53 protein-coding genes and 1 riboswitch (2 of these 54 cut by a window edge) are annotated in these 56,769 nt (G+C 72.4%); of the genes, 31 read left to right on the top strand and 22 right to left on the bottom strand.

Annotated features, from left to right (window positions below; all coding sequences use genetic code 11):
* Positions 1-561, top strand: partial view of a glycosyltransferase family 2 protein gene (locus QSK15_RS11085; RefSeq protein ID WP_285794080.1) — the 3' portion only. The gene continues 600 nt to the left of window position 1, outside the view; only the last 561 of its 1,161 coding nucleotides appear in the window; the start codon falls outside the window, past its left edge; its stop codon occupies positions 559-561.
* A gap of 133 nt (positions 562-694) precedes the next feature.
* Entirely contained in the window at positions 695-1,747 is a 1,053-nt protein-coding gene (gene pseI / locus QSK15_RS11080; RefSeq protein ID WP_285794079.1) for a pseudaminic acid synthase, read from the top strand.
* On the opposite strand, the gene QSK15_RS11075 is transcribed toward pseI, so the two are convergent.
* The 4 genes from QSK15_RS11075 to QSK15_RS11060 are packed head-to-tail and all read right to left on the bottom strand — an operon-like array spanning position 1,744 to position 4,459.
* On the bottom strand, positions 1,744-2,214 hold the full coding sequence (locus tag QSK15_RS11075) for a hypothetical protein (protein WP_285794078.1): 471 nt from the start codon (positions 2,212-2,214) through the stop codon (positions 1,744-1,746). The genes pseI and QSK15_RS11075 overlap by 4 nt on opposite strands.
* On the bottom strand, positions 2,198-2,953 hold the full coding sequence (locus QSK15_RS11070) for an SDR family NAD(P)-dependent oxidoreductase (RefSeq protein ID WP_285794077.1): 756 nt from the start codon (positions 2,951-2,953) through the stop codon (positions 2,198-2,200). Before QSK15_RS11070 ends, QSK15_RS11075 begins: the two co-directional genes overlap by 17 nt.
* Positions 2,946-4,211, bottom strand: a complete 1,266-nt coding sequence (locus tag QSK15_RS11065) for an AMP-binding protein (protein WP_285794076.1) — start codon at positions 4,209-4,211, stop codon at positions 2,946-2,948. The genes QSK15_RS11070 and QSK15_RS11065 overlap by 8 nt, the downstream gene beginning before the upstream one ends.
* Positions 4,208-4,459, bottom strand: a complete 252-nt coding sequence (locus QSK15_RS11060; protein WP_030335845.1) for an acyl carrier protein — start codon at positions 4,457-4,459, stop codon at positions 4,208-4,210. The genes QSK15_RS11065 and QSK15_RS11060 overlap by 4 nt, the downstream gene beginning before the upstream one ends.
* A gap of 136 nt (positions 4,460-4,595) precedes the next feature.
* On the opposite strand from QSK15_RS11060, the gene QSK15_RS11055 reads away from it, so the two are divergent.
* Positions 4,596-5,069: a GNAT family N-acetyltransferase gene (locus tag QSK15_RS11055; RefSeq protein WP_285794075.1), complete on the top strand. Its 474-nt coding sequence runs from the start codon at positions 4,596-4,598 to the stop codon at positions 5,067-5,069.
* 102 nt (positions 5,070-5,171) lie between these two features.
* Here the strand turns inward: QSK15_RS11055 and QSK15_RS11050 are convergent, their stop codons facing one another.
* The gene (locus QSK15_RS11050; protein WP_285794074.1) at positions 5,172-6,908 is read right to left on the bottom strand and encodes a glycosyltransferase family protein; all 1,737 of its coding nucleotides are present in this window, start codon (positions 6,906-6,908) and stop codon (positions 5,172-5,174) included.
* A gap of 365 nt (positions 6,909-7,273) precedes the next feature.
* Here QSK15_RS11050 and pseB point away from each other — a divergent pair, with 365 nt between their 5' ends.
* From pseB to QSK15_RS11015, 7 genes are read left to right on the top strand one after another with little or no spacing between them, the layout of a single operon-like run.
* Positions 7,274-8,257, top strand: a complete 984-nt coding sequence (gene pseB, locus QSK15_RS11045; protein ID WP_285794073.1) for a UDP-N-acetylglucosamine 4,6-dehydratase (inverting) — start codon at positions 7,274-7,276, stop codon at positions 8,255-8,257.
* Complete coding sequence (locus QSK15_RS11040) at positions 8,254-9,411, top strand: DegT/DnrJ/EryC1/StrS family aminotransferase (protein WP_285794072.1); 1,158 nt, start codon at positions 8,254-8,256, stop codon at positions 9,409-9,411. Before pseB ends, QSK15_RS11040 begins: the two co-directional genes overlap by 4 nt.
* A 10-nt stretch (positions 9,412-9,421) precedes the next feature.
* Positions 9,422-10,270: a hypothetical protein gene (locus QSK15_RS11035; protein WP_285794071.1), complete on the top strand. Its 849-nt coding sequence runs from the start codon at positions 9,422-9,424 to the stop codon at positions 10,268-10,270.
* Positions 10,260-12,086, top strand: coding sequence for a class I SAM-dependent methyltransferase (locus tag QSK15_RS11030; protein WP_285794070.1), 1,827 nt, complete (start codon positions 10,260-10,262; stop codon positions 12,084-12,086). Before QSK15_RS11035 ends, QSK15_RS11030 begins: the two co-directional genes overlap by 11 nt.
* Complete coding sequence (locus QSK15_RS11025) at positions 12,083-12,847, top strand: cytidylyltransferase domain-containing protein (protein WP_285794069.1); 765 nt, start codon at positions 12,083-12,085, stop codon at positions 12,845-12,847. Before QSK15_RS11030 ends, QSK15_RS11025 begins: the two co-directional genes overlap by 4 nt.
* The gene (locus tag QSK15_RS11020) at positions 12,844-13,899 is read left to right on the top strand and encodes a PseG/SpsG family protein (protein ID WP_285794381.1); all 1,056 of its coding nucleotides are present in this window, start codon (positions 12,844-12,846) and stop codon (positions 13,897-13,899) included. The genes QSK15_RS11025 and QSK15_RS11020 overlap by 4 nt, the downstream gene beginning before the upstream one ends.
* Before the next feature lie 60 nt (positions 13,900-13,959).
* Entirely contained in the window at positions 13,960-14,595 is a 636-nt protein-coding gene (locus QSK15_RS11015; protein ID WP_285794068.1) for an alpha-ketoglutarate-dependent dioxygenase AlkB, read from the top strand.
* 56 nt (positions 14,596-14,651) lie between these two features.
* On the opposite strand, the gene QSK15_RS11010 is transcribed toward QSK15_RS11015, so the two are convergent.
* From QSK15_RS11010 to QSK15_RS11000, 3 genes are all read right to left on the bottom strand, one after another.
* Positions 14,652-15,170 carry a TrmH family RNA methyltransferase gene (locus QSK15_RS11010; protein ID WP_285794067.1) on the bottom strand — a complete coding sequence of 173 codons (519 nt, stop codon included), beginning with the start codon at positions 15,168-15,170 and terminating at the stop codon, positions 14,652-14,654.
* A 319-nt stretch (positions 15,171-15,489) separates the two neighbouring features.
* Positions 15,490-17,973: a DNA gyrase/topoisomerase IV subunit A gene (locus QSK15_RS11005; protein ID WP_285794066.1), complete on the bottom strand. Its 2,484-nt coding sequence runs from the start codon at positions 17,971-17,973 to the stop codon at positions 15,490-15,492.
* Positions 17,974-18,005: 32 nt separating this feature from the next.
* Complete coding sequence (locus QSK15_RS11000; protein WP_285794065.1) at positions 18,006-20,063, bottom strand: DNA gyrase/topoisomerase IV subunit B; 2,058 nt, start codon at positions 20,061-20,063, stop codon at positions 18,006-18,008.
* Between the two features lie 278 nt (positions 20,064-20,341).
* On the opposite strand from QSK15_RS11000, the gene QSK15_RS10995 reads away from it, so the two are divergent.
* The 3 genes from QSK15_RS10995 (at position 20,342) to QSK15_RS10985 (ending at position 23,457) form a co-directional block, all read left to right on the top strand.
* Positions 20,342-21,037 (top strand): hypothetical protein, encoded by a 696-nt coding sequence (locus QSK15_RS10995; RefSeq protein WP_285794064.1) that lies wholly within the window; start codon positions 20,342-20,344, stop codon positions 21,035-21,037.
* 174 nt (positions 21,038-21,211) lie between these two features.
* A complete protein-coding gene (locus QSK15_RS10990; protein ID WP_285794063.1) occupies positions 21,212-22,468 on the top strand; it encodes an SGNH/GDSL hydrolase family protein in 1,257 nt (418 codons plus the stop codon).
* 125 nt (positions 22,469-22,593) lie between these two features.
* Positions 22,594-23,457, top strand: coding sequence for an alpha/beta hydrolase family protein (locus tag QSK15_RS10985; RefSeq protein WP_285794062.1), 864 nt, complete (start codon positions 22,594-22,596; stop codon positions 23,455-23,457).
* Positions 23,458-23,490: 33 nt separating this feature from the next.
* Here the strand turns inward: QSK15_RS10985 and QSK15_RS10980 are convergent, their stop codons facing one another.
* Complete coding sequence (locus QSK15_RS10980; RefSeq protein WP_285794061.1) at positions 23,491-23,661, bottom strand: hypothetical protein; 171 nt, start codon at positions 23,659-23,661, stop codon at positions 23,491-23,493.
* A 198-nt stretch (positions 23,662-23,859) separates the two neighbouring features.
* Between QSK15_RS10980 and QSK15_RS10975 the strand changes: the two genes are divergently transcribed.
* Together QSK15_RS10975 and QSK15_RS10970 are read left to right on the top strand one after the other, a co-directional pair.
* Positions 23,860-24,489 carry a hypothetical protein gene (locus tag QSK15_RS10975; RefSeq protein WP_285794060.1) on the top strand — a complete coding sequence of 210 codons (630 nt, stop codon included), beginning with the start codon at positions 23,860-23,862 and terminating at the stop codon, positions 24,487-24,489.
* Between the two features lie 215 nt (positions 24,490-24,704).
* Entirely contained in the window at positions 24,705-25,076 is a 372-nt protein-coding gene (locus QSK15_RS10970; protein WP_285794059.1) for a hypothetical protein, read from the top strand.
* A gap of 37 nt (positions 25,077-25,113) precedes the next feature.
* On the opposite strand, the gene QSK15_RS10965 is transcribed toward QSK15_RS10970, so the two are convergent.
* Positions 25,114-26,019, bottom strand: coding sequence for a DUF72 domain-containing protein (locus QSK15_RS10965; protein WP_285794058.1), 906 nt, complete (start codon positions 26,017-26,019; stop codon positions 25,114-25,116).
* 134 nt (positions 26,020-26,153) lie between these two features.
* On the opposite strand from QSK15_RS10965, the gene QSK15_RS10960 reads away from it, so the two are divergent.
* On the top strand, positions 26,154-26,657 hold the full coding sequence (locus QSK15_RS10960) for a DinB family protein (protein ID WP_285794057.1): 504 nt from the start codon (positions 26,154-26,156) through the stop codon (positions 26,655-26,657).
* A gap of 40 nt (positions 26,658-26,697) precedes the next feature.
* Here the strand turns inward: QSK15_RS10960 and QSK15_RS10955 are convergent, their stop codons facing one another.
* Positions 26,698-28,755, bottom strand: a complete 2,058-nt coding sequence (locus QSK15_RS10955) for an amylo-alpha-1,6-glucosidase (RefSeq protein ID WP_285794056.1) — start codon at positions 28,753-28,755, stop codon at positions 26,698-26,700.
* Complete coding sequence (locus QSK15_RS10950; RefSeq protein ID WP_285794055.1) at positions 28,752-29,195, bottom strand: SCP2 sterol-binding domain-containing protein; 444 nt, start codon at positions 29,193-29,195, stop codon at positions 28,752-28,754. Before QSK15_RS10950 ends, QSK15_RS10955 begins: the two co-directional genes overlap by 4 nt.
* Before the next feature lie 163 nt (positions 29,196-29,358).
* Here QSK15_RS10950 and QSK15_RS10945 point away from each other — a divergent pair, with 163 nt between their 5' ends.
* Entirely contained in the window at positions 29,359-30,405 is a 1,047-nt protein-coding gene (locus tag QSK15_RS10945; protein ID WP_285794054.1) for an NAD(P)-dependent alcohol dehydrogenase, read from the top strand.
* A 9-nt stretch (positions 30,406-30,414) separates the two neighbouring features.
* On the opposite strand, the gene QSK15_RS10940 is transcribed toward QSK15_RS10945, so the two are convergent.
* Positions 30,415-30,924 carry a mycothiol transferase gene (locus QSK15_RS10940; RefSeq protein WP_285794053.1) on the bottom strand — a complete coding sequence of 170 codons (510 nt, stop codon included), beginning with the start codon at positions 30,922-30,924 and terminating at the stop codon, positions 30,415-30,417.
* A gap of 79 nt (positions 30,925-31,003) precedes the next feature.
* On the opposite strand from QSK15_RS10940, the gene QSK15_RS10935 reads away from it, so the two are divergent.
* On the top strand, positions 31,004-31,519 hold the full coding sequence (locus QSK15_RS10935) for a 2'-5' RNA ligase family protein (RefSeq protein ID WP_285794052.1): 516 nt from the start codon (positions 31,004-31,006) through the stop codon (positions 31,517-31,519).
* A gap of 208 nt (positions 31,520-31,727) precedes the next feature.
* Positions 31,728-31,913 (top strand): hypothetical protein, encoded by a 186-nt coding sequence (locus QSK15_RS10930; RefSeq protein ID WP_091401337.1) that lies wholly within the window; start codon positions 31,728-31,730, stop codon positions 31,911-31,913.
* A 15-nt stretch (positions 31,914-31,928) separates the two neighbouring features.
* On the opposite strand, the gene corA is transcribed toward QSK15_RS10930, so the two are convergent.
* Positions 31,929-33,056 carry a magnesium/cobalt transporter CorA gene (gene corA, locus QSK15_RS10925; protein WP_285794051.1) on the bottom strand — a complete coding sequence of 376 codons (1,128 nt, stop codon included), beginning with the start codon at positions 33,054-33,056 and terminating at the stop codon, positions 31,929-31,931.
* A 154-nt stretch (positions 33,057-33,210) separates the two neighbouring features.
* Here corA and QSK15_RS10920 point away from each other — a divergent pair, with 154 nt between their 5' ends.
* The 5 genes from QSK15_RS10920 (at position 33,211) to QSK15_RS10900 (ending at position 38,057) form a co-directional block, all read left to right on the top strand.
* Positions 33,211-35,169 (top strand): amino acid transporter, encoded by a 1,959-nt coding sequence (locus QSK15_RS10920; RefSeq protein WP_502889539.1) that lies wholly within the window; start codon positions 33,211-33,213, stop codon positions 35,167-35,169.
* Positions 35,170-35,255: 86 nt separating this feature from the next.
* Positions 35,256-35,367, top strand: a riboswitch (SAM riboswitch).
* 32 nt (positions 35,368-35,399) lie between these two features.
* Positions 35,400-35,540, top strand: a complete 141-nt coding sequence (locus QSK15_RS10915; protein ID WP_285794049.1) for a hypothetical protein — start codon at positions 35,400-35,402, stop codon at positions 35,538-35,540.
* Positions 35,541-35,658: 118 nt separating this feature from the next.
* A complete protein-coding gene (locus QSK15_RS10910; protein ID WP_285794048.1) occupies positions 35,659-36,507 on the top strand; it encodes an ABC transporter substrate-binding protein in 849 nt (282 codons plus the stop codon).
* A 39-nt stretch (positions 36,508-36,546) separates the two neighbouring features.
* Positions 36,547-37,317, top strand: a complete 771-nt coding sequence (locus QSK15_RS10905; RefSeq protein ID WP_030335893.1) for an amino acid ABC transporter permease — start codon at positions 36,547-36,549, stop codon at positions 37,315-37,317.
* Positions 37,314-38,057 carry an amino acid ABC transporter ATP-binding protein gene (locus QSK15_RS10900; protein ID WP_285794047.1) on the top strand — a complete coding sequence of 248 codons (744 nt, stop codon included), beginning with the start codon at positions 37,314-37,316 and terminating at the stop codon, positions 38,055-38,057. The genes QSK15_RS10905 and QSK15_RS10900 overlap by 4 nt, the downstream gene beginning before the upstream one ends.
* 28 nt (positions 38,058-38,085) lie before the next feature.
* Here QSK15_RS10900 and QSK15_RS10895 read toward each other — a convergent pair whose 3' ends face one another.
* Together QSK15_RS10895 and QSK15_RS10890 are read right to left on the bottom strand one after the other, a co-directional pair.
* A complete protein-coding gene (locus QSK15_RS10895) occupies positions 38,086-39,660 on the bottom strand; it encodes a Na+/H+ antiporter (RefSeq protein WP_285794046.1) in 1,575 nt (524 codons plus the stop codon).
* Positions 39,661-39,772: 112 nt separating this feature from the next.
* The gene (locus QSK15_RS10890) at positions 39,773-43,099 is read right to left on the bottom strand and encodes an ATP-binding protein (protein WP_285794045.1); all 3,327 of its coding nucleotides are present in this window, start codon (positions 43,097-43,099) and stop codon (positions 39,773-39,775) included.
* A 138-nt stretch (positions 43,100-43,237) separates the two neighbouring features.
* Between QSK15_RS10890 and QSK15_RS10885 the strand changes: the two genes are divergently transcribed.
* From QSK15_RS10885 to QSK15_RS10875, 3 genes are all read left to right on the top strand, one after another.
* Complete coding sequence (locus tag QSK15_RS10885; RefSeq protein WP_285794044.1) at positions 43,238-44,116, top strand: alpha/beta fold hydrolase; 879 nt, start codon at positions 43,238-43,240, stop codon at positions 44,114-44,116.
* A gap of 367 nt (positions 44,117-44,483) precedes the next feature.
* Positions 44,484-44,933: a hypothetical protein gene (locus QSK15_RS10880; RefSeq protein ID WP_285794043.1), complete on the top strand. Its 450-nt coding sequence runs from the start codon at positions 44,484-44,486 to the stop codon at positions 44,931-44,933.
* The gene (locus tag QSK15_RS10875; RefSeq protein WP_285794042.1) at positions 44,930-45,328 is read left to right on the top strand and encodes a hypothetical protein; all 399 of its coding nucleotides are present in this window, start codon (positions 44,930-44,932) and stop codon (positions 45,326-45,328) included. The genes QSK15_RS10880 and QSK15_RS10875 overlap by 4 nt, the downstream gene beginning before the upstream one ends.
* A gap of 67 nt (positions 45,329-45,395) precedes the next feature.
* Here QSK15_RS10875 and QSK15_RS10870 read toward each other — a convergent pair whose 3' ends face one another.
* The 3 genes from QSK15_RS10870 to QSK15_RS10860 form a co-directional block, all read right to left on the bottom strand.
* The gene (locus QSK15_RS10870; protein ID WP_285794041.1) at positions 45,396-47,552 is read right to left on the bottom strand and encodes a hypothetical protein; all 2,157 of its coding nucleotides are present in this window, start codon (positions 47,550-47,552) and stop codon (positions 45,396-45,398) included.
* Positions 47,553-47,560: 8 nt separating this feature from the next.
* Positions 47,561-48,766, bottom strand: a complete 1,206-nt coding sequence (locus tag QSK15_RS10865; RefSeq protein ID WP_285794040.1) for a low temperature requirement protein A — start codon at positions 48,764-48,766, stop codon at positions 47,561-47,563.
* 96 nt (positions 48,767-48,862) lie between these two features.
* On the bottom strand, positions 48,863-49,804 hold the full coding sequence (locus tag QSK15_RS10860) for an SDR family NAD(P)-dependent oxidoreductase (protein ID WP_285794039.1): 942 nt from the start codon (positions 49,802-49,804) through the stop codon (positions 48,863-48,865).
* 131 nt (positions 49,805-49,935) lie between these two features.
* Here QSK15_RS10860 and QSK15_RS10855 point away from each other — a divergent pair, with 131 nt between their 5' ends.
* On the top strand, positions 49,936-50,778 hold the full coding sequence (locus QSK15_RS10855; RefSeq protein WP_285794038.1) for a helix-turn-helix transcriptional regulator: 843 nt from the start codon (positions 49,936-49,938) through the stop codon (positions 50,776-50,778).
* Positions 50,779-50,794: 16 nt separating this feature from the next.
* On the opposite strand, the gene QSK15_RS10850 is transcribed toward QSK15_RS10855, so the two are convergent.
* The 3 genes from QSK15_RS10850 to QSK15_RS10840 all read right to left on the bottom strand — a co-directional run bounded on the left by QSK15_RS10850 (position 50,795) and on the right by QSK15_RS10840 (position 54,029).
* Entirely contained in the window at positions 50,795-51,562 is a 768-nt protein-coding gene (locus tag QSK15_RS10850) for a TetR/AcrR family transcriptional regulator (protein ID WP_285794037.1), read from the bottom strand.
* Positions 51,563-51,705: 143 nt separating this feature from the next.
* The gene (locus QSK15_RS10845; protein WP_285794036.1) at positions 51,706-53,340 is read right to left on the bottom strand and encodes an MFS transporter; all 1,635 of its coding nucleotides are present in this window, start codon (positions 53,338-53,340) and stop codon (positions 51,706-51,708) included.
* Positions 53,334-54,029, bottom strand: a complete 696-nt coding sequence (locus QSK15_RS10840; RefSeq protein ID WP_285794035.1) for an SDR family NAD(P)-dependent oxidoreductase — start codon at positions 54,027-54,029, stop codon at positions 53,334-53,336. Before QSK15_RS10840 ends, QSK15_RS10845 begins: the two co-directional genes overlap by 7 nt.
* Before the next feature lie 163 nt (positions 54,030-54,192).
* On the opposite strand from QSK15_RS10840, the gene QSK15_RS10835 reads away from it, so the two are divergent.
* The 3 genes from QSK15_RS10835 to QSK15_RS10825 form a co-directional block, all read left to right on the top strand.
* A complete protein-coding gene (locus QSK15_RS10835; RefSeq protein ID WP_285794034.1) occupies positions 54,193-55,485 on the top strand; it encodes a sensor histidine kinase in 1,293 nt (430 codons plus the stop codon).
* The gene (locus QSK15_RS10830) at positions 55,473-56,138 is read left to right on the top strand and encodes a response regulator transcription factor (protein WP_285794033.1); all 666 of its coding nucleotides are present in this window, start codon (positions 55,473-55,475) and stop codon (positions 56,136-56,138) included. The genes QSK15_RS10835 and QSK15_RS10830 overlap by 13 nt, the downstream gene beginning before the upstream one ends.
* A 99-nt stretch (positions 56,139-56,237) precedes the next feature.
* Positions 56,238-56,769 carry the 5' portion of a Gfo/Idh/MocA family oxidoreductase gene (locus tag QSK15_RS10825; protein WP_285794032.1) on the top strand. 530 nt of this gene lie beyond the right edge of the window, so 532 of the gene's 1,062 nt are visible here — the first part of the coding sequence; the start codon lies at positions 56,238-56,240; the stop codon falls past the right edge of the window.

Raw genomic sequence — 56,769 nt, 5'->3', positions numbered from 1 at the left:
CTGCTGATCGGGGCCGAGAAGATCTCCGTGCTGGACCGGGTCTGCTACCTGTACCGGCAGGGCCGCCAGGGCGCGATCACCTCCACCCGCAGCAGCCGGCACTTCGACGCCTTCGCCCAGTACGAGCGGCTGATGGACTGGGTCGCCCGGAAACACCCGGACGAGCGGTTGCAGGCTGAACTCTTCGAGCTGATGATCAGCCACTACCTGGTGGTGGTGGGCAACGACGGCCGGATGCACCCGCACCTGCGGCGCGACTTCTTCCACCGGGCCGCCGCGCACTACCGCCGGTACCTGCCCACCGGCGGCTACCCGCTGCCCCCCGGCGCGACGGGGCTCAAGCACCGCCTCGTCGGGCGGGGTGACTGGTTGGCGTACTCGGCGCTGCGCCAGGCCCACCGGGTCGCCGGTCGGCTGCGTCGGCCGGGCCCGGCGGCTGTCGACGGCGGTTCGCCAGCCGTCGACGAGGAACCGGGCCGACGGGCGGACGTCACCCCGACACGCGACGCTGCGCTCACCCCGGAGCGCCGTGACGCGCTGGCCGGTGGCCGGCTGCCGTGATCGACCCCACCGCATTGCAGGTCGAGCGCCGGGGCGGCACCCGGCACCGTGGTTTTCCAGGTCGTCCGCCCGCCGGGTGGACGACGACAGCACCACCGCACTCCGGTGCGGGCGTACCTGAGCAGAGGTCGGAATGACGGCGACAATCAAGATCGGACCGCACGCGGTCGGTGCCGGTGAGCGACCGTTCGTGGTCGCCGAGATGTCCGGCAACCACAACGGCGATCTGAACCGGGCGCTGGCCATCGTCGACGCGGTGGCCGACAGCGGGGCGCACGCGCTGAAGCTCCAGACGTACCGGCCGGACACCATCACCATCGACGTCGACACCCCGGCGTTCCGGATCTCCCGCGGGCACGAGCTGTGGGGCGGGGAGAACCTGTACCGCCTCTACGAGCGCGCGCACACCCCGTACGAGTGGCACGCCCCGATCTTCGAACGGGCCCGCGAGCGTGGCCTGACCGTGTTCTCGTCACCGTTCGACGCGACCGCTGTGGAGCTGCTGGAGTCGCTGGACGCGCCCGCGTACAAGATCGCCTCGTCGGAGCTGGTCGACCTGCCGCTGATCCGACTGGTGGCCAGCACCGGCAAGCCCATGGTGATCTCCACCGGAATGGCGACGGTCGCCGAGATCGACGCCGCCGTGCGCACCGCCCGCGCCGGTGGCGCGGCGGGCATCGTCCTGCTGGCCTGCACCGCGTCCTACCCGGCGCCGGCGGCCGACAGCAACCTGCGCCGGCTGCCGGTGCTGGCCGGTGCGTTCGACGTACCGGTGGGCCTCTCCGACCACACGCCCGGCATCGGGGTGGCGGTCGCCTCGGTGGCGCTCGGCGCCTGCTTCATCGAGAAGCACGTGACGCTGGACCGGGCCGACGGCGGCGTGGACTCGGACTTCTCGCTGGACCCGGCGGAGCTCTCGGCACTGGTCGCCGAGTCAAGCCGGGCGTACGCGGCCCTGGGCGGCACCGCGATCGGCCCGACCCCGGCCGAGCGGGAGGGGCTGCGGTTCCGCCGGTCGCTCTTCGTCGTCGAGGACGTCCGGGCCGGCGATCCGGTGACCGCGCACAACGTCCGCTCGATCCGCCCAGCCGGCGGCCTGCCCCCGGTGGAGATCGACCGGGTCCTCGGCCGCACCTTCACCACCGACGTCCCCCGCGGCACCCCCCTGACCTGGGACCAGATCTAAGCCCCACCCCGCCCAGCCTGGGTGGGGGCGAAGCCGACGGTGACCACCAGGTCGACCACCCGCAGGGTCCGCCAGATCGCCGACCCGTCGGCCGGGGTGCCCAGCCCGTAGCGTCGCCACCAGACCGCGATCGGCACGTCGGCCAGCTTGCCGCAGCACTCGGCCCGGGTCCACCGGGCCCAGAAGTCACCGGTGCCGAACCGGCGGGCCAGAGCCGGGGGCACCGGGGCGCCCGCGCGCTCCGCGTCGATGGCCACCCGCCAGCCGGGCACCGGTGGGCCGTACCAGCCGACGCACCGTCCATCGTCGAGGTGACTACGGGTCACCGCGTCGGCCATCGTGGCCGGTGACCCGATACGCAGGTGCTGCTCGGCGGCGGCGAGCAGCCCCGGCACCGGGCGCGGCACGGCGACGTCGTCGTGCCGCGCCGGCTCCACAACCGGTCGCAGGTCAGACGGAGGCGGCACCGTCCACCACGATGACCTGGCCGTTGATGTTCGTGTGTTCGCACAGCAGCATCCGCACCACCGGGGTGACCTCCACCGGTTCGGTCAGGTGACCGGTCGGGGTGCGGCGCACGATCTGGTCGAGCTGGGTCGGACCGAGCACCGCGGACATCTCCGAGGCGAAGAAGCCGGGCGCGACGGAGTTGACCAGCATCCGGCCGCCCAGTTCCCGGGCCAGTGAGCGGGTGGCCGCGTCCATGCCGCCCTTGGTGGCCGAGTAGGCGACGAGGCCGGGGAAACCGCGCTGCCCGCAGATCGAGGTGATGTTGACGATCCGGCCGCGCAGCCCCTTGGCGAGCATCCGGCGGATCACCAGCCGGGTCAGCTGCAACGGGGCCGTCAGGTTGGTCTCGATGATCCGGGCGATGTCGTCGGTGGCGGTGTGCGCGTGCAGGGAGTCCTGCCCCATCGCGGCGTTGTTGACGATGCCGTCGATCGGGCCGAGGTGCTGCTCCACCTCGCGGATGAAGCTCTGCGCGGCCCGCAGGTCGGTGACGTCCACCGCGCCGACGTGCACCCGGTCGGGGTGTTCGGCGGCGAGCTTCTCCAGCTCCGGGGTGAGGGTGCGGGCAAACGCGGCCACCCGTACGCCCGCGTCGAGCAGGTCGGTGACGATGGCCAGGCCCAGACCACGGGAACCACCGGAGACGAGGACCACGGAGCTGGGTGGGACGAGTTGGGTGTCGGCGGGCTCAGACATCGCTCTTCAGGGTCTCCTTGACGGGAATGTCGGTCAGGACGCGGATGCGGCGCGGCACCGCGTGCTCGGGAAGCCGGTCGGCGCACCAGCGGACCAGCGCGGCCTCATCCGGCACACCGCTGTCGGCGGGGGCGAGGACCACCTCGGCGACCACCATCCGCCCGAGCACCGGGGCCCGGCGGCCGGTCACCCGGGCCCAGGCCACCGCCGGGTGACCGGCGAGCACGCCGCGGACCACACCGGCGGAGACCTTGCTGCCACCGACGTTGATCTCGTCGGAGTCCAGTCGGCCGGTGATCAGCACCCGACCGTCGAGCACCTGCACGCGGTCGCCGGTGCGGACCGGGCCGGCGAGACCGGCACCGTGGTACGGGGAGGTGACCACCAGCTCGTCGTCGTCGACGGAGAGCGTCGGCCGGCCCGGGGTGTCCCGGTCCAGCCAGTCGACCGGGAACCCGGCCCGCCCGTCGTGCACCACAATGGACGCCCCCACCTCCGAGGACGCGTAGATCCAGGACACCCGGGCCGCCGGGAAGACCTCCCGCAGCTGGTCCAGGATCGCCTGATCGACCGGCTCACCGCCGAGGGTGATCTGGCGCAGCGGCACCCGGGCCAGCGCCTCGGCGTCGCGGTAGAGGGTGCGCCGCCAGAAGGTCGGGGTGCCCGAGGCCGCGTCGACCCCGTGCGCGGCGGCCACGCCGGGCCAGTCGTCCAACTCGTCGGGCTCGACCACCACGAGGTGCTGGCCGGGCTGCGTCAACGACAGGGTCACCACCTGCCACCAGGCGTACGTGCCGGGGGCGTACGGGCACAGCCAGGTCCGGCCGGGCTGGTCGATCCGCACGGTGGTCAGCGTGTCGAGGGTGTGCCCGACCCGCTTCGGACGCCCGGTGGAGCCCGAGGTCAGCAGCCAGAGCCGGCCCGGCTCGGCGGTTCGCGGCCGGGCCGGAGGGCTCGGGTGCACGCCGTCGTCGTCGAGGACGCCGACGGTGAACCCGGCCTCCAGCAACTCCGTACGCAGCGCCGCGTCGACCCGGCTCGCGGTGCTGAGCAGAAGCTCGGTGCCGTGCACGGCGTGCTGCCTCGCCGCGCTGAGCGCGTGCACCGCCGAGCGGGCGAGCACCGCCGCCGGGTCGGGCAGCGTGGGCGTCGGCAGCGATCGCCAGGTCAGCGCGGCGCCACCGACGACGAGTCGGTTGTCCACACCGGCCGGCTCCGCAGGCGCGGGGGCGTCGTGGCGCGACGTCGCGACGGTCACTGGTGTTGCAGCTCGACGAGGAAGTCGAGGACGTCCCCGACGGTGGCGATGCGACGCAACCCGGGGGCGTCGAAGTTGAGCTCCTCCCCCGTCTCGTCCTCCACCCGCAGCGCCAGTTCGGAGAAGTCGAGCGACCGGAAGCCGATCTCCCGCAACTGGGCGGCGTCGTCGCCCGGCAGCTCCTTGTCCTGGTTCTTCAACACCTGAGCCATGAGGTCGCGGATCTGCGCGCGACTCAATTCGTTCATGCGCCGCAGTCTACAACCCAACGAATGCGTATCCCATTTCCCGGTAGGCCCGGGTAAGGTGCCGGGGCCCGACGTGAATGGCTAGGAAAGCGAGACGCACGTGCTGCGCGAAGCGACGACGGACGACGTTCATCTGATGTTGTCCTGGCGTAATCAGAAAACCAATCGACAGGTCAGCAAGACCAGTCACGAGATCACCGCCGAGGAGCACGCCCGGTGGTGGTCGGCGGTCCGCGAGGACCCGTCCCGACGGGTGCTGGTGTACGTGCGCGACGACCGACCCTGCGGCGTGGTCACCTTCTTCGACCTGCGGCTGGACGGCCCGCGTACCGGGGCGTGGGGGTTCTATCTCGACGCCGAGGGGCTGGCCGGGCGGGATGAGACGCTGCCCGCCTGGCTGGGGGTCATGCGGGAGGCCGTCGAGTACGCCTTCGACGGTCTGCACCTGGACCGGCTCGACGGCGAGGTGCTCGGTCACAATACCGTCGTACGACAGATGAACCGGCGTTTCCGATTCGTCGAGGGCACCCCGAAACAGGAGCTGGCCGACGGCCGGGAAATCACCGTCATCCCGATTTCCCTGGCTCGGGAGGATCGCCGCCAGCGCTGATTGCCGGACGCTTTCGCGTAATGGACCGGAATCATTAACCGACAGTGCTTCCGGTGGACATCCGCCGTTCACGGACAGCGGTTTCCACCGGGGCATGGCGGATCAGACCCGCCGCCACGCCGCCCAGTGCTGCTCCGGGTTGCCGCCGAGCCGGACGAAGCCGTACGCCGTTCCGTCCCAGTCGTCGGCCTGCCCGGGCGCCCAGCGGGCGAAGACCACCTGCGCCACCGCCGGCGGTCGCCCGTCGCCGAACCACCGCACGTCGGTCCAGGTCACCTGATGGCTGAGGTTGAACCGGAGGATGTACTGCACACCGGTCGAGGCCCACACCCGCTCACCGGGGCGTACGCCGACATCGGCCACCCGGGGCGTCGGCTGGGTGTGGTCGGCTACCGGTCGCACGATCCGCTGGTCGATCACCTGCATCGTGACGAGGTTGGCCACCACGAGGACGCCGAGGATCGGCAGCCGCAGGCGGGGCACCCGGACCGTGGCGACCAGCAGCACGCAGCCGGCGATCCCGACCAGCGAACCGACCACCGGTCGCAGCTCCCGCCAGCCCCCGGTCAACGCCATCAGGTCCGGCGCGCTGAAACCGCCGTACCGCAGCCGGTGGCCCTGGCTGTCCACATAGGCGAGTCGAGCGGCGACCAGCGCACCGCCACCGACCAGCAGCGCCACCGCGACGGCCGCCCGGCGCCGCACCACCCGCCACCCGGCGGTGAACAGCACCCCGAGCCCGACCAGCAGCCAGAACGGCGCCAGCATCTGCACGTAGCGGCCGTAGATGGCGTCCAACGGCTTGCCGGTGATGCCGGACAGGATCACCGACGCGCCGCCGGCCACCCCGACGGTGACCACCAGCGCCACCCCCATCGTCCAACGGCCCGCGTCGCCGTGCCGGGGGCGCCACAGCTCGCGCACGGCACCGGCCCAGGCCACCCCGGCCATCCCGAACGTGATCACCACGAGGTACCAGAGCTGGGTGGTGACCGCCGCACTCGTACGGACCAGCCCCTGGGCGGAGGCGAGCGCCTCGAAGGTGCTGCCGTCGGGGGTGCTGCCGAGCAGGTAGACCCGGCCGCCGAGGTGGCGGATGGCGGCCTCGTTCACGAGCGCCATGGCGAGGACCGGCAGCAGCGCCGCGAGCACCACGGGTGGGCTGATCCGGCGGCGGACGAACAGCAGCAGCACCAGTCCGGCGTGCACGGCCACGATCACCAGGCCACGGGAGTGCAGCAGATGGAACCCACCGACCAGCAGACCGACGGTGGCGGCGGCGACCGGGCCGGGTCGGGCGATCCAGCGGTGCACGGCGAGCAGCCAGGCCACCACGAGCGGCGCCAGCACCGCGTCGATCATGGCGACGCCCGCGTAGAAGGCGGTCGCCGGCAGGGTCGCCGCCGCGACCGCGCCGAGCAGCGCGTACGACCGGCGCAGCTGGAACAGGCGGCGACCGAACAGGTACGCCAGGGGCAGCAGCGTCGAGTTCACCATCGCGTTGATCAGCTGGACGATCCGGTAGCTGTCGGTGAAATCCCGGTCCCCCAGGAACGCCGGCGAGATCAGCATCGGGTAGCCGACCCGACGCAGCAGATCGTTCTCGCTGCTGAAGCCGCCCGGGCCGCCGGCCAGCGCGCGGGCGGTGTTCAGGTAGCTGTCCTCGTCGGTGTGCGCGATCGGCAGCACGATGTGCCGGGACAACCACATCCGCCAGGCCACGCTGAGCACCCACCCGACCAGCAGCACCAGCGGCACCAGCCACCGCCGGACGGGCGGGCCGCTGGGCGTCTCGGCCACCACCACCGGCCGGTCGATCACGTCACTACCGGGTGCCATCAACGCCTCCAGAATTGCCGGCCGGACCAGGCCCCGCGCCGACCCGTCAGGCTCGTCGGCTGACGTCGGTGCTGCACTGGCTGGCCCGCTCGCACCGAGCTGGTGTGGATGTCGGGTGAACGCGGGACCGGGTCGCGCGCACTGCCGCCGGTCGTTCGCGCGGCCACTGTAGCGGTCGGATCCGGCCAGGTCAGCCCACATCCGGGGCGGCCGGAAGTGTTCGCCTGCGCGGTGTCCGGCATTCACAGGAGCAGAGGTTGCGGTTCACCCGCGAGCGCCGAGGAGTTAACCCGCCATGGCTAGCGTGTCACCCCGGTCGGCTGGCCCAGGGCCGCTCGTTCATCCACGAACACGGGAGCACCACATTGAGTGAGTTGAATGGATCGTCCATTCTGATCACCGGGGGAACTGGTTCCTTCGGCAGGACGTTCCTCCGGCACATCCTCAACGAGGCCGACCCCGCCCGCGTGGTGGTGTTCTCCCGCGACGAGCTCAAGCAGTACGAGCTGCGCCAGCAACTCGGCGACGACCCGCGGCTGCGCTGGTTCATCGGCGACATCCGGGACCGGCACCGTCTCACCCGGGCCATGCACGGTGTGGACCACGTGGTGCACGCCGCCGCGCTCAAGCAGGTGGACACCGCCGAGTACAACCCCTCGGAGTACATCGCCACCAACATCACCGGCTCGCAGCACGTCGTCGACGCGGCGATCGAGACCGGCGTCAAGAAGGTCATCGCGCTCTCCACCGACAAGGCGTCCAGCCCGATCAACCTGTACGGCGCGACGAAGCTGGTCGGCGACAAGCTGTTCGTCTCAGCCAACCACTACGCCGCCCAGCACCCCACCCGGTTCGCGGTGGTGCGCTACGGCAACGTGGTGGGCAGCCGCGGCTCGGTCGTCCCGCTGTTCCGTCGGCTGGCCGCCGAAGGCAAGAGCCTGCCGATCACCGACAAGCGGATGACCCGCTTCTGGATCACCCTCGACCAGGCCGTGCAGTTCGTCATGGACTCGTTCGACCAGATGCAGGGTGGCGAGCTGTTCGTGCCACGGATCCCGAGCATGCGCATCCTCGACCTGGTCGAGGCAGTGGCCCCGGACGCCACCACGCACGAGATCGGAATCCGGCCGGGCGAGAAGCTGCACGAGGAGATGATCGCGCCCGACGACAGCCGGCGGACGCTGCGCGCCGAGGGGCGGTTCATCGTCCAGCCGACCATCGCCACCTGGGGTTACCAGGCGCCGGTCGACTGCGACCCGGTGCCGGACGGCTTCGCCTACCAGTCGGACACCAACGACGAGTGGCTCACCGTCGAGCAGTTGCGCGACATGCTCGGCATCAACGGATGACGGGGATGCTCCCGTACGGGCGGCACTCGGTCACCGAGGATGACATCGCCGCCGTGGCGAGTGTGCTGCGCGGCGACTGGCTCACCACCGGCCCGCAGGTCGCCGCGTTCGAGGCCGACCTCGCCCGGTGGACCGGCGGGGTGGGCGTCACCACCGTCTCCAACGGCACCGCGGCGCTGCACGTGGCGTACGCGGCCGCCGGGGTGCGGCCGGGCGACGAGGTGGTGGTCTCGCCGATGACGTTCGTGGCGACGGCCAGCAGTGCCGCCGCCCTCGGCGCGAAGATCGTCTTCGCGGACGTCGAGGAGGAGACGTTCTGCCTCGATCCGGCGGCGGCCGCCGCGGCGGTGACCTCGCGGACGGCTGTCGTCGCGGCGGTGGACTACGCCGGGCACCCGGCGGACTACGACGCGCTGCGCACGTCGATGGCCGGCAGCGACGCGCTGCTGCTCGCCGACGCGGCGCACTCGATCGGCGGCAGGTACCACGGCCGGCCGGTGGGTTCGCTCGCCGACCTGACCACGTTCTCGTTCTTCCCCACCAAGAACCTGACCACCGCCGAGGGTGGCGCCGTCGCCGCGCTGGACCCGCAGATCCTGGAACGGGCGCGCCGGTTCCGCAGCGTGGGCGTGGTCCGCGACCGGGACGAGTTGCGCGTCGAGGACGAGGGCGGCTGGTACTACGAGGTCCACGAGTTCGGGCTGAACTACCGACTGCCCGATGTGCTCTGCGCCCTGGGCCGCAGTCAACTGCGTCGCCTCGGCGAGTTCACCGCCCGGCGCAGCGCCCTGGTCGCCCGCTACGACGACGCGCTGGCCGACCTGGACGGCGTCCTGCTGCCCACCCGCAAACCGTGGGCCGACCCGGCCTGGCACCTCTACCCGATCCGGGTGCTCGACGGTCGCCGCCGCGAGGTGTACGACCGGATGCGGGCCGCCGGCATCGGGGTCCAGGTCAACTACATCCCGGTGCACTGGCACCCGGCCTTCGCCGACCTGGGTTACCGACGTGGCTCCTGCCCGGTGGCCGAGTCGTTCTACTCCCAACAGCTGTCGCTGCCGCTCTATCCGGGGCTCAGCGACGCCGACCAGGACCGCGTCATCGACGCGCTGACCGCCGCGGTGCGGGTCGGCTCGGTGCGTACCGCCGCCTGATGGGAACCTGATGCACCACGCCAACCACTTCTACGGCCACGCGCACGTGCTGGCCCGCTACGCCGGCCTCGGCGACCGGCACCCACCACGGATCAACGGGTACGTGCAGCACGGCTGGAACATCGGTGACGGTCTGGCCCCCGGGCACCCGTACGCCGAACGCACCCCCAGCCTGCTCTGGTCCGAGCAGACCCGTCGCCGGGCCTGGTCGGTGGGGCGACGCAACGTGGTCGTCATCGGCGCGCCGTTCGTCTACCTGCTGGCTATGCGACCCGAGGAACCACCGGCCGAGGAGCGGGAAGGCACCATCTGGTACCCGTTCCACGGCTGGGAGGGGCAGCACGTCAAGGGCGACCACCGCAAACTGATCGCCCTGATCCGGGACACCGAACCCGGCCCGGTGACGGTCTGCCTCTACTGGCACGAGTACCGGATGCGCAACGTGCGCCGGCTCTACGAGCGCGCCGGGTTCCGGGTGATCTGCCACGGCTACCGGGGGCACTGGTGGAAGGACACCGACCCGGACTTCCTCGACCGGCAGCTCACCGAGCTGCGCCGGCACCGCCGGGTCGCCTCCAACCGGCTGACCAGCGCGATCTTCTACGGCATCGCGGCGGGGTGTGAGCCAGCCGTCTACGGCGACCCGATGATCCTGTCCAACGAGGACCCCACCTTCGGCGGCACCGCGCGGATCCGGCGGCAGTGGCCGCAGCTGCACGGCAGCACTGTCGACCTGCCCACCGCGGTCGGGATCGCCCGCGCCGAGCTGGGCACCGACCACCGCTGCACGCCGGCCGAGCTGCGCGAGCTGCTCGGTTGGGCGAACCTCCAGGAGGAAGAGGAAGACCGTGACGACTGAGACGGCACCCGCCGGCCGGATCACCCTGCCGGGCGGCGAGATGCTGGCCTGGTCCGACCTGCCGCAGGAACGGCTGGCTGACGGCGGGCCGCTCGCCGCGCTGGCCGCCCGGCTGGTGCCGCCCGGCGCCCGGGTCCTGGTGGCCGGCCCACACGACCCGGCGCTGCTCGACCAGCTCGCCCACGCCGAGGTGACCTGCCTGCTGCGCAGCCACCCGGACGCGGTGGCGCTGGCGCACCGGGCGGCCCGCCTGGTGGTGGGTGGCCCGGCCGGGCTGCCCGACGACGACACGTACGACGTGGTGATCGCGGCCGCCGGACTGGACCCGGTGGAGTCGGTGGAGGGCATCCAGCTCGGCTGGGACGGCGTGCTGGCCCGACTGGTCACCGTGCTGCGACCGGGTGGCGCGCTGCTGCTGCGCCTGGACAACCCGCTGGGCCTGCACCGGTTGGTCGACACCACCCCCTGGTACGCCCGCCGCGACGATGCCGCCTGGGCGATCGGCGGCGTGCTGGACCGGGCCCGCCCGGCCAACCGGGACCAGCTGCGCGAGCGGCTCAGCGTGGCAGGGCTGATGCCGGCCACGTGCTGGGCCGCGTACCCCGATGTCAGCACCCCGACGGCCCTGCTGGACGCCGACCACCTGGACCGGGACGCCGGCTCCGGTCTGTTCGACGCGGTGCTGCACGGTGCCTGCGCCGGGGGTTTCACCAGCGCCACAGTGCTCCAGGACCCGGCCCGGCTGGCAGTCGACGCGTTGCACGCCGGGCGCGCCGCCGACCTCGCACCGGGTTGGCTGACCCTCGCCCACCGCCCCGCCGACCCCGAGGACCCGAGCACGCCGACCGACGACCGGGACCTGCCGGTGGCGCTCGTGCAGACCGGCCGTCCCGGGATCGGCGTGCTCGAGGTGCTGCACGGCCCCTCCGGTTGGCGCTGGGGACTCATACCCACCAGCGACCCGAGGACGCCGGCCGGCGCACCGTTCGCCAGCGGGGCGGCCGCGTACCGGGACGCGGACGCGCTGTCCGGGCCGGTGCCCTCCGGCCGGCTGCTGCGGACCGTGCTGCTCGACGCGGCAGTGCGCCGCGACCTGGGCACGACGCGCGCGTTGCTGCGCGGGTACGCGGGCTGGCTCGCCGACCAGACCGACACCGACGGCCGGATCGCGGGCGCGGCGGCGCTGGCCGGCACCGACAACGTCGTGTTCGACGGCGAGCGGTACGCGGTGCTCGACCCCAGCTGGCGGGTCACCGCCGCGCTCCCGGCCGACGTGGTGCTCGCCCGCGCGCTGTGGCGCTTCGCCGCGGGCCTGCTCACCGGCGGGTACGCGCATCCGTGGCCGTCCACCCTCGACGTGGCGGGCCTGACCGTGGTGCTCGGCGGCCTCGCCGGCCACGACCTCGACCGGGCGACAGTCAGCGAGGCGGTCGAGGCCGAGGCGGCCATCGCCGCGGCCCTGCACGGGCTGGACGCCGCCGGCACTGCCGACCTCGCCACCGAGCTGCACGCCGTCGCCCCGACCGACCCACCCGTCGGCGGGCACAGCTACCAGCAGCTGCGTGAGGCGTGGCTGCGCCAGCGCGAGGAACTCACCCGGTTGGCCGCGTTGACCGCGTGGACCGAGGAACTGCTCACCTCACGGGAACGGGCGCTGCGCCGGGCCGAGACCACGATCAGCCTGCTCAGCGGGTCGATCAGCTACCGGGTGGGTCGGCTCGCCATCACCCCGGCCCGGCTGGCCAAGCGGGGCGCCCGCGCCGCCAAACGTCGCGCCACCGCGGTGCTCGCCCCGAAGCAGGAGGAGCAGCAGTGACCGGCGTACCGCCGCCCGGGACCGGCACGCGGCCACGGATCGTCGGCATCGTGCAGGCGCGCATGGGTTCGTCCCGGCTGCCCGGCAAGGTGCTCCGCCCGCTCGCCGGACGGACCGTCCTGGGCCGGGTGGTCCGCGCCGCCCAGGACAGCGGTGTCCTCGCCGACCTGGTGGTCGCCACCAGCACCGACACGGTCGACGACGCGGTGGCCGGCGAGTGCGCGCGGCTGGACGTGCCGTGCCACCGCGGGCCGGTCGACGACGTGCTGGACCGGTTCGTGGGCGCCCTCGCGGCGCACCCGGGGGACGCCGTGATGCGGTTCACCGCCGACTGCCCGCTGCTCGACCCGGAGATCATCAACCTGGTCGCGTCGGTGTACCGGGCGGTCCCCGGGCTGGACTACGCGAGCACGTCGATCGCCCGGACCCTGCCCCGCGGGCTGGACGTCGAGATCATCCGAGCGGAGACGCTCCGTACCCTGGGCCGGCTCGCCACCGACCACCACCGCGTGCACGTCACCTCGTACGCGTACACCCACCCGGAGCTGTTCCGGGTGCTCGGGGTGACGCTCACCCCGGACCGCTCCGCACTGCGCCTGACCCTCGACACCGAGCAGGACTGGGCGCTGGTCAGCGCGATCATCGACCACTTCGGTGACGTCAGCGTGCCGCTGGCCAAGCTCACCGACTGGCTCGACGGTCAGCCCCGGCTGCGCGCGCTCAACGCCGACGTCCGCCAGAAGCAACTGGAGGAGTCCTGAGCACAGTGAAGGTCGGGTTGCGCTGCGACGCCGGCCCCCGACGCGGCGTCGGCCACCTCGTCCGCTGCCTGGCGCTCGCCGAGGAATTTCTCGCCCGGGGCGCCGACGTCACCGTGTTCGGCACCGTCGAACGGCTCGACTGGGCCACCGCGGAACTGGCCGCGCGGGGCATCCCGCTGCTCCCCGGCCCGGACTCGGCGGCCGACCTGGTCGACGCGGCCCGCCGACACGAACTGGACGTGCTGGTCCTCGACTCCTACGACCTGGACCCGGCCGGAGCGGGCGCGCTGCGCGCCGCCGGTGTGTACACGGTCGCCATCGTCGACGGCGACAGCCGGGGCCAGGTCGCGGACCTCTACCTCGACCAGAACTTCGGCGCGGAGCTGCCAGGGCTGCCGGGTCGACTGCTCGCCGGCAGCGGGTACGCCCTGCTGCGCGACAGTGTGATCAACGCCCGACCGCCGGTCGCCCCGCCCGCCACGGAGGTCAGCCGCCCCCGGGTGTTGGCCTTCTTCGGCGGCACCGACGCGGTGGGTGCCGCCCCGGTGCTGACCCGGGTGCTGGTGGCCGCCGGTCACCCGATGGACCTCACGGTCATCGTCGGGCGACCCGAGATCGAAGCGGAGATCGAGGACGTCACCCCCGGCCGGGGGCAGATCATCCGACCGGTCCCGCCCACCACCTCGCTACCGGCCCTGATCACCGAAGCCGACCTGGTGGTCAGCGCCGCCGGCACGTCCACCTGGGAACTCTGCTGCCTCGGCGCCCCCAGCGCCCTGGTCTGCGTGGTCGACAACCAACGTGAGTCGTACACCCGGGTGGTACGGCACGGCCTGGCAGCCGGCCTCGGCGAACTGCCGGAGCTGACCGCCGGCGGTGTCGCCGGACGCGCCGCCCGCGCCACGGCGGCGCGGACCCTGCACGGGCTGCTCAGTGCGCCGCAGCGGCGGGCGACGCTCGCCGCGCGCGCCTGGTCCACCGTCGACGGGCAGGGCCGGGCCCGGGTCGTGGACGCGGTGTTCGACGCGGTGCGTGTCGCCGCGACGCGCTGACCACGACAGACCACCACCACGATTCGCACGGGTGTACGAAACGGCTGCTAGGGTGGCTGCATGACGCAGGCCGCCTACCAGCCGTCGATGCTCGACCTGGCCGACGCCGGCCCCACACTGGGGCCACTGCCCGGCCAGATCCGCCGACACCAGCTCAGCCGGGGCGCCTGGGTCGACCACCTCCCCGGCTGGGTGCGTGGCTCCGACCCGGTCCTCGACACCCTGCTCACCGAGGTGCCCTGGCGGGCCGAGCGGCGCACCATGTATGACGCCGAGGTCGACGTGCCGCGCCTGCTCTGCTGGTACGACGGCGCGCGGCAACTCCCCCACCCCGTGCTCACCGCCGCGCGGGCCGCGCTGACCAGTCACTACGCGCCCGAGTTGGGCGAGCCCTTCGTCACCGCCGGCTTGTGCCTCTACCGCTCCGGGCGCGACAGCGTGGCCTGGCACGGCGACACCATCGGCCGCTCGGCGCACAGCGACACCATCGTCGCGATCGTCTCCTTCGGAGCGCCCCGACCGCTGCTGCTGCGCCCACGCGGTGGCGGTGACAGCCTCCGCTTCCCGGTGGGCCACGGCGACCTGATCGTCATGGGCGGCTCCTGCCAACGCACCTGGGAGCACGCCATCCCGAAGACCAACCGCCCGGTCGGCCCCCGGGTGAGCGTCCAGTTCCGCCCCCACAACGTCGCCTGACCCCCCGGCCCCACCCACCCCACGGCACGATCGACGCGAGGAAGGGGCGGGGCGGTTTAGAGGAGGCCGGCTAGTTTGTAGAGGACCAGGGAGCCGGCTACCGCGACGTTCAGGCTGTGGCCGTGGCCGACCATCGGGATCTCGACCGCCGCGTCCAACTGGTCGAGCGCCTCGGGCGGGATGCCCGTCGCCTCATGCCCCAGCAGCACGACGGTACGTCCCCGAGCGGCGGGCAGATCACCGAGCCGCACGGCCTCATCGGCCAACTCCACCCCGAGCACCCGGGTGCCGGCGGCCCGTTCGGCGGCCAGCCAGCGCAGCGGACTGCCGACCCGGTGCACGCAGCTCGGCCGGCGCAGGGTGTTGCCCCGGGCCACAGCCTCGTCCACCCAGCGGAACGGAGGCACCGCGAGGCAGGCGCCGACCGCGTCGCACGTGCGCAACAGGGTGCCCAGGTTCGCGCCGTGCAGGGGCCAGAGAGGCGCGGCGATCAGGTGACCCCAGCAGCGGTGTGGCCGGGAACGGCGGGCGGCGCGCAGCTCACGCCTCGGCCGGACCCGGATGGCGGCGCTCACGCCGCGCCGGCGACTCCGCCGGACAGAGTTGACATCATGTTGAGGGGTGCTTAGCGGCGCACCCGGGCCCTCACCGACAACAGAGCCCTCACCATACCGCGCCGACGGACGCTCCACGTCGCATGATCATGCTCGATCCAGAGCGAGTGGCATCACCGCATCGGGGAAACCACTACTTCCAGGATCGAGCACGATCATGCGAGGGCTCTAACGACAAGATCCGCACAACATCAGGAAATTGGTGCCTACGGCATTCTGGAAGCAGCAACTTCCCCGAAGTTGCGCGGATCTTGGGGCCGGGCACGCCCGACGGGACAGGCTAGTCGCGCTCGATGAGGTGGCCGACCACCGTCGGGCCCAGCATCACCGCGAAGCCGCTGCCGTCGCGCCGAGGATCCGCCGCGGGCAGCTCCACCGGGTCGCCGGTGCCGGTCGCGCCGACCGGTCGTGGGCCCACCCAGGCAACGGCCACGTCCGTCTCACCCTTGAGGAAGCGGTGCGCGCGCACGCCGCCGGTCGCCCGGCCCTTCGCCGGGTACGCCTTGAACGGCGTCACCTTCACCGTCGCGCCGGTGGAGGTGACCACCATCGGCTCGCCATGCCCCGGGTCGTCGGTGCGCACCGCGCCGAAGAACACCACCCGCGCGCCGGCCGGCAGGTTGATGCCGGCCATACCGCCGCCCTTGAGGCCCTGCGGCCGGACCAACCCGGCGGGGAAACGCAGCAGCGACGCCTCCGAGGTGACGAACGTCAGCGTCTCGGCGCCGTCGGTCAGCCAGGTCGCCCCGACCACCTCGTCGCCGTCGCGCAGACCGATCACCTCGAACTCGTCGGAGCGCACCGGCCACTCCGGCGCGCAGATCTTCACCGCGCCCTGCCGGGTGCCCAACGCCAGCCCCGGCGAGCCCTCCGCCTGCCCGCCGAGCGGCGCCAGGCCGACGACGGTCTCCCCCGCCGCCAACGGCACCAGCTCGGCAGCCGACATACCGCCCCGCAGTGACACCGTGCCCGCCTGCTCGGGCAGCACCGGCAGCGGCAGCACGTCGACCTTGAACGCCCGACCGGCGCTGGTCAACAGCAGCACCCGGCCCCGGGCGGTGGAGTGCACGATGGCGCGTACCGTGTCGTGCTTGACCCGGCCGTTGCGGCGACGCCCCTCGGCGCTCTCCTCCGACTCGGCCGCGGTCCGGGCGACCAGCCCGGTCGCGGAGAGGATCACCTGGCACGGGTCGTCGGCGACCTCCAGCGGGCCGGCCGGCGCGGACGCGGCCAGCACCTCCTTCAGGTCACCGTCGACGAGCGTCGTACGACGGTCGGTGCCGAACTGCTTGACCACTGACGCCAACTCGTCGGAGACCACCTTCCGGAGCACCCGCTCGTCGTCGAGGATCTTGCTCAGCTCGGCGATCTCGGCGCGCAGCCGTTCCTGCTCGGCCTCCAGCTCGATCCGGTCGAACTTGGTCAGTCGACGCAGCGGGGTGTCCAGAATGTACGTGGCCTGGATGTCGGAGAGGCCGAACCGGCTCATCAGCCCGTCCTTCGCGGCCTGCGCGTCGTCGCTGCCCCGGATCAGCCGGACCACCTCGTCGATGTCCAGCAGCGCGATCAGCAGACCGTCGACCAGGTGCAGCCGCTCCTGACGCTTGCGGCGGCGGTACGAGGTGCGTCGGGTGACCACCTCGTAGCGGTGGGCCAGGAAGACCTCCAGCAGCGCCTTGAGACCCAGCGTACGCGGCTGCCCGTCGACCAGGACCAGGTTGTTGACGCCGAACGACTGCTCCAGCGGGGTCAACCGGTAGAGGTCGGCGAGCAGCGCCTGCGGGTTGACGCCGACCTTGCACTCGACGACGAGCCGGGTGCCGCTCTCCCGGTCGGTGAGGTCCTTGACGTCGGCGATGCCGGTCAGCCGCTTGGTCTTGGTGACCTCGTTGGTGATCGCGGCGATGACCTTCTCCGCACCGACGCCGTAGGGCAGCTCGACCACGGTGATCGCCTGACGGCCCCGGCTGCCCTCGATCGGACCGATCTCCACCTTGCCGCGCATCCGCACCACGCCGCGCCCGGTCTCGTACGCCCGGCGCACCTCGTCCAGGCCCAGCAGCACCCCACCGGTGGGCAGGTCGGGGCCGGGGACGAACTCCATGAGTTTGTCCAGAGTGGCGTCCGGGTGGTTGATCAGCCAGCGGGCGGCGGAGACGACCTCCGCCAGGTTGTGCGGGATCATGTTGGTGGCCATGCCGACCGCGATCCCGGACGCGCCGTTGACCAGCAGGTTGGGGAAGGCCGCCGGCAGCACCGTCGGCTGGGTCAGCGAACCGTCGTAGTTGGGCTCGACGTCGACGGTCTCCTCGCCCAGCTCACCGACGAGCAGCATGGCCTCGCGCGACATCCGGGCCTCGGTGTAACGCGATGCTGCCGGGCCGTCGTCAGGGCTGCCGAAGTTGCCGTGCCCGTCGATGAGGGGCACGTTGAGCGAGAAGTCCTGCGCCAGGCGGACCATGGCGTCGTAGATCGCCGTGTCGCCGTGCGGATGGTACTTTCCCATTGTATCCCCGACAATTCGGGCAGACTTCACGTGCCCACGGTCGGGGCGGTAGCCCTGCTCGTACATCGACCAGAGGATGCGCCGGTGCACGGGCTTGAGGCCGTCGCGGGCGTCGGGCAGGGCGCGCGAGTGGATGACCGAGAACGCGTACTCCAGGTAGGAGTCGGAGACCTCGGTGACCAGCGGATTGTCGAAGACCCGCGCGCCGGCCTGGTCGAACGAGGAGAGGTCGACCTTGTTTTCCTTGCGGCGTGCCATGACTCAGCTCTCCACTCGAACGGAACGTGTGCTCATGCGTCGATCGCCTCGCGATCCACCCGGTCGGCGGAGTCGATCAGCCAGTTGCGGCGCGGCTCGACCTTCTCGCCCATCAGCAGTTCGAGGATGCGTTCGGCGGCCTCGACGTCGTCGAGGGTGATCCGGCGGACCGCGCGGGTGGCCGGGTTCATCGTGGTGTCCCACAGCTCGTCGGCGTCCATCTCACCGAGACCCTTGAACCGTGGGATGGGGGTGACGATCTGCTTGCCAGCCTTCTCCAGCTTGTGGACCGTCGCCTCCATCTCGGCCTGGGTGTAGGTGTAGACGGTCTGCGGGTTGCGCCCCTTGGTGGTGATCTTGTGCAGGGGCGGCATCGCGGCGTAGAGCCGGCCGGCCTCGATCAGCGGCCGCATGTACCGGGCGAACAGGGTGATCAGCAGCGTCCGGATGTGGGCGCCGTCCACGTCGGCGTCGGCCATGATCAGCACCCGGCCGTAGCGCAGCGCGGAGAGGTCGAAGGTGCGCCCCGAGCCGGCGCCGAGCACCTGCACGATGGCGGCGCACTCGGCATTGTCCAGAACCTGCTGGAGGTTGGCCTTCTGCACGTTGAGGATCTTGCCGCGGATCGGCAACAGCGCCTGGTATTCCGAGGAGCGGGCCATCCGGCTCGTCCCCAGGGCGCTGTCACCCTCGACGATGAACAATTCGCTGCGGTCGATGCCGGTGGCCCGGCAGTCGACCAGCTTCGGCGGCATGGACGCGCCCTCCAGGGCGGTCTTGCGCCGGGCGGCGTCCTTCTGCTGTTTCTGGGTGAGCCGGACCCGGGCGGCGTCGACGATCTTCTGCAGGACGGTGCGCGCCTCGGCCTTGGTGCGCCGGTCCTCCAGCCAGGCCTTGACGTGCGCGTCGACCAGGGACTGGAGAACCTTGGTGATGCCGGTGGTGGAGAGCTCGTCCTTCGTCTGCGAGGTGAACTGCGGCTCAGGAATCCGCACGTGCACCACGGCGGTCATCCCCTCCAGGACGTCGTCCAGGGTGGGTGGCTCCTCCTTGGCCTTGAGCAGACCGCGGGTGTTGCGGATCGCGTCGGCGAGCGCGCGGACCAGGGCCCGCTCGAAGCCCTTGCGGTGGGTGCCGCCGTGCGCGTTACGGATGGTGTTGGTGAAGCACTCGACGGTGCGCTCGTAACCGGTGCCCCACCGGAACGCCACCTCGACCTCGGCCCGCCGCTGCACGTTGGACTGCATGACGCCGTTGGCGTCGGCGGCGTTCTCCCGGTAGGTGCCCTCGCCGTTGACCAGCAGGATGCCGGAGACCGGCCGGTCGCCGGCCGGGGCGAGGAACTCCACCATGTCGCTGAGCCCGTTGGGGTAGTGGAACCGCTCCTCGGCGGGCACCTCACCGGTCAGGTCGCGTAGCAGGTAGGTCACGCCGGGGACCAGGAACGCGGTGTTGCGCAGCTTCATCCGGACGGCATCGACGTCGAGCGCCGCACCGGTCTCGAAGTAGCGGGCGTCGTGCCACCAGCGGATCGAGGTGCCGGTGCGCTGGCCGCGCTTCATGGCACCGGTCACCTGGAGGCCGGGGCCGGCGGTGAAGGGGGCGTCCGGCCCGTCGCCGTCGAAGATGCCCGGCACGCCGTGCCGGAACGACATCGTGTGGACCTTGCCGGCTCGACGGACGGTCACGTCGAAGCGGCGGGACAGCGCGTTGACCGCCGACGCGCCGACGCCGTGCAGACCGCCGGAGGTCTTGTAGCCGGAGCCGCCGAACTTGCCGCCCGCGTGCAGCCGGGTCAGCACCAGCTCGACGCCGGAGATGCCGGACTTGGCGTGCACGTCGGTGGGGATGCCCCGGCCGTCGTCGTCGACCTGCACCGAGCCGTCGGGGTGCAGGATCACCTCGACGTGGCTGGCGTGACCGGCGACTCCCTCGTCGGTGGAGTTGTCGAGGATCTCGTTGACGAGGTGACCCACGCCACGGCTGTCGGTGGAGCCGATGTACATGCCGGGCCGCTTGCGGACAGCGTCCAGCCCCTCAAGGTGGGTGAGGTCATCGGCCCCGTACAGGGTGTCAGGCTCTGCGGTCAACTGGTCGTACTCCCCGGTCTCGGCGGTGTGCTGCCGGTCACCGGCGACATCAGCCGGCGTGGCGCGCCGCAGCGAGCCTAGCCCGAGGCTAGGACAAGTGTCGGAGGCCCTGCGCGACCCGCCGCGCGGGTCCCTCGGGACGTGAGCCAACCAACAGCCGGTGGGTGATCATGGGGCCACGCAGAGACAGCGTCACCGGTACGCTCGGCCGTGATCGCGGCCGATGTGCGCGCGGGGTGCACGCCGGTCCGGGTCGAGGAGATCAGGAGGCGGTTGCGGTGACCGAGACGTTTCGCGACGCCCTGCGGCGCTCCCTTGGCACCCGGGCCCGTCGGTGGCTGCTGGCGGGCACCCTGGTGGCGGGGCTGCTGGCCGCCGTGGCGCTGGTCGCGGCGGCGGCTCCGGCCGAGCGGACCTTCGCCGAGCTCTCGGGCACCGTCCAGAGCCTGATGTCGGTCGCGACCCCGCTCTTCGGCATCCTGCTGGTCAGCGACCTGCGCCGGGGGCCCGTGCGCCCGGCGGTCCTGCCCACCGTGCTCGCGGTGGGGCTGCCGGCGGTCGTCATCGCCGTCGTCGGCGTGCTGATCTGCGCCGCGACGCTCGCCCTCACCCCGGCCGAGGTCGCCGACGAGCCGTGGCGGTTCGCCGGGACGGTAGCGGTGGGCGGTGTGCTGGTGCAGTTCGTCGCCGGGCTGGTGGGCACCGGGCTGGGCCTGTTGGTGCGCCCGGTGGTGGTGGCGTTCCTGGCCACCATCGTCCTGCCGCTGGGTCTGTTCGCGCTGCTGGGTGCCGTGGACGCCCTCCGTGCGGCGCAGCCGTGGCTCACCCCGTTCGGCAGCGTGCGCAACCTGCTCTCGGGAGAGATGACGGCGCTGCGGTGGGTGCAGTGGCTGTGCGTACTCCTGATCTGGGGTGTCGGTCTGAACGCCGCCGGCGCGGCGGTGCTGAACCGCGGCGGCCGGACCGCCCGGTAGCGCCGCGCGCCGCCCCCACCGCCGCCCGCCGACCTCGACGCGGTAGCGCGTCCTGTCTACGCGCACGTGTCTTTCATCGAACGAATCTGTTACGGGCCATTGACGTCCGTCGCGCAGGGGTGATCTGATCGCGCCCTCAGAGAATCTTTCATCTTTCGATGGGATGGGGGCCCCATGCCCAGGTTCCGGCGTACCGCGCTCGCCGCGGGACTCACGATCGCCATGGCCGCGTTGTCGACCGCCGTCGCGCTGCCCGCACCCGCGTCCGCCGCGCTGCCCACCGCCGCGGTGGCGCTCGGAGACAGCTTCATCAGTGGCGAGGGCGCCGGGGCGTACACCCCGGTGGTCGACGTCAACGGCGTCAGCCAGGGCTTCCCCGGCTGGACGGCGGCGAACAACAACGCGTTCTTCTGCCACCGCTCGGCGAACGCCTCGCTCCATCAGGCCAACCTGCCGGGCATCCAGAACCGGTTCAACCTGGCCTGCTCCGGCGGCCAGCCGCACGACATCGCCAACGCCTCCCAGGCGCGGGCCAACGGTCGCACCGTGGCCTCGCAGCTGAGCCAGCTGCGCGCCGTCGCGCAGACCCAGGATATCGACCTGGTGCTGATCGGCCTCGGCTCCAACAACAGCTCGTTCACCTTCGGCAGCGTCGCGGAGAAGTGCGCCAACCGGTTCATCGCCGACGCCTGGACCGGCTGGTGGGAGTTCTGGGCGTACCTGAACGGCCCGGTGGAGCAGAAGCCGTGCAGCGACGCCGACCTGGCCACCGCCGCGCAGCTCAGCGCCGCGACCGCGGAGACCACGGCGGCCGTACGCCAGATCCTCACCACCCTCGACCAGGTCGACGCGGACGGTCAGCACCGGGTGGTCTTCCAGGACTACACGAACCCGCTGCCGCTGGACCTGAACCAGACGTTCCACGAGGAGGACGGCCGGGACGACACCCGGGACAAGTTCCGTGATCTCGGCGCCGAGCGGTACGCGGGCGGGTGCCCGATCCACCGGGCCAGCCTGGCGCCGGGGCACCGCTTCTCCCAGGGCCTGGGCAGCATCGTGAAGTTCACCAGGGACACCCTCGCTGCCGAGTTCCCGGCCGACGACCTGGTGTACCTGAACGTGCAGCAGGCCTTCAACGGTGCCCGGCTCTGCGAGCAGACCGGCAGCCCGACCGGCGCGCTGGCCACTCCGATCCGGCTTCAGGACGGCGCCACCGGCACCTTCGTCACCAGCCTCGCCGGCAAGGACAAGATCGCCATCCAGCGGATCGCCAACACCTGCGTCAGCTACTTCCAGACCTGCCAGGAGTCGTGGCACCCGAACGCCACCGGGCACCAGGTGCTCGGCCAGTGCCTGAGCGGTGCGGCCTCCACCAGCGCCCGCTCGGTGGCCTGCGTGCGGGCCAGCAATGGGGCCATCTCGGTTTCCTGAGCGCAGCGCCGGTCGGAGGGCTCCGCCATGTGGCGGGGCCCTCCGTCGCGCGCGGCGTCATCTGCGCCCCGGTCGTCGACGGCCTGCTGCTACCCGCCGGTAACGTCAGGTCGTAGGCTGGGCCGGTGAACGGGGATCTGGAGTACGCGCAGGAGTTCGTCGACGTCGACGGTGGCCGGCTGGGTGTGCAGGTCTACCCGGAACCGTCCGGAGTGACCGGCGCGCCGGTGGTGGTGATCTGGCCCGCGATGGGCGTCCGGGCCCGCTACTACCGGCCCTTCGCCGCCGCGCTGCGCGCCGCGGGGCTGGCCGTGGTCGTGGCCGATCTGCGCGGCACCGGGTCGAGCACGCCCGCGCCGAGTCGGGCGGACCGGCACGGTTACGCCGAACTGGCCGACGACGTCGGCGCCGTCCTGGCCGCCCTCAAGCCGCGACTGGACGGGCGCACCCGACTGCTTCTCGGGCACTCACTCGGCGGGCAGGCCGCGCTGCTGCACCTCGCCCTGCACGGCGACGGCGAGGTGGACGGGTTGGCGCTGGTCGCGGTCGGCATCCCGCACTGGCGGAGCTACCCGGGCCGGCGCGGCCTCGGCGTGCTGCCCTACACCCAGGGCATCGCCGCCACGGCGGCGCTGCTCGGCGTCTGGCCGGGCTGGGGCTTCGGTGGCCGGCAGGCGCGCGGCGTGATCCGCGACTGGGCGTACACCGCACGGACCGGTCGGTTCCCTCGACTCAACGGCACGGACACCGAGGCCGCGGTCCGCGCCGTACGGACACCGGTGCTGGCCGTCAGCGTCGACGACGACCAGTACACGCCGCACGAGACCATGGACCACCTCTGCGCGAAGCTCGGCAATGCGCCGGTGACCCGGGAACGGTACACAGTGGTGCAGGCCGGCGCGCCGTTGGACCATTTCACCTGGGTCCGCGCAGGCGTCCCGCTGGCGCGGCGGATCGCCGGTTTCGCTACCGACCTGCCGCCCCGCTGAGCCGTACCGGCCCGTCGGTGGACGCGGGTCGGCTCACTCGTCCTGGTCCAGCGGCACCAGCTCACCGTCCTGTTCGACCTGGATCTCGGCGTGCTCCTTGCGGGGCGCGACCTCGGCGGTGTTCCGGTTCGGGTCGTTGTCGGGGTGCATGAGCACCGCGTCTGTTTTGGGGGTCTTCTCCCGGCTCTCGTCCGGCTGCGACATCGCGTTCCCCTCTCGTCGGCGTCGCTGGAGGATCTACCCGCCACCGGGCGAACGACTCCTGCCCGGACGAGGCCGACGCACCGACGCCACGGATGTCCCGTAGCTGCCCGCCACGACGCGGATCGGCCCCGGCGGGCCGGGGTTAGCCGCCCGAGCGGCGGGTAAGCCGCAGCGCCCGACACGGCGGAAGGGGATCACATGTCCGAACGGCACACCGCACTGCGTTCGATGCACGATCTGGGCCTGGCGGCCTGGTTCGGCGGCTCCCTCATGGGTGCCTTCGGTGTCAACGGCGCAGCGGCGAAAATCAGCGACTCGACCCAGCGGCTCCCGGTCGCCTCGGCCGGATGGTCCAAGTGGACCCCGGTCAACGCGGCCGCGATCGGCGCCCACCTGGCTGGCGCCGTCGGCGAACTGGTGACCGAGAGCCCACGGATGGCGGCCCAGGCCGGCGTCGGCCGGGCCAGCGCCATCAAGACCGCGCTGACCATCGGCGCGCTCGCGGTCACCGGCTACAGCCGGTTGGTCGGCATGCGGCTGGAGAAGGCCGGCGGCCCGCCGGTGAGCGGCGCCACCGAGCCGAACCACCAGACCCCGGCCAGTGTGGCCTCGTCGCAACGGCAGATGAAGCTGCTCCAGTGGGCCATTCCGGCGCTGACCGGGACGCTGGTCGTGGTCACCGCGTACATGGGTGAGCAGCAGAAGCCCGGCCAGGTGTTCCGCGGGATGCTCGGTCGCGCCGGTGGGATGAAGGGCGCCTCCAAGGGCGTGATCAAGATGGCGGGAATGAGCAACGGCAAGCGACCGATGGCGATGGCCGGACGCTGAGCGTCGGGCCGGCCGGCGTCCCGCCGCCACCTCGACGGCGGGGCGCTGGCCGGCCCGCTCGCGTACCGGAGCGACGACGGATCCCGCGCGACGACGAGTCGGCGCCCGTACGGCGGCGCGCCGGTGACCTGTCGGGCGGCGCGGGCGGGCGGGCAGCCCGGCCCGAGGACGGCACATCGTCCGCCGGTGGCGGCGGACCGACGAGCGGGGTGGCCATGACGGCGCACAAGGGACGCAGCGGCGACAACGACCGGCTGGAGCCGGAGGCGACCAACCCGTGGGGCACCGGCGACGGTTTCGACGCCGACGCGCCCTGGGGCACCGACGACGACTCACCCATGGACGAGGGCAGCGAGGAGACAGCGGTGCCCGAGGGCCGGCGCGGCGAGCGGCGGGCGGGTGCCCCGGCGGGTCGCACGGGCCCGGCGGGTCGACACGGTTTCGGTTCGGTCGAGCCGACGCGAACGACGATGGCCGGGCCGGGCGCCCCACCCGATCCCGCGCCCAGCGGCCGGACCTTCCCCGACGACGCGGAGATCGGCGAGTCGACCCAGGACGCGCTACGCAGCCGGGGACGGCGGTCCTGACCGGACCCTGTGCCCGGCCGGCTGGCAGGTGCGCCGCTCAACCGTTCGTCGGGACGGCGTGATCGGCGACCATCGTCTCGGTGAGCAGTTGCGCCAGCCGGGTGGCGTCGCGCTGGGCCTGCCCGGCGCAGCAGTTGTTGAACAGCACGTGCAGCTCGTCGGGGAGAGCCGCGAACCCGGTCAGCCGTCCCGCCCACTGCCGCAGCTCGTCCTCGGCGTAGGCGTAGCGGAACTTCTCCTGCTTGTCGCCCTCGGCCCAGGCGTCGCTGTGACCGTGGAACCGGACGATCGCCGGCTCCGCCGTCTTGGTCAGGATCGGGGGCACCGACGACGGGTGTCCCTGTGGCATGTCGACGCAGACCACTGACAGGTCGTGGGCGCGGAGCAGGTCCAGGGTGTCCGTCGCGGCCGCGTCGTCCAACCAGGAGCTGTGCCGCAGCTCGACACCGACCCGCCACGGCCGGCAGCGCTGCGCGAGCTCGACGATCCGGCGTTCGGCCGCCGGGCTGCGCACCAGCCACGGCGGGAACTGCAACATCACCACACCGAGCTTGCCGGCCGCCGCGATCGGCGCCAGGGCCGCGCGAAACCGGGTCCACAGCTCGTCGTACGCCCGCTCCGGCAGGTCACGGCGGCGGATCCGGCTCGGGCCGGCGGCCGGACGCAGGTCCCGAGGCAGCACGGCGACCGGCGTCGGGTGACCGGTGAAGAGGCTGAACGCCTTGACGTCGAAGGTGAAGTCGTCCGGTGTGGCGTCCACCCAGCTCTGGGTCGTCTCCGGCACCGGGATGGCGTAGTAGGACGTGTCCACCTCGACCAACGGGAACTGGCTGGCGTAGAAGCCCAGCCGACGCGCCGGCGTGCTGGCCGAACGGGGGTACCACCCGGAGCGCAGCAGGGACTGGTCCGCCCAGGACGATGTGCCCACCTTAATCACAGCCATGTCATTCAGTGGACCGCCTTCGACGCGGATCGGCAACCGCTGGCGGTCTTCCGTCGACCCGGTGTCGTGCCCGGGAAGTGTCGGTGCCCGGCAATACGGTGGCACCGGGTGGACATCGACGAAAGGGTGGCGGCATGACCAGCACTGAGCAGCTCACCGGTGAGCGCACCGATCTCCTGCAGGCGCTCCGCAGGCACCGCGGTTTCCTTCTGCAGACCGTCGACGGGCTCACCGACGAGCAGGCGGCCAGTCGCCCCACCGTCAGCGGTCTCTGCCTCGGCGGCCTCATCAAGCACGTGGCCGGCGTCGAGCACCGGTGGATGCTCTTCGCGGTGGGTGGTGCGGAGGCGATGGACCGTGAGGAGGTCGACTGGGTCGGTCAGTTCCAGATGGCACCGGGCGAGACACTGGCCGGGCTGGTCGAGCGCTTCCAGGAAATCGCCGTCCGGACCGACGAGTTGATCGCCACCCTCGACCTGGACGCGGCGCACCCGTTGCCGCAGGCGCCCTGGTTCGAGCCGGGGGCGAGCTGGACGGTCCGCCGGGTGCTGCTGCACCTCATCGCCGAGACGTCCCAGCACGCCGGGCACGCCGACATCCTGCGGGAGTCGATCGACGGCGCCAGGACGATGGGCTGACGCCCGCCGTCATCGCCACCGCCTGCGCTGATCCTCGGCCTCACCGCAGGCGGTGCCGGCGTTCGGTGGTCCGATCTCTCGCGTAGGCGTCGGAGTGACCCCAACGGCCGGGGATGTCGAGCAGTTCCAGCCGGCCGAACCCCTCTGGCACCGCCGGGTTGACCAGCAGGTTGTCGCCGGTGGGTCGCAGACCCAGCACGGTGCCGAGCAGCATCAGCAGGGATCCCGACGACCATGCCTGCGGGCGGCAGCTCGTCGCCAGTTGCACCGGGTAGGTCGTCAGGCTGCGCTCGTAGCCGGCGATCACCTCCGGCACCTCGCCGCCGAGCGTCAGCGTCATGTCGAAGACGCCGGCGGCGATCCGGGCCGCCTGAGCGTCGAGGCGGTAGCGACGCAGCCCGGCGGCGATCACCGCGTTGTCCGACGGCCACACCGCGCCCAGGTGCGCGCCCACCGGGTTGTACGTGCGCTGCCCGGTGGCGAACGTGCGTACTCCCCAACCGCTGAACAGTCGCGGCCCGACCAGGTGCTCGGCTACCGCTTCCGCGCGGTCGTCCGCGACGATCCCGCTCCAGAGCAAATGCCCGATGTTGGAGGCCAACGCATCGACCGGCTCGCCGTACGGGTCGAGCGCCAACGCGTAGTACCCCTGGTGTGGCAGCCAGAAGTCCCGGTTGAAGCGCTCCTTGAGCGCTGCCGCCTCCCGTTCCAAACGGTCGGCGTACGCGAGGTCGCCCCAGAACTCGCGGGCCAGCCGGGCGCCCCGGCGCTTCGCGTCGTACGCGTAACCCTGCAACTCGCAGGTGGCGCGGGGAAAGGCGGGTTGCCGACCACGGGCGTCGACGATGGCGTCCGGGGAATTCTTCCAGCCCTGGTTGACCGCGCCGTAGCGCTCGTTGCGGCGCTGGTAGCGCAGGTAGCCGTCCCCGGTCAGGTCGCCGTACTCGTCGATCCAGTCCAGCGCCATCCGGGCCGGGTGCCGCAGCTCGCGGACCAGGTCCGCGTCACCGGACCAGCGTTCGTACTCGTCGAGCAGGACGACGAAGAGCGGGGTGGTGTCGGCCGCGCCGTAGTACAACGCGCTCGCCCGTTCGCTGAACGCCCCCGTCTCGCCGTACCGCAGGTGGGCCAGGATCTTGCCGGGCTCCTCTTCCAGCCAGTCGTCGAGCTGACCGCCCTGCATGAGCGCCAGCATCCGCAGCGTCGACGGGGCCAGTTCGGGGGTGAACGCCATCGTCTGGAGGCAGGTGATGATGCTGTCCCGTCCGAACAGGCCCATCGCCCACGGCAGACCACCGATCGGCACCCGCTCGCGGTACGCGAGCGGCTGGTAGCGCAGCGCCGCCAGGTCCGCGAGGCTGCCCTGGTAGAGCTCTTCCAGGCCGGCGCGTTCGGCCACCAGTTGCGGCGCACGCTCCAGCCACCGGGTCAGGTCCTCGCCCATCCCCGTCCGCAGGGCCTGTTGGTGCGACCGCAGGTCGGCGCGGAGGTCCCGACCCTCCTCGCCGCCCATGGTCACTGTGACATGCAGGTCGGTCTCCCACGTCCCCTCGGGTGGGATCCGGATCCGGAAGGTCATCCCCTGCTCGTCCACATCGGCGGGTACGGTGCTGCACACCGTGGTCTCCCGGATGAACCGGTCCCGCTGGTAGCGCAGCACGAGCTGCTGGCCCGCCGGGTCGGCGGTGACCTCGACGGCCCGCTGCCGCACCTGCCCGACCTCGACGATGTCGGTGAAGTCGCTGGCCATCTCCAGCCGGACGGTGTACTCGGCGGGTTGCGACGAATGGTTGAGCACCGTGATGTTCTCGTGGAAACAGTCGTGGACCGATCGGTGCCTGATGATCGACACATCGGCGTCGATGTAGTGGCTCGCCATGCCGGGAACCAGGAAGAACCGGGTCTCGAAGTAGGTGAGGTCGTCCCGGGACAGGGCGTTGGTCCGTTCACCGTCGATCCGCAGCACCCAGTGGGACAGGAACCGGGTGTCGTACGCGAAGAGTCCGACCGGGAGCTGCGGGTCGGGCTCGATGTCGCCCTGGGCGTCGCTGATGGCGAAGATGTTGCCCGCGATGACGTGCACCAGTTCCTGCTTCACGGCCGACCACCCCGAGCGGTCGTCACGGCCCGGCCAGCAGGCACGGCCCGGCCAGCAGGCACGGCCCGGCCGGCAAGCGCGGCCCGGCCCAACTCGCGCGGGTGACGGGCGCCGTCCGGCCCGGAGAAGATCCGCCGCAGCAGCATCAGCAGTTGCATGTTGCCCTGCACTGTCACCTCGTTGCGCAGCAGACCCGCTCCCGGGTGCAGTTCGCCGCGAACCATCCGGTCGAAGACCGCCCGGTCGGCCCGCACCACCAACTCGGCGTCCTCGGCCGAGCGGGTCACGCGCACGTGTTGGTCGGCGATGGTCAGGTACCAGTGGTCGGTGCTGCCGTCGTCACGGACATCCAACCGCAACGTCCCCGCGGTGGTTTCCGGCAGGTCGGGTCGCCGACCGGTGTCCAGCTGTCGCAGGTACTGCTCCGCCGTCGCACCCATCAGATCCCCTCCCCACGGTTCCCCGCAGGATCACCCGCGCCGGGGTGAGGCCGGTTCACCCGGAACGGGTGAGGGTGCCCCGGGGTCGCGCCGCGGCGGCCCGTTTGCCGGGCGACGAGGCGGGCAGGCCAGTGGTTCAGTCGAGACAGACGGGAGCACCGACATGCGCGCACTGCGGTTGCGGGAGTGGAAGTCGGAACCGGAGTTGGTCGAGGTCCCCGACCCGACGCCCGGGCCGGGTCAGGTGGTGGTCCGGATCGGCGGTGCCGGCGCCTGCCACTCCGACCTGCACCTGATGGACGAGTTCGAGCCGGGCACGATGCCCTGGAACCCGCCGTTCACCCTCGGTCACGAGAACGCCGGCTGGGTACACGCCCTCGGCGACGGGGTGACCGGGTTGTCCGTCGGGCAACCGGTCGCGGTGTTCGGATCGTGGGGTTGTGGCACCTGCGCCCGCTGTCGGCTCGGGATCGACCCGTACTGCGAGAACCCGTCCGCTGCGCCGGTGCCGAGCGGAGGCGGTGGGCTCGGACTGGACGGCGGAATGGCCGAGTTCGAACTGGTCCCGGACGCGCGGCACGTCGTACCTCTGCCGGAGGGTCTGGAACCGGCGCAGGCCGCACCGCTGACCGACGCGGGACTCACCCCGTACCACGCCGTCCGGCGCTCCTGGCCGAAGCTGCCACCGGGCAGCACGGCCGTGGTGATCGGGGTCGGCGGGCTGGGGCACGTGGGCGTGCAGATCCTCAAGGCCACCACCGCCGCGCGGGTGATCGCCGTGGACACCCGGGCCGAGGCGCTGCAACTGGCCGAGGAGTGCGGCGCCGACCGCACGGTGACCTCCGGACCGACCGCCGCCGAGGAGATCCGGGACGCCACCGGAGGGCGGGGCGCCGACGTGGTGCTGGACTTCGTCGGCGCGGACAGCACCCTGGCGCTCGGCGTGGCGGCGGCCCGCACCGTGGGCGACCTGACCATCGTCGGGATCGGCGGCGGCACGCTGGGGGTGTCGTTCTTCTCCGTGCCGTACGAGGTGAGTATCGCCACCACCTACTGGGGCAGCCGACCCGAGCTGGTGGAGGTGCTCGACCTGGGTGCCCGGGGCCTGGTCCGGCCGAGCATCACCACCTTCGCCCTGGACGACGCCCTGGACGCGTACCGCCAGCTGCGCGACGGGACCCTGGAGGGCCGGGCGGTGATCGTGCCGTGAGCCCGGCCGTCAGCCGGCCTCGATCAGGCCACGCAGGTAGGCGGCCTGGCCGACGTGTTGCAGGTCGTCCTCGGCCACGCTGACCAACCGGACGCCGAGGGTGACCGGCGGATCCCACGCCTCGTCGACCACACGGTCCAGGTCCGCCGGGGCCAGCCCGGCCAGGAAGTCTCCGGTACGCGCGGCGACCGCCTCGTAGTAGTCGACGAGCGCCTGCGCGCTCTCCGGCCGCACCGTCGCGACCTGGGCGGGCGAGTGCCCGTAGCCGGTGTTGTCGGGGTCGGCGTCGAGCCCGAACCGTCCCGCCCAGTCGCCGCTGACCCAGATCTGGTCGGTGTCGAGGACCTCGGCGACATGATGGTCCTGCACCCGGGTGAGGTGCCAGACCAGCCAGCCGATCGAGTTGGCGCCCGGGGCGGGCTGGTGGAGCAGGTGCTCGGGGCTGAGGCCCTCGACCGCCGCGCGGACGAGGTCGGGCAGTCGGTCGTACGCCTCGGTCAGCAGGTCACTCACATTCACGTGCTGCGCCTTCCTGGTGGGTTTCGGATCAGGTACCGCCGGACGTGGGCGGGCAAACCTCGGCCGCTACGGTGATCAAATGGTCGCCGCGCTGGAGTTGTACCTGGACCCGGACGCCACCCGCCGGATCCGGGTGCTCTGGGACGCGCTGGAGGCCGAGGGCGTGCAGAGCATGCGCTCGCTGCTGGAGCAGCGCCACCGTCCGCACGTCTCGCTCACGGTGGCGCCCCGGTTCGACCCGGAGCAGGTCGCCGAGGCGTTACAGGGGACGGTGGTGGCCGCCCCGTTGCGGCTCGAATTCCAGTACGCCGGCCAGTTCGTCGGTCGGGTGCTCTGGCTCGGTCCGACGCCCACCCCGGAGTTGCTGGCGCACCACCGGCTGGTGCACGACCGGCTCGCCGCCGCCGGCATCCCCCTCGCCGAGCACTACCAGCCGGGGCGCTGGGTGCCACACTGCACGCTCTCCATGCGGGTGCCGAACGCACTGATGGCCGCCGCGGTGCGCCGCTGCCTGGAGGTGCTGCCGCTGGCCGCGACGGTGGTCGGCGCGGCGCTCACCGACCACGCCCGGGGCATCGCCCACCCGCTGCCTTGACCGTGACTCGACCGTCGCTGCGTAATGTCCGGTTTGGCGGGCGCCAGTCGGAAACCCGAAAACAAGCGGTGCGGAAGCGGCCGGGCGTGGGAAGGTTCGAGTGGCTGTCGTACCGGTGGTGGGCTGCTCACGGGCGGTCCCACCCGGCCGGTGGCGCGAATTCACCCCGCGCCGCCCACGGCGGCTTCGACGAGGAGAGGCAGGGCCCATGCAGGCTCAGCGCAGGCCACCGCGCACGGAGCGGAGCCAGACCCGGGACGACCGGACCGGCGGCGGAATGACCGGGGCGGCCACCCCCCTGACGATCTGGGCGGCCGCCGTACTGCTCGGCCGCATCGGTGCCGGTGACGACGACGTCGAGGACGAGCGGCACATCCTGCGTGGCATCGAGTGAGCCGCGGCCACGGGCTCAGAGCCAGCCGCGCCGCTTGAAGATCACGTAGAGGGTGCCGCAGACCAACAGCATCAACAGCAGCGCGAAGAGATAACCGAAGCGCCAGTTCAGCTCCGGCATGTGGACGAAGTTCATGCCGTACACGGTGCCGATGAGCGTGGGAGCGAAGAGGATCGCCGCCCAGGAGGAAACCTTCTTCAGCTCCTCGTTCTGGCTGTAGCTGGCCGCCGTGAGACTGCGCATCTCCTCGTTCTGCTGCTGCGACACGAGGGTCGCGTTGACGGTGAGGATGTTCTGCAGCAGGTGCCGGAAACCGTCCACCCGCTCCACCACCTGGGTCAGGTGGTCGGTCACGTCGCGCAGGTAGCGGCGCAGCTCCTCGTCGGCGCTGGCGCTGCCCGCGCCAACGGCCAGCGCGTCGAGGACGCTGAGCAGGGGGCGGGCGGCCCGCTGGAACTGGATGACCTCGCGGCTGAGGCCGTAGATGCGGCGGCTGGCGTTCGGGTCGCCACCGAACACCTGGGTCTCGATCTCGTCGATGTCGTTCTCCAGCCCGGCCACGACCGGCGCGTACCCGTCGACGACCTGGTCCAGGATCGCGTACAGGACCGCCTCCGGGCCCCGGGCGAGCATCTGCGCCTCGGTCTCCATCCGCCGCCGCACCGCGGCCAGGTCCGGTGCCTCACCGTGGCGGACGGTGACCACGAAGCCCGGCCCGATGAACAGGTGCAGCTCGGAGAACTCGACCTCCTCCCGCAGGTCGTCGTAGCGGGCGGCGCGCAGCACCACGAACAGGGTGTGGCCGTAGCGCTCCAGCTTGGGCCGCTGGTGGGCGTTGATCGCGTCCTCGACCGCCAGGTCGTGCAGCCGGAACTCACGGGCCAGCGAGGTGATCTGCTCGATGTCGGGCCGGTACAACCCGATCCAGGCCATCGCGTCGTCCTGCTCCTGCAGGCAACGGTACGTCTCGGCGAGGCCGGACGGGGAGGCGAACCGGTGCCCTCGGAGGTAGACCGCGCTGTCCACCAGGCCGTGGGACGCTGCGGGCGACTCCGGGGGCGGCGCCACGCCGACCCTCGTCTCGTACTCGTCGAGTTGACGGCCGAAGCCACCACCCGGGCGGAAGCGGCGGCCGCCGACCATGCCCTGTCCCCTCCCCCGGTGCCGTCCGGTCCGGACCGGGACGCTGCATCCCCGGTGCCCTGGGCCCGAAACCCGCCGGGATGTCGGCTGGGTTCCGCGCACCGGCGGACGAGGGCGGCCCGACGGGCGGATACTCACGGTGACCGTGAGCGGGATGACGGGGGACGCGCCGGTGACGTTCGACAGACGCGCCGGCCGGTTGCGGGGGTGGCTGCTCGACGCCGGCTCGGACCAGGCCGTCCAGCACCCGGGACCGCACGGGCGTCCGCCGGAGCACCGGCACCACCCGTGGTGGAAGGTGATGTGCCTGACCGGTGTGGACTACTTCTCCACGCTGGGTTACCAGCCGGGCATCGCGGCGCTGGCCGCCGGGGCGCTCTCCCCGGTGGCGACGCTGGTGCTGGTGCTGGTGACCCTGCTGGGCGCACTGCCGGTCTACCGGCGGGTGGCGGTGGAGAGCCCGCACGGTGAGGGCTCCATCGCGATGCTGGTCCGCCTGCTGAGCTACTGGCCGGGCAAGCTGCTGGTGCTGGTGCTGCTCGGTTTCGCGGCCACCGACTTCATCATCACCATCACCCTCTCGGCCGCCGACGCGACGGCGCACATCGACGAGAACCCTTTCTGGCCGAGTGCGCTCAAGGGACACGAGGTGCTGCTCACGCTGCTGCTCCTGGCGCTGCTGGGCGCGGTGTTCCTCAAGGGATTCAACGAGGCCATCGGGATCGCCGTCGTCCTGGTCGCGGTGTACCTGACGCTGAACGCCGTGGTGGTGGCCGACGCGCTGTGGCGGGTGGTGACGCATCCGAGCGCGGTCGACGACTGGACCTCCGCGCTGACCACCGGGCACGGCGACCCGTTGATGGTGGTCGGGCTGTCGCTGCTGGTCTTTCCGAAGCTGGCGTTGGGCCTGTCCGGCTTCGAGACCGGGGTGGCCGTCATGCCGAGCGTACGGGGTGACCCGCAGGACTCGGAGGACCGGCCGCTGGGCCGGATCCGTGGCGCGCGCCGGCTGCTCACCACCGCAGCGGTGATCATGAGCGCTTTTCTGATCACCAGCAGCGTGACGACGACGGTGCTGATCCCGCCGGACGCCTTTCAGCCGGGCGGGCCGGCGAACGGCCGGGCGCTGGCCTATCTGGCGCACGCCCACCTCGGCGAGGTGTTCGGCACCATCTACGACCTGTCCACCATCGGGATCCTCTGGTTCGCCGGGGCGTCGGCGATGGCTGGTCTGCTCAACCTCGTACCGCGCTACCTGCCCCGCTACGGCATGGCGCCGACCTGGGCGCGAGCCGTCCGGCCGCTGGTACTGGTCTTCACCTCGGTGGCGTTTCTGATCACTATCGTCTTCGAGGCCAGCGTGGACGCGCAGGGCGGCGCGTACGCCACCGGGGTGCTGGTGTTGATCACCTCGGCCGCGACGGCGGTGACGCTCGCGGCGTTGCGGCAGCGTCAGCGCGGTCGCACCATCGCGTTCGGCATCATCGCGGTGATCTTCGTCTACACGACGCTGGCCAACGTGGTGGAACGCCCCAGTGGCGTCAAGATCGCGGCTTGTTTCATCGGCGGGATCATCCTGGTGTCGGTGTTGTCCCGGCTGATGCGGGCCTACGAGCTGCGCGTCGATCACGTCGAGCTGGATTCGGCCGCGGCCCGGATCATCGACGAACGCGCCGGCCGACGGATCCGCCTCATCGCGCACGAACCCGACCGGCGCGACGAGGCGGAGTACCGCGCCAAGCTCGCCCAGACCATGGCGGACAACGACTTCCCCGACGACAGCGACGTCATCTTCGTCGAGGTCGAGGTCACCGACCCGTCCGACTTCGAGACCGAGGTGCTGGTCCGTGGCAGCGTCGTCGACGGCCGCTTCCCGGTGCTCAGCCTGGCCAGTTCGTCGGTGCCCACCGCGCTGGCCGCCCTGCTGCTGGAGATCCGCGACCGCAGCCGTCGACGACCCCACATCTACTTCGAGTGGTCCGAGGGAGGCCCGGTTCGCAACTTCCTGCGCTACCTGGCGTTCGGGCAGGGCGCGATCGCCTCGGTGACCCGGGAGATCCTGCGTCGCCAGGAACCCGACCCACACCGCCGACCGCACGTGCACGCCGGCTGACCTGGGCGCGGACGGACCGTCGCGCACGGTGAGCGTGGTCATACCGACTGGACGCGGCACCCGTCGGTGCTGCTAACCTCGGCGCAGGTCATGAGCGCCAGCGCGAAGCCCCGGCTCGCTGGCCGGCAACCCTCCTCCGCGGTGGGGTGCCCCGGGTGAAGACCAGGCACCGGCACGACGTCGGTGCAAGCGTGGCCTGGCACCCAGGTCAGCACAGACCCGGGAGAACCATGCGCATCCTCAGCACCACCCCACCGACCGACATCGCGGACTTCCGCACCGGTCGCCCCTCGCCCGCACTGACCCGGCGACGGCACGTGGACACGATGCGAATGTGCAGCGCCGCCTGTCGTCGCGGCACCGCGCTCTAGCACCACCCTCCCGAAACCCCTTTCCACCGGTACGCCCATCGGGCGCACCGTCGGTGGCGCACACCCGCGCCCGCCGAGACACCACCCTTCGGAGACACCAGTGCGATTCCTTCCCGCAGTGACCCGTGCCGCCGCCCTGGGGGCGGCGACGATCCTGGCCGCCACCGCCCTCACCGCCTGCGGCGACGACAGCTCGTCCGACGCCACCACCAACCCGTACGGCCTGGCCCAGCCCGGCGTGCTGCGCGCCGGCACGCTGACCGACGCCCCGCCGAACGTGTACCTCAAGGACGGCAGGTTCACCGGCTTCGACAACGACCTGCTGACCGCCGTGGCCGGCAAGCTCGGCCTCACCGTGGAGTTCGTCGGCACCGACTTCTCCGCGCTGCTCAGCCAGGTCAACAACCGCAAGTTCGACGTCGGCAGCTCCTCGATCACCATCACCGAGGCCCGCAAGAAGACAGTCGACTTCGGCAACGGCTACGACTTCGGCTACTTCGGCCTGGACGTCCCGGCCGGCTCGCCGATCACCAGCTTCGACCAGCTCACCGGCAAGCGGGTAGTGGTGGTGCAGGGCACGGTCCAGGACGACTACGCCACCGGCAAGCAGCTGAACCCGGTGCGGGTGCCGGACTACAACGGTGCGATCAACCAGCTCAAGGCGGGCACCGCCGACGCGTGGATCGCCCCGGCGGAGATCGGTGAGAAGTCGGCCGCCGACAGCAACGGCAAGATCACCGTGGCGGCCAAGCAGCTCAGCCCGGCACCGACCGCGTACGCCGTGGCCAAGGGCAACGACAAGCTGCGCGAGGCGCTGAACAAGAGCCTCGACGAGGTCATCGCCGACGGCACCTGGACACGGTTGCAGGCGCAGTACTACCCGGGCCGGCCGATCCCGGCGGACTTCAAGCCGGGCAGCGGCGCGGTCACGGTGGCGCCGTCGGCGTCCGCGTCAGCCGCGTCCTGAACCGGTGACGAGCGAGCGGGGCGGTAGGAGGGGCGACACATGGATCCGTTGAGCACCCTGTGGGAAACGTTCTTCGACTGGGACTCGATGCGCGAGGCGCTGCCCGAGATGCTGACCGTCGGGTTGCCCAACACGCTGATCCTGGCGGTCTCCGCCGCTCTGCTCGGCTCGGTGCTGGGCCTGCTGCTGGCCGTCGCCGGGATCTCCCGCAGCCGCTGGTTGCGCTGGCCGGCGCGGGTCTACACCGACGTGTTCCGAGGGCTTCCGGCCGCCGCCACGATCCTGCTGATCGGCGTCGGGTTGGCCCCGCTGGGCATGCAGGTCTGGGGGCCGGACCCCTACCCGCTGGGCATCCTGGCGCTGTCGCTCATCGCTGCCGCGTACATCGGGGAGATCTTCCGCTCGGGCATCCAGTCGGTGGAGGCCGCCCAGTTGGAGGGCGCCCGGGCGCTCGGCTTCTCCTGGGCCGACGCGATGCGGCTGGTGATCGTCCCGCAGGGCATCCGGCGGGTGCTGCCGGCCTGGGTGAACCAGCTCATCGCGCTGATCAAGGACTCCAGCCTGGTCTACTTCCTCGGCCTGGTGGCCAGCCAGCGGGAGCTGTTCCGGATCGGGCAGGACTACGCGGCCACCACCGGCAACGAGTCGGCGCTGCTGCTGGCAGGGCTGTGCTACCTGGCGTTGACCGTTCCGTTGACGCACGTCGTGAACTGGATCGACCGCCGGCTGCGCAACGGTCGGCCGGCCACCGCGCCGACAGACGAGGACGACGACACCGCGCCGTACGCGATGGAAGGAGACCGGCGATGACCACCGCCAGCACGACCTCGGTCAGCCTCGACGTACGCGACGTGCACCTCGCCTTCGGACCGAACCGGGTGCTGCGCGGCGTCGACCTGGCGGTGCCGCGTGGCGCGACGGCCTGTGTCATCGGCCCGTCCGGGTCGGGCAAGTCCACCCTGCTGCGCACCATCAACCGGCTGATCGAACCGGACCGGGGCGACGTGCTGCTGGACGGGCGCAGCGTGCTGGGCGACGACCCGGACGCGCTGCGGCAGCGGGTGGGCATGGTGTTCCAGCAGTTCAACCTCTTCCCGCACATGAGCGTGCTGCGCAACGTCACGCTGGCGCTGCGCCGCCTGCGCAAGCTCGGCGAGGACGAGGCGGACGCGGTCGCCCGCGCCCAGTTGGAGCTGGTGGGGCTTGCCGGCAAGGCGAACTCCCGACCGGCGCAACTCTCCGGTGGTCAGCAGCAACGGGTGGCGATCGCCCGTGCGCTGGCGTTGCGGCCCGAGGTGATGCTCTTCGACGAGGCGACCTCGGCGCTCGACCCGGAGCTGGTCAAGGGGGTGCTCGGGGTGATGGCCGACCTGTCCGCCGCCGGGATGACCATGGTGGTGGTGACCCACGAGATGGGCTTCGCCCGGCAGGTCGCCGACACCGTCGCCTTCATGGACCGGGGTGTGGTGCTGGAGGCCGGCCCGCCCGAGGCCGTCTTCGAGCGGGCCGAACATCCGCGGCTGCGCCGGTTCCTCGACCAGGTGCTCTGAGCCGCCCGGGCCGGACGGTGGCCGACCGTCACTCGTTCGGCCCGCGCCCCAGCAGCCGGATCTCCTCGTTGTCCAGCGCGGCTTGGAGTTCCTGCAGCACCAGGTCGTCGATCTCCCGGTTGTCGCGCAGTCGGGTGACCTCCCGCCTCTTGTGCGCGAGGACGCCGAGGCGCAGCCGCCGTTCCAACCGGCGCTCATCGGCGGTCGTCCCGCCGCTCTCGTTGAGGTCCTCCAGGTGCCGCTGGTACTCGACCTCCAACCGACGCACCGATTCACCCTCGGCGCCGATCTCCGCGGCGACCTGCGGGAGGGCGGCCAGGCCCACCTCGGTGGCCCGACGCCGGGCGTGCCGGGTCTCGTCGACGCGTTCCGGGTCGCCGCTCAGCCCGGCCCAACGCACCACCAACGGCAGGGTGGTGCCCTGCAGCAGCATGATCAGCACGATCACCAGTGCGGTGACGAAGATGATCAGATCGCGTTCAACCACCGGTCGACCGTCGACCATCACCGTCGGGACGGCCAGCGCGGCGGCGAGCGACACCGCGCCCCGGAAACCGGACCAGCCCGCGACCGTCCCCACCCGCCAACTCGACGGCCCCTGGCTCGGGTCCATGATGCGACGCCGCCGCAGCCTCGCGACCTGCGCGGTCAGGTAGACGAAGAGCAGCCGGGTGCCGATCACGACCACTGTCACCACCAGCACGATCAGCAGCGCCCGCTGCGGCGACGTGCTGGTGATGCCCTGCACGGCGCGGGGAATCTGCGTGCCGAGCAGGACGAACAACCCACCGTTGATCAGGAATGTGGACAGGTCCCAGAACGCGTACGCGAGCACCCGGGACCGGGCGCGGATCACCCGCGGGCCGGCGTAGGCCAGCACCAGGCCGGCGACCACCACCGCCAACACACCGCTGGCGTGCACCGAGTCGGCGAGCAGGAAGGCGCCGAACGGCGTCAGAACGCTGAGCGCGCCCTCGCGCAGCGGATCGTCGAGCCGCTTGCGGATCAGCACCACGGCGGCCCCCACCAGCAGACCGGCGACCACCCCGCCGACGCTGGCGCCGACGAACTCCTCGCCGATGCCCAGCACGCCCGGCTCGCCGCTGTGGCTGAGCAGCGCCACTGCCACCGCGAAGATCACCAGTGCGGTGCCGTCGTTGACCAGGCTCTCCGCGTGCAGGGTGGTGAGCAGCTTGCGGGGCAACCGCTTGGCCAGACCGGTGACCGCGGCGGCGTCGGTCGGCGCGAGGACCGCGCCGAGCACCCAGGCGGCGGCGGGGTTCACCCCGAACGCCTGCGCGGCGAACGACACCGTGACCATGGTGAGCACCACCAGCACCACGGCGAGCAGCCCGATCACCGGCAGGTTGGCGCGGATCTCGCGCAGGCTGATGGTGAGGCTCTCCCGGTACAGGATCGCCGGCAGGAAGATCAGCAGGACCAGATCCGGTTCCAGGGTGACCTCGGACAGCGGCGGGGTGAACCCGAGCAGCACGCCCAACGCGATGAGCAGGACCGGCGGGGCCACCCGGTACCGACCGCCAAGGGTGGTACCGACAAGCACTGTGGCACCGAGCACCACGATCAGGACGAGCGCCTCCACGCCTACCCCCTCGGACCACGGCCGACGGCGGACGCGCCGGTGGCTCCATCTGACCGCACCGGTCGGTGCGGTCAGATGGAAACCGGCAAGTTGTGGTGGTCGCGGGTGTGGATCAGGCCACGGCACGGGCGCGGGCGGTCACCGCACCGGCCGTGCGACGGTGTTCGGCCGCTTCCTCGTCCCGGCCCAGGGCGGCGGCCAGGTCGGCGAGGTACCCGGCCACCGGTCCGACGGTGAGCACCCCGCTGCCCGCTGCCAACTCGCCGGCGGCCGGCAGCAGTTCGGCGTGGACCCGGGTCATCGTGGCCCGGTCGCCGAGGACGCACGCCGCCCGACCGACGAGGCAGAGCCGTACCTCCCGCAGCAGGTCGTGCGGTCCCTCGGGAAGCGCCCGCAGAGCGGCTGCGGCGGCGTCCCGCTCACCGGCGGCGAGCAGCAGCAATGGTCGGACCCACGGTTCGTGCGGACCCCAGTCCAGGTCCGCCCGGTCGTCAGCGCCGGTGATCAGCCGGTCGGCACCGGCGCCGGTGGCCGGCCAATCGGCGCCGATGGTGTCGGCCAGCCGCAGGCCGAGCAGTGCCAACGGGAGCAGGCCCCGGGTCAGCCCCGGCATGCCGTCGGCGCTCGTGCGGTCGGCTGCCGAGGCGTACGCCCGCGCTGCCGCGGCCGAGTCGCCGTCGAGCGCCAGCCGCAGTGCGGCGTACCACCTGGTGAAGACGCCGACCAACGGCAGCTCGTACCGCTCGGCGAGATCGTCGGCGGCGCGTGCGTGGGTGTCCGCGCCGGGCCGTTCGGCCAACGCGCAGCTGGCCTGGACCAGGACGAGGTGACCGAGCACCTCGAAGGTCACCAGGTGGTGCCGGACGGCCAGGTCGACAAGGTCGACGCCGATCCGGGCCCGCGCGTCGGCCAGGCCGACACGGTGGAAGGAGTGCATGAAGCGGGCGTTGAGCGCGAAGGCCACCAGCCCCGGATCGCCGATCCCGCGGGCGATCGCCTCGGCCTCGTCGGCGGCACGGCGGCCACGATCGGTGGTGGTGCCGCGCAGTTCCAGCGCGAGGGTGCTCAGCAGCCGGCTGCGCTGCGCCGAGCGGACCGGGCCGAGCGCTGTCAGCGCGTGTTCGGCGGCCCGGACGATGTGCCCGGAGAGCACGTCGTCGTCGTTGCGCGTCCAGCTGGCGGGCACGTCGAAGCCGGCCAGCGCCTCCTGGATCAGCTGGGGGTCGCCGGTGGACTCGGCGGCGGCGATCGCCTCGGCGCGCCGTCGCCGCGCCTCGGCCAACCGGCCCGTCACCGCCAGCGCCCGCCCCAGGCCGAGCAGCGCGGTCACCCGCCCGCCCGGCTCGACCCCACCGGCGCGGTCGTACGCGTCGATCGCCTGACCCCACAGCCGGGCCGCCTCATGGGGATTGCCGCCCCGTTCGGCCCGCTCGGCCGCCAGCCGGGCGTACCTCGACGCCTCAGCGGCCGCGACCGGCCCACCGGCACGCAGCAGGTGGTACGCGAGGGCCGCCGGTTCGACGGGTTCCCGCTGGCGCAGCACCTCGGCGACGGCCGCGTGCCAGGCGGCGCGACGCGACGCGGACAGGTCGGCGTAGAGCGTGTCGCGAACCAGGATGTGGGTGAAGCGCAGCCGCCCGTCGGGCTCCCGCTCGCTGAGGAATCCGGCTGCCAGGGCACGGTCCACGGCGTCCAGCGCTGCCGCCGGGTCGCCGGCCAGCACGCCCAGCACGTCCGGGTCGAGGTCCCGGCCGAGCACTGCCGCCTGGCGCAGCACGGTACGGGTCGGGGCGGGCAGCTGCGCCAACCGGTGCCGGATCACGTCGCGTACGCCGGGCGGCACGGCGGCCAGCCCCGACTTCCCGGCGGCCGCGTACAACTGGGCCAGTTCGCGGACGAAGAAGGGGTTACCGCCGCTGCGCCTGTGGATCGACCGGGCGGTGGCCTGGTCCAGTTCCGCCCCGACGATGGCGCCGGCCAGCTCACCGGTCGCCGACGCGGGCAGGCCGGCGAGATACTCCCGGACCGGCTCCAGCCCGGCGGCGCGGGCCAGGGTGGCGGTCAACTCCGGGCTGATCTCGGTTGCCCGGTAGGTGCCGAGGATCAGCACCGGCCCACTGGCCGGTTGCGGGCCGGTGAGCAGCGCGGTCAACAGGTCCAGGGTGTCACCGTCGGCGCGGTGCAGATCGTCGAGGACCAGGAGGACCGGCCCCCGGTCGGCGACCGCCGTGAGCAGCGACGCCACCGCGCGGTGCCGGCGGAACCGCACCGTGGCGGGGTCGGCCGGTGCCGCCGGGTCGTCTTCCGGGTCGGCGGTGACGACGGAGGCGTTCGGCCCGGCGAGCGCGTCGGTGATCTGGGTCCAGGGCCACGCCGGCGGGGCGCCCTCGTACTCCGGGCTGCGTCCCCACGCCGTGGTCCAGCCCTGGGCGGCGAGTTGCCGGGTCACCGCCTCGGCCAGCGCCGTCTTGCCAGCGCCCGGGTCGCCGCTGAGCAGGGCGAGTGTGGGCTGGTGGCTTCGGGACGCAGCCTCGGCGGCGCGTCGCAACCGCTCCAGCTCGGCGGCGCGGCCGACGAACGGACGCTGCCCGGCCGCGACGGGTCGAGCCGGTTCCCCGACGCCGGGGAGGGCCGGCCGGTCGACCGGTGGGGTGAGGTGCGGGGCCTGAGCCAGGATGTCGGCTTCCAGTTGTCGCAGCTCCGGTCCCGGGTCCACGCCCAGCTCGGTCACCAGGACGTGGCGGGCCTCCCGCAGCGCGGCCAGCGCGTCGCCCTGCCGGCCGGCGCGGTAGCGGGCCACGGCGAGCAGTCGCCAGGCGTCCTCGCGCAGCGGGTAGCTGGCCAGGTGCGCCGGTAGGTCGGCGGCGACCTCGTCCGGTCGGCCCACCGCCAGCAGCGCCTCCGCCCGCCGTTCGACGGCGAGCATCCGCAGCTCGTTCAGTCGGTTGATCTCCGCGACCGCCCAGGACTCGTTGGCGCAGTCGGCGTACGCGGGCCCGCGCCAGAGTTCGAGCGCCGCGTCCAGCGCGGCCAGGGCCGGTGTGGGACGGCCGGCCGCCAGCAGGTCGGCCGCCTCGCCGACGGCGGCCTCGAACCGTCCGGCGTCCACCGCGTCCGGGGCGACCTTCAGCACGTACCCGGGTGGTTCGGTGACCAGGATCCGGGGCGGCTGCCGGGGTGGCCGATCGGGCTCCAGGGCCCGGCGCAGGTCGGCGACGAAGGTCCGGATGGCGCCCACCGCGCCGTCCGGTGCGACCTCCCACAGGTCGTCGACGAGACGTTCCACCGGCACCACCCGACCGTGGGCGATCAACAGCCGGCCCAGCACCAGGCGCTGCCGGTGCCCCCGCAACGGGACCGGGCCGTGCTGGGTCGCGGCGATCACCGGCCCGAGTACGCCGAAGGTCACCGCGACGGGCGCCGTCAGCTGCCTGGTCATGGCACCACCCTAGGCGGGCGGCCCGGCCGGCACTGATCCGACGCTGACCGGGTGCTGATCACCGGCGGGCAGGCTCGACGAGGTACGACGGCGACGGGCCACCGCCCGCGCCGGCACTGCTCACCAGGAAGGTTCCCCGTGGACCCCAGGATCAACGGATTCGACTACCGACGCGTCACCGTCGCCGACGGGGTGACGCTCAACGCCGCCGTGGGAGGTTCCGGGCCGGCGATCGTGCTGTTGCACGGCTTTCCGCAGACCCACCTCATGTGGCGGCACGTCGCGGCCGACCTGGCCGCCGACCACACGGTCATCTGCCCCGACCTTCGCGGCTACGGCGACAGCGACAAGCCGCTCGACACCGACGGCACCGGGTACGCCAAGCGCACCATGGCCGCCGACATCGTGGCGCTGGCCGGCGCGCTCGGTCACGACCGGTTCGCGTTGGCCGGGCACGACCGGGGCGCCCTGGTCGCGTTCCGGGCCGGCCTCGACCACCCGGCGGCGATCAGTCAGCTGGCCCTGCTCGACGTGCTACCCACCCTGGACATGTGGGACGTGCTGCACGGCACCAGCGCCGCTGTCGCGTTCCACCTGTACCTGATGGCGCAGCCGCCCGGCCTGCCCGAGAAGCTGATCGCCGGCAGCCCGGACGCGTTCTTCGGGCACTTCCTGGACATCTGGACCCGTGACCCGGAGGCCCTTCCGGCGGACGTGCGGGCCGCGTACCTGCGGGCGTCCCGCCAGGCGGTCCCCTCGATCGTCGCGGACTACCGGGCGTCGGCCGGGATCGACGTGACGCACGACGCCGCGGACCGGGCGGCCGGCAACCAGCTGCGGATGCCGGTGACGGTGCTCCAGCAGGACTGGGGCGCGGCGCTGGGCTACGACGCGGCGGCGGTGTGGCGGGCCTGGGCGCCGGACCTGGAGCACCAGACGGTCAGCTGCGGACACTTCATGGCGGAGGAGGCCCCGGCCGAGGTCCTCCGGGCGGTGCGCGCCCTGCTCGCGCGTTGATCGATCGGCGGCCCGGTCACCCCACTGTCACCCTCGGCAAGATATCCGACACCCAGCGTCGGCGAGGTCGTGGAGCGACCGGGTCGCCGCTTGCCGCGCCCCTGCCGCCCAGAGACGGCAGGAATGCGCTCTGACCTGCGGCAATACGACGTTACGCCAGGTGGACGGCAACCGGTCATCGGTGCTACACAGGCAGATAACGGCAGCCAACGACGTCTGGTCGCTCCCTCTTCTCGCCCAACGACCGTCAGCGGGCAACGCACCACCGGGGCCTCGCCGCACGGATCGCCGCCCGACAGCGCGGCCCACCCAACGGCACTGGTCCGCCGGCCACTGCCGGACGTCGGTCCTGGACCAAGGAGTTGCCGTGGGAAACCTTCGTATCCGATCCCGCCACCAGCCGTACGAGATCGCTGTCCTGGCCGCGGCGTCGCTCTGCGGCGTACTGATGCTGACCCTCAACGTCCGTCCGACATCAGTTCAGACGTCCATGCCGGCACCCATCCAGGTGGCCTGGGAACTGGGGTTGATCGCGGTGGGCGTGGGTGGGTTACTGGGCATCGTGTGGCCCGGCCGGCTGTCCACCGGGCTCGGCCTCGAACTCGCGTCGGTGCTGGTGCTCGGCACGATCACCGGCATGTACGCGGTAGCCGTACTGGTCATGTCCGGCCGGAACTCCCTCGTCGCGACCTCGTTCGTGATGGCCGTCACTGTGGGATCGCTCTGGCGGGCCGCACAGATCGCCATCGACCTGCGCCGTCTGGCCCGCGCCTGCGAACTCGTCAGCTACGAACAGTTGCGGACAGGTGTCACGTGAACAGCTCATCCCCGCCGGCGGCACCGCAGTGGGTGCAGGTGGCGCTCAGCGTGCTCGGCATCCTCGGCGGCGGCACCGGCCTGGCCGCGATCGCCGCCGTGGTGGTGCAGCGGGGCAAGTTCAAGGCCGACGCCGCCGACACGCTCACCGAGGCCGCCCTCACCCTCGTGCAACCGCTGCAGACCCGGATCACCCAGTTGGAGGGCGAGGCGCTCAGCGCCCGGTCCGAGCTGGGCACGCTCCGCGAGCAGGTCAACCAGTTGCAGTTCGTGGTCCGGGTGCTCACCCGGACGCTGGACCGCTGGCGGGCCGCCATCCGTGCCCCGGACGCCACACTGCGAAAGGTCCGCGCGACGGTGGCGGAGTCCGACCGGATCCCCGAGATGGACCGTTGACCCCGGCGCGGTCCAGCACCACTCCCGCGTTCGGCGCAACTCGGCGCCGCCCGGCGGCCGGCGCCGCTCAGCCTGCGGCACGGAGGCGTGCGATCAGGTCGTTCACCGCCGCCCGGAAGTCGGGGTCGCTTTCCCCCGGATGATGCCCCCGTAGCGCTGGCGCAGACCGCTCCCCCGGTGCCGGCAGCAGGTCCGTCGGGTCCCGCAACCGCCGGTCGACGTGACTCGCCGGATCGGCCGGGTCCGGAGGCGGATCGCCGGGCCGGTGTGCGGCAAAGACCCACCCGCCGACCGGGTCGGTGTCCCGCCAGAGGTTGAGCCACCGCCAGCCGACCCGCTCCCCCACCTCACGAAGCATCTCCTCGTTGAAGTAGGCCGGAAAGAGCCGGGCGTACAGGCGGTCCAGCGGTGACCCGTAGGTGAGCAGGGCGACCCGTCGACCTACCTGCGGGGGCAGCCGCAGCACCGCGAGAGCGAGCAGCGCGGACCCGTGGCTGTGCCCACAGAGCAGCACCCCGACGTGACGCTCGGCGAGCTGGCTGATCCGGTCGGCCAACTCCGGCACCGCACGGTCGGCGTAGCTCGGCGGCGCGAACGGATGCGCGGCCCGAGGCCAGAAGGTGCCCAGGTCCCACAGGATGCCGACGTGCCGACGGAACCAGCCGGTCCGATAGGCGAATACACCACCGGCCAGCAGTGTGAGCGCCAACGCGGCGATGAGGTAGCTGCTCCCGTTGAGCCCCATCTCGACGACTCCGGCCGGCAGCCCGAGGAACCGTCGCGACAACTCCTCCGGATCACGCCCGGTGCCCCCCACCAGACTCGTGGTCAGGCCGACCACCCCGAGCGCCGCGTACGTGACGGCCAGCAGACCCAACCACTCGGTGAACCGGGCCCGGGCGACGGTCTTCGTCGTCACCCGCAGCCGACCGACCGCCTCCGGCGGCACGACCGGGAAGTCGTGGGCGGTGATGGCCGCCGCCGCCCGCAGCCGACGCCGCCGGGACACGACCGTCATCGCGGCGCACAGCAGCGCCGCCGCGACGAAGTGCAGGAAGAAGGCCAGCAGCGTCCAGCGGTACGGCAACGGTGGCCCCGCGGCACCGCGGTAGCCGCCGAGCAACTCCCCGCTCTGGTAGACGAGGTCGGCGGAGAGCCCGCCGGCCAGGCCGACCGCGATGGTGGCGAGGACCGCCGCCCCCAGACCACCGGGCAGCGCGGACCGGCCGCCCACCCGACCGTGGTGCCCCAGCACCACCCCGCTGAGCAGTACCAGCAGGGCCATCTGGCCGAGCAGTGCCCCGCCCGCGATTCCGCCGTAGCCGGGCAGTCCGGTCGCCGGCGACCAGCCCCGCGGGTCCGCCGCCACGACGACCAGGGTCGCCACGCACAGGCCGGCCGCCGCGCGGGCGGTCCAGCTGGCCGTTCGCATGGTCGCCGGCCGGTCGATCACCCCCGGAGCGACGAGCAGGCCGACGCAGGCCAGCAGCACCACCGCGTTGAGCGCCAGCAGCAGCGTCGTCCCGAACGTCGCGCCGCCGACGTGGCGGGCCGTGAGCAGCACGAGATCGAGTACGGCGAGCGCGGCGGCGACATGGATCGCGCGCAGCCGGCGCACCAACGGCTCCATTGCCCACAGTGGATGCTCTGTCCGGCCGGGCCGTCGGTTGCCGAGTAGGCACAGGAGCGCGATCGCCGCGATCGGCAGGAGCGCCAGCACGGCCAGCCGCTCCCCGACGTCCCGGCCGTCGAGCCCGGCCATCGTGTCGAAGGGCGGGCGACAGCGGGCCGCGCCGAGACACCGCCAGGCGATCAGGTCCAGGGCGACCCCGGCGACGGACACCACGTACAACACGGTGAGGTTGAGCGCGAGGAGCCGACACAGCACGTCGACCCCGGCTGCGCGGCGGCGGCCCGTGGGTCGCATCCACACCGCCACGTTGCCGAGCATGAACGGCAGCAGGAAGACCATAGCGAGGGTCCGGCCGACGGTGCCGGTTGGCAGGTCACCCCAGCGGTACGCCTCCAGCGTCACCCCGCCCGGTTCGGCGTCGGCCGATCGGGCGTCGCGGTGGAAGCCCCCGCTGTCGTCGCCGGCGACCTGCCGGACCTGCGGCCGGTCGAGGATGACAGTGGGGTCGGCCCCGGACACACCGTGCACCCGCAACTCCACCACGTCGGATCGTCGCGGCTGGTCGTCGTGGGGTGGTCCTTTCGCCGGCATCGGGGCGGCTACCCGGCTAGCCGTTGGTCGGGTGCGTCGCGCTCACGGACCTGACGGATGAATCGCCACATTCCCGGCATCGCGTCGATGATGACGATCAGCAGCAGCAACCCGGCGACGACAGCGCTGCTGGCCACCTGCGGAAGCCGTACGGTGGCCAGCCCGCCCACGATGATCGCCGGCACGCCGACCAGCCGCGCCCAGGGCCTGCTGCCGTCGACCGCCGCCGCGAGCAGGATCCGGGCGGTCAGGGCCAGCGCTGGGCCGATGACGCCCACGGCCAGCTGCCCCGAGTCGCTTGCGCGGGGGTCGTCGATAGTCATCTCCATGGCCACCGAGGTGGCCAGCACCCCGGCGATCATGACGAGGTGCAGGTAGCCGGCCAGCAGGGTCAACCTGCTGCCGGGTGGGCCCTCCGCCTCGATCCTGGCACCGAGCCGCGCGCCGGCGGGCACCAGGTAGAGCCGGGCCAGGGCCACCGCGGTCACGAACGCCAGGGCGAAGGCGACAGTGCTGTCCCGGTCCAGGCCGGAATCGCTGTAGGTGACGCCGGAAGTCAGGATCAACTCGCCCAGGGCGATGATGAAGATCTGTTGGTACCGCTCGGACAGGTGTCTGCCGTTCACCTGCAGTTCCGGCCAGGTGCTCCGTCCCAGCCCCGGGAACGGCCAGCGCAGGCGGGCCAGGGAGTACTCCAACACGATGGCCAGTGCCCAGAGCACCTCCCGGGCCGGGGCCACGGCCGCCCCGACCACCCAGAGCACGCCGGAGATCGCGAACCAGACCGCCACCCGCAGGCTGCGCACCTGTAGCGGATGCCCACGCAGGGCGGGGATCAGGATCGCCGCCCGGCCCAGGTGAATGGCGACGTAGGCGACGGCGAACACCATGGCGTGTCCCCCGTCGAACACGGTGGGCACCGCCGCAGCCATCAGCAGGCCGCCGAACATCACCCAGATCAGCAGGATGACGATCAGCGGGGCCCGGGGGTCGAACCAGTCCGCCGACCAGGCGGTCACGAACCACACCCACCAGAGCGCCGCCAACATCAGCAACACCTGGAAGCCACCGGTGAAGCTGAGGTCGTCGAGCAGTGCCCGGGACAACCGGGTCAGCGCGAAGATGAACGCCAGGTCGAAGAAGAGCTCCAGGAATGACGCCTTGCCCGGGTTCTCCCGCCGGAGCAGCAGCCGTCCCGGGAGCCTGCCCGCCATCGCCATCCTTCCCCGGCCGCAGCTGCCACCGCCGCCCCAGTCGTACCACCCGGACGGCCGGGCCTGGGCTGGTTCCGCCGAGCCCGGCCGTCGTGGTCAGCGGCCGGTGCCGACGCCGCGCCGCGCGATCAGGTCGGACGCCACGGCCCAGAGCCGCTCGGCGTTGCCGGGGTCGACGGCGTAACCGGCCACGCCGCTGTAGTCGGCCGGCCGCTCGCTGACGACCGGGGCCTCGGCACAGTCCTCGAAGTAGCGACCCCCGACGCCGTCCAGCAACGGGGAGGCTGCGAGCAGCACCGAGGTCGCCGCGCCCTGTTGCGGGGTCTTCTGCCGTTCCTTGGGCGTACGCAGGCCCCCGGTGTGCTTCTGCAGGCCGGTGGCGATGGCACCCGGGTTGAGCGCGTTGGCGTGGATGCCCTCGCCCGCCCAGCGGCGGGTAACTTCCACGGCGAGCAGCGCCTCGGCGCTCTTGGACTGCCCGTAGGCCAGCAGCGGGTCGTAGGGCCGGAACGCGAAATGCAGGTCGTCGAAGATCACCGGGGAGAAGAGGTTGCCGCTGGAGCTGACCGACACCACCCGGGCGCCGCCGGCCGCGGCGAGGGCGTCGTGCAGGCCGACGGTCAACGCGAAGTGCCCCATGAAGTTGGTGGCGAACTGCATCTCCCAGCCTTCGGCGGTGCGCTCCAGCTCGGGCAACGCCATGATCCCCGCATTGTTGACCAGGATGTGCAGTGGCTGGTCCCAGTCGGCGACGAACTGGCGTACCGACTCCTGGTCTGCCAGGTCCAGCGCGCGGACGGTGACCCGCTGCGCGCCGATGCTGGCCGCGATGTCGGCGGCGGCCTGCTCACCCGCCGCGACCCGGCGGACCGCGAGCACGACGTCGGCGCCGGCGGCGGCGAGCGAACGCGCCGTCTCGACGCCGATACCGGCGGCGCCGCCGGTGACGACGGCCCGCTTGCCGGTCAGGTCGACCCCGGCGAGGACCTCGTCGGCGGTCGAGGCGAAACCGAAGGGGGTGGTGATGCGCTCTGTCATTGCTGTCCCGTCTCTCGATCACGCTTACCCCGACACTGTCACCCCGGGGGCCGGGGCTAGCCGGTTCCCTGTTTTTCCTGGTAGTGACAGGACCAGGCTGGGCGGCCGGTGGCTGCTCCTACGATGGGCGGGTGAGCACGTCCGGCCCGCTCGGCGAATACCTGCGTGCCCGGCGCGAGCTGATCGGCCCGGGTGACGTCGGGTTGCCCGCGCACGGCCGTCGACGGGTCCCCGGCCTGCGGCGCGAGGAGGCTGCCCTGCTCGCCGGCATCAGCGCCGACTACTACCTGCGGTTGGAGCAGGGGCGTGACCGACACCCGTCGACGCAGGTGGTCGAGGCGCTGGCCCGCGCGCTGCTGCTGGACGCGGACGCGGCGGCGCATCTGCACGGCCTGGCCCGGCCGGTGCCGGCCCGCCGTAGGGCGCGACCGTCGGAGCGGGTGCCGGTGGGCATCCGGCAGTTGGTCGGTTCGTGGGCCGAGACGCCCGCCTTCGTACACGGGCGGCACCTGGACGTGCTCTTCGCCAATCCCGTCGCGACCGCGCTGGCACCGATCTTCACCGCCGGGGTGAACCTGCTGCGCGCGGTCTTCCTGGACCCCAGCGTGCCCGCGCTCTACCCGGCTCTGACGGCGGTCGCGGCCAACGCGGTGGCTGGCCTGCGCGCACAGGTCGGCCCGGAGGTGGACGACCCCCGCCTCATCGAGTTGGTCGAGGAGCTGACGGCCGGCAGCGAGCGGTTCCGGCGGTTGTGGGCCCGACACGACGTGACCGCCCGTGCCGGCGGTGGGGTGCGGGTGTTCCAACACCCACAGCTTGGCGAGTTGGCGCTGCGCTACGAGAAGTTGACCATCAGCGGCACCACCCAGTCGCTGGTGATCTACCACGCCGAGCCGGGCAGCCCGTCGGCGCGGTCACTCGCCCGGCTGGCCCGCAGGGTCGGCAGGGCGGCGGACCGGGGCGCGCCGCGCTGACCCGCACCCGGCCTGGCTATCGGTTGGCCGCCCGCTCGGCGACCACCACCGAGATCCCGTCGAGGACGCGTTGCAGACCGAACTCGAACGCGTACTCCGGGCCGTACGCGGCGCCGTGCTGCTGGCCGGCGGCGGTACCGACCCGGGAGGCGATCGGGTAGGCGCCGGCCGTCATGAACCGCTCCAGCCAGGGCGCGTGCGACTGCCACCACTGGCCGTCGGTCATGCCGGTCTCGCGCTCCAGGTCGACCACCTCGGAGGCGGCGCGCGCGGCGCTCTTGACGTGACCGAGCACGAGGGTGAGCACGGCGTCGATCTCGACGTCGGTGAGCCCGATGTCGACGATCGCGGCGAGCTCGTAGTCGTACTTGGCCATCAGGTGCGGGCCGAGGACCGGTCGGGTCGTCTCGGCCCGCAGCATCCAGGGGTGGCGCTGGTAGAGCGCCAGGTTGTCGCGGGCGATCCGCTCCAGCCGGGTGCGCCAGTCGCCCTCGACGGCGGGTCGCGGCATCTCGCCGTACGCGGTGTCGATCATGACGGCGACGAGTTCGGCCTTGCCCGGCACGTAGGTGTAGACGGACATCGTGCCGACGCCCAGCGCCTCGGCGACCCGGCGCATGGTCAGCGCGTCGAGCCCCTCGGTGTCGGCGATGTCGATCGCGGCCCGGACCACCCGGTCGACGCTGAGCGCCGGGCCGGCGCTGCGGCTGGTCGGCTCCCGGGTGCGCCAGAGAAGGGCCAGGCTGCGGGCCGGGTCCGCGGTCGTCTTACGCTCAGTCGCCATAGTCCCGCCATGCTAACCGCAGGTGCCGTACGTCGTACCGGGAGCGGCGGCCACCTTCGCCGAGTGGCTGGGCGCGGCGCTGCTGGGCGAACCGGTCGACGTCCGGCGTGGACCGTTGCTCGCGTTGACGGTGCTCGCAACGGTCAGAGCGCCTCGCGGTCGTCGGAGAGCGTGGGGCCGGCGGCGGCGGGCACCAGGTGTCGGACCTCCGGCTCCCCGTCGGTCAGCTCCCGGGCCCGTTGCTCGGCCGCGCGATCCTCACCGGTCAACCGGCCGCCGTGCTGGCGCAGGTGCTCGTCCCAGGACGGCACCAGATACACCTCGACGAAGCGATCCACCGTCTCGGCCGGGCGGAACAGCCCCCAGCGCATCGCCCCGGTCCGCTGCCGCGCGCCACGCACCAGGTCCATCGCCGCCAGGAACTGTCGGGCCCGCTCCGGCCGCACGGTGTACTGCACCGTCACCAGCACCGGCCCCACCCCGGGGTCCGGTTCGTGCGCCAGGTGCAGCTGTGGCCAGTACGCCGCCGGTTCACGGTTCACCGACCGCAGGTCGGGCAACGGCCAGATCCGGCTCGTCAGGGTGCCGAGCAGCATCAGCGCCGCCGCCGCCAGGTACGCGATGAACAGCCCGGCCATGTCGGCCACCAACCCCCAGAGCAGCGCGCCGACCGCCTGCCCACCGGCGAAGCACACCTGGTAGACGGCCAGGCCCCGGGCGCGTACCCAGCTGGGCAGGAAGAGCTGCATCTCGGCGTTGACGTTTGCCAGCACTGTCACCCAGGCCATCCCGGCGGGCAGCAGGGCGAGCAGCACCAGTGGCACCACCGGCACGGTGCCGACCACCGTCAGCGCCACCGTGAACAGGGCCCCGGCGATCAGCAGGAGCTGGTTGGCCGACAGCCGGGTGCGGATCACGGCCAGCAGCACACCGCCGGCGATGGCGCCCACACCGAGGGCGGCCAGCAGCACCCCGTACCCGCCGGAGCCCAGCCCCAGCCGGCGACTCGCGACCAACGGCAGCAACGCCCACAACGCGCTGGCCGGGACCACGAAGACCAACGCGCGGCGCAACAGCCGGCGTACCGTGGGCGAGTGGCGGACGTAGCGGCTACCGGCGCGTAACGCGGCGGTGAACCGCTCGGGCACCTCGACCGCGCGGGCGTTGTCGGGCCGCCAGCGCCACAGCGCGTACGCGAAGACGCCGAAGGCGACCGCGTTGATGCCGAAGACCGGGGCGACGCCGGTACGGGCGATCAGCACACCGGCCACCGCGGGCCCGACCGCCCGCGCCACGTTCACGCTGATCGAACCGAGGGCGGACGCCGACCGCAGCTGGTCCTGCGGCACCAGCTCCGGGATCACCGCCGCCCAGGCCGGCAGGGTCAGCGCCTGCCCGACCCCGAACGCGAAGGTGAGAGTGAGCAGCAGCGCAGGCGGCATCCGGTCGGTCAGGGTGAGCAGCGTCAACGCCACCGCCACCGCCACCAGGAACAGCTGCACGGCGATCAGCAGGTGCCGGCGGTCGAAGCTGTCGGCCAGCACCCCGGCGGGCAACGCCAGCAGCAGCACCGGCAGCAGACTGGCGGTCTGCACCAACGCGACCAGGGTGGGGGCGTTGGAATGGTTGATCAGCAGCCACTGCGCACCGACGGTCTGCATCCAGGTGCCGATGTTGGCGGCGAGCAGGGCCAGCCACAGGTTGCGGTAGACCGCCGTGCGCAGCGGCGCCCACGCCGAGGCCGGACGGTCGGCGGGTCCGGCTGCGGCCGTCACCACCGCCCGTCCGCGCGCAGCACGCGCTCACCGGAGACGTAGAGGTCGTCGGGTTCGAGCAGCAGCAACCGGACGACCTCGGTGGCGACCTGTTCGGGCATGGCGTACACCTCGTCGAGGAACTCGGCGCCCACCCTTTCCTGCAGTCGGGTCGGCATCGGCCCGGGGTGCAACTGCATCACCTTGACCCGGTTGCTGTGCTGGGCCTCGGCCAGCGAGTCGACCAGGCTGTTGCCGTAGCTCTTGGTGGCCCGGTAGACGGGGATGCCGGGCCGGGGGGCCGCCAACGCCAGTGCGCCGATGTAGACGACGTTGCCCTGGCCCTGCCGGTGCAGGTGCCGCACCGCCTCCCGCAGCAGGTACGTGATGCCCAGGACGTTGATCTCCACGGCCCGCCGGATGTGCTCCACCGACAGCTCGCCCAGGTCGCCGCCCGCCCACATGGAGGCGCAGGCCGCGACCCCGTCGATGGTGCCGTAGCGCTCGACCACCCCGGCGAAGGAGTCGCGGACCTGCTCGTAGGACGAGATGTCGCAGACCGCCCCGTCGCAACCCAGCTCGTCGGTCGCGGCGGCGACCTCGGCCGGCACGTTGCCGAACACCACGACCCGGTGCTCGTCGACGAGCAGTCGGGCCACCGCGAGGCCGAGGCCGCTGGTCCCGCCGACCACCACGAAGGTTCTGGCACCCATGTCTCTCCAGCCGCCGCCGACACAGGTCACGCGGGCCGCGTGACGGCCCGTTCTTCCCCTTTCCGAACCCCGCACACCCGTTCGCCGGGTAGTGCTGGGCATACCTCGAAGAGTGGATCTGGACGGCTGGGGCACCCGTTCGCTGCCGATTAGCGTCTGCGGCATGACCACGGACCCCCCCTCGCGCCTGGCCGCGGCGCTGCGCCGCCGCAGCTGGCTGCTCACCGCGTGGCCCTGGCGCGCGCTGGCCTACCTGGTGACCACCGTGCCGATCGCCGGGGTGCTCGGCGTCGGCCTGCTCGTCATCGGCGGACCCCTGCTGCCCGCCGTCAACGCGCTCCGGCGGCAGGGCCGACCGCCGAGCATCGCGCTGATGCTGTTCCTGATCACCGGCAGCGTCATCCTGGTCGCGCTGGCCCCGATTCTGAGCTTCGCGGTCGCCGCCGTCGAGCGGTGGCGGGTCCGGCTCGTCGACAACCGTCCGCTGCCCTCGTCGCCGTGGCCGGGCCTGGCCGCCCGCTACCGCAGCGCCGCCACCTGGCGGGAGGTGGCGTACCTGTTCTGGCTGGGCGGGTTCGTGCCGGTCGCGTACTGGGTGTTCCTGCTGCTGGTGCTGCTCGACCTGGGGATGATCTCCAGCCCCTGGCTGGCCGGCGACGCCAACGAGCCGGTGGTGATCTGGCAGCCGATCGACAGCACGGGCGAGGCCGTCCCGTACGCGATCGTGGGCGTGCTGCTGATCCCGGTGCTCTGGTACGGCGTCGGTCTGCTCGCCGCCGTCCAGGCCGCCGTGGCCCGGTGGTCGCTGGCCAACCCGGTGGACACGGCGGCGCTGCGCGAGGTCACCCGCTCCCGCACTCGACTGGTCGGGGCGTACGAGGCCGAACGCCGCCGTATCGAACGCGACCTGCACGACGGCGCACAGCCCCGGCTCACCAGCCTCACCCTGCAACTGGGGCTGGCCCGGCTGGACGTACCCGAGGACTCCCCCGCCGCCCGGCCCCTCGCCGTGGCACACGACCAGGCCCGGGGCCTGATGGTGATGCTGCGGCAGTTGGTGCACGGCATCCGCCCGCAGAGCCTCACCGACCTCGGCCTGGCCGGTGCGGTACGCGAACTGGCCGACGCCGCCACCATCCCGGTGGCCGTGCGCGCCGACCTGCACGACGAGCTGCCGGAGATCGTGGAGACCACCGCCTACTTCGTGGTCTCCGAGGCGCTGGGCAACGTGGCCCGGCACGCCCGGGCTACCCGGGCCGACGTCCGCCTCACCCGGGCCGGCGGTGACCTCGTCGTCGAGGTGACCGACGACGGCCACGGCGGCGCCGACCCGGCCCGGGGCACCGGCCTGACCGGGCTCGCCGACCGGGTCGCCGCCGTGGGCGGCCGACTGCTGCTGTCCAGCCCGGCCGGCGGGCCTACAGTGGTCCGGGTGGAGCTGCCATGCCGCCGGTGACCCGGGTGGTGCTCGCCGAGGACGAGGTGCTGCTGCGCGAGGGTCTGGTGGCGCTGCTGACCCGCTTCGACTTCACCGTCTGCGCCGCCGTCGGCTCCGCACCGGAACTGCTGGCCGCGGCCCGCGAACACCAACCGGACCTGGTGCTGACCGACATCCGGATGCCGCCGGGCCGCCGCGACGACGGGCTGCGCGCGGCTGTCGCGTTGCGCGCCGACCGACCCCACCTGCCGGTCGTGGTGCTCAGCCAGTACGTGCAGACCGGGTACGCGGCGGCGCTGCTGGACAGCGGCGACGGCCAACGGGTCGGCTACCTGCTCAAGGACCGGGTCGCCGAGGTCACCGAGTTCGTCGACACGCTGCGCCGGGTCGCCGACGGCGGCACCGCCATCGACCCGGACGTGGTCCGGCAACTTCTGCACCGCCCCCGTGACCCGCTCGCCGCGCTGTCCTCCCGGGAACGCGAGGTGTTGGCGCTGCTCGCCGAGGGGCGCTCCAACGCGTCGATCGCCGGCCGCCTGCACGTCAGCGAGGCGGCGGTCGGCAAGCACGTCGGCAACATCCTGTTGAAGCTCGACCTGCCACCCAGCGACGACACCAACCGCCGGGTGCTCGCGGTCCTCACCTATCTGCGCGCCGACCCCGTGAGCTGACCAGCGCCGGGCCGCGACCGGGCACGACCGCCCGGGGCGTAGATTCGATCAGCGGGGTCGCCGTCACCAGGACACGGCCCGGGGAGACGGGGGCACGGCATGACGGAGGCGCTGCGGGTTGGTTTGCTGGGGTACGGGCTGGCGGGCCGGGTGTTCCACGCGCCGCTGATCGCCGCGACCCCGGGGCTGCGGCTCGACGCCATCGTGACCCGTGATCCGCAGCGGCGCGAGCAGGCCCGACAGCACTTCCCGGACGCCCGCCTGGTCGACGACGCCGACGAGCTGTGGCGTACTCCGGATGCCCTGGACCTGGTCGTGGTCGCGACGCCGAACCGGCAGCACGTGCCGATGGCGCGCGCGGCGCTCGCCGCCGGCCTGCCGGTCGTCGTCGACAAGCCCCTCTCCCCGACCGCCGCGGAGGGCCGCGCGCTGATCGACGAGGCGGCCGAGCGCGGGGTGCCGCTGACGGTCTTCCAGAACCGGCGCTGGGACGGCGACTTCCTGACCGTCCGCCGCCTCGTCGAGCAGGGAGAGTTGGGGCGGGTACTGCGCTTCGAGTCCCGGTTCGAGCGGTTCCGTCCGACGATCAAGCCGGGCTGGCGGGAGCTTGCCGGCCCGGAGGAGGCCGGTG

The sequence above is a fragment of the Micromonospora sp. NBRC 107095 genome (genome assembly GCF_030269705.1).
GTDB lineage: Bacteria > Actinomycetota > Actinomycetes > Mycobacteriales > Micromonosporaceae > Micromonospora > Micromonospora parva.
This window is presented reverse-complemented; position numbering and strand designations above follow the sequence as displayed.

Coding starts and splice junctions, on each gene's coding strand:
- pseI (WP_285794079.1), top strand. CDS start 695: ATGACGGCGACAATCAAGATCGGACCGCACGCGGTCGGTGCCGGTGAG.
- QSK15_RS11070 (WP_285794077.1), bottom strand. CDS start 2,953: ATGTCTGAGCCCGCCGACACCCAACTCGTCCCACCCAGCTCCGTGGTC.
- QSK15_RS11060 (WP_030335845.1), bottom strand. CDS start 4,459: ATGAACGAATTGAGTCGCGCGCAGATCCGCGACCTCATGGCTCAGGTG.
- QSK15_RS11055 (WP_285794075.1), top strand. CDS start 4,596: ATGTTGTCCTGGCGTAATCAGAAAACCAATCGACAGGTCAGCAAGACC.
- QSK15_RS11050 (WP_285794074.1), bottom strand. CDS start 6,908: ATGGCACCCGGTAGTGACGTGATCGACCGGCCGGTGGTGGTGGCCGAG.
- QSK15_RS11040 (WP_285794072.1), top strand. CDS start 8,254: ATGACGGGGATGCTCCCGTACGGGCGGCACTCGGTCACCGAGGATGAC.
- QSK15_RS11035 (WP_285794071.1), top strand. CDS start 9,422: ATGCACCACGCCAACCACTTCTACGGCCACGCGCACGTGCTGGCCCGC.
- QSK15_RS11015 (WP_285794068.1), top strand. CDS start 13,960: ATGACGCAGGCCGCCTACCAGCCGTCGATGCTCGACCTGGCCGACGCC.
- QSK15_RS11005 (WP_285794066.1), bottom strand. CDS start 17,973: ATGGCACGCCGCAAGGAAAACAAGGTCGACCTCTCCTCGTTCGACCAG.
- QSK15_RS10990 (WP_285794063.1), top strand. CDS start 21,212: ATGCCCAGGTTCCGGCGTACCGCGCTCGCCGCGGGACTCACGATCGCC.
- QSK15_RS10980 (WP_285794061.1), bottom strand. CDS start 23,661: ATGTCGCAGCCGGACGAGAGCCGGGAGAAGACCCCCAAAACAGACGCG.
- QSK15_RS10975 (WP_285794060.1), top strand. CDS start 23,860: ATGTCCGAACGGCACACCGCACTGCGTTCGATGCACGATCTGGGCCTG.
- QSK15_RS10970 (WP_285794059.1), top strand. CDS start 24,705: ATGACGGCGCACAAGGGACGCAGCGGCGACAACGACCGGCTGGAGCCG.
- QSK15_RS10965 (WP_285794058.1), bottom strand. CDS start 26,019: ATGGCTGTGATTAAGGTGGGCACATCGTCCTGGGCGGACCAGTCCCTG.
- QSK15_RS10960 (WP_285794057.1), top strand. CDS start 26,154: ATGACCAGCACTGAGCAGCTCACCGGTGAGCGCACCGATCTCCTGCAG.
- QSK15_RS10950 (WP_285794055.1), bottom strand. CDS start 29,195: ATGGGTGCGACGGCGGAGCAGTACCTGCGACAGCTGGACACCGGTCGG.
- QSK15_RS10945 (WP_285794054.1), top strand. CDS start 29,359: ATGCGCGCACTGCGGTTGCGGGAGTGGAAGTCGGAACCGGAGTTGGTC.
- QSK15_RS10935 (WP_285794052.1), top strand. CDS start 31,004: ATGGTCGCCGCGCTGGAGTTGTACCTGGACCCGGACGCCACCCGCCGG.
- QSK15_RS10930 (WP_091401337.1), top strand. CDS start 31,728: ATGCAGGCTCAGCGCAGGCCACCGCGCACGGAGCGGAGCCAGACCCGG.
- corA (WP_285794051.1), bottom strand. CDS start 33,056: ATGGTCGGCGGCCGCCGCTTCCGCCCGGGTGGTGGCTTCGGCCGTCAA.
- QSK15_RS10920 (WP_502889539.1), top strand. CDS start 33,211: ATGACGGGGGACGCGCCGGTGACGTTCGACAGACGCGCCGGCCGGTTG.
- QSK15_RS10915 (WP_285794049.1), top strand. CDS start 35,400: ATGCGCATCCTCAGCACCACCCCACCGACCGACATCGCGGACTTCCGC.
- QSK15_RS10905 (WP_030335893.1), top strand. CDS start 36,547: ATGGATCCGTTGAGCACCCTGTGGGAAACGTTCTTCGACTGGGACTCG.
- QSK15_RS10900 (WP_285794047.1), top strand. CDS start 37,314: ATGACCACCGCCAGCACGACCTCGGTCAGCCTCGACGTACGCGACGTG.
- QSK15_RS10890 (WP_285794045.1), bottom strand. CDS start 43,099: ATGACCAGGCAGCTGACGGCGCCCGTCGCGGTGACCTTCGGCGTACTC.
- QSK15_RS10870 (WP_285794041.1), bottom strand. CDS start 47,552: ATGCCGGCGAAAGGACCACCCCACGACGACCAGCCGCGACGATCCGAC.
- QSK15_RS10865 (WP_285794040.1), bottom strand. CDS start 48,766: ATGGCGGGCAGGCTCCCGGGACGGCTGCTGCTCCGGCGGGAGAACCCG.
- QSK15_RS10860 (WP_285794039.1), bottom strand. CDS start 49,804: ATGACAGAGCGCATCACCACCCCCTTCGGTTTCGCCTCGACCGCCGAC.
- QSK15_RS10850 (WP_285794037.1), bottom strand. CDS start 51,562: ATGGCGACTGAGCGTAAGACGACCGCGGACCCGGCCCGCAGCCTGGCC.
- QSK15_RS10840 (WP_285794035.1), bottom strand. CDS start 54,029: ATGGGTGCCAGAACCTTCGTGGTGGTCGGCGGGACCAGCGGCCTCGGC.
- QSK15_RS10835 (WP_285794034.1), top strand. CDS start 54,193: ATGACCACGGACCCCCCCTCGCGCCTGGCCGCGGCGCTGCGCCGCCGC.
- QSK15_RS10830 (WP_285794033.1), top strand. CDS start 55,473: ATGCCGCCGGTGACCCGGGTGGTGCTCGCCGAGGACGAGGTGCTGCTG.